Origin of the sequence: Halorubrum halophilum (genome assembly GCF_000739595.1) — an archaeon.
Classification (GTDB): domain Archaea; phylum Halobacteriota; class Halobacteria; order Halobacteriales; family Haloferacaceae; genus Halorubrum; species Halorubrum halophilum.
Window position 1 is genome coordinate 1 of sequence record NZ_BBJP01000010.1, and the last position, 55,408, is coordinate 55,408.

The window sequence follows — 55,408 nt, forward strand, 5'->3', positions numbered from 1 at the left end:
GCCAGTGGTTCTCCGGAAAATCATCGGAGCGCTCCGTAATGACCGAGGAATGTTCGTTCACGAGACGGTCTTGTCCCTGCTGGCGACGTGGCGCCAGCAGGGACGCAATCCATACGAAGAACTTCGTCGAGTCGTCAGCAATAATGAGGTTATGTCACGGGCTCACGCTGTGCCGGCTGTCGAGACCTCGGGGTAAACACGTACGAGGATTCTTCGCCAGAACGATATCGGGTGAAATCCGAGAATGATCTCTTGGAGCTTCTACACCAGGTTAATGGGGTAGTGAATGAACGACTGACCGACTAAGGGAACTGCCAGTACGGCCTACACTAAACGGTCTCCGTTAAAGAGCTGATACATCTTCGTTTTCGTATGTTCTGCGTCGTAGTATGTGAGAAGCCACTCGGTATTCAGTAGTGGTAACACTACAGGTTCTACTAACTGACACTCGGAGTCGGGCCATTTAATCTCTCCGTCGACTACTTTACTGGGATCAACCTTGTAATATATCAGGTCGTGTTCTGAGGTCATAAGACATCCAACGTATCCAGTACCAGATTGTTCGTAGAGGGTGAACGCAGCTCCGGACTCGTGGATGAGTTCTATCACTCTCGAATCGGTCTTTATCAAACTCCGGCCACGCTCCATACTAATTTCCTCATAGCTGTCTGGGAGCGTCGACGCACAGTTGGCGTGTTCAACCTCTTTACTGCTATGTTTATCGTGCATAGCACTTAGAGTGAATTTTGCAGAGTTCCAGTCTCTTTTGGCAAATCTTCCTTCGGACACAGTTTTATATACTTCAATCGTGCTTAAGCGGAGAATCTATTATTGGTAACTGATGCTCTAAAAAGGGGGAATACGGCATAGAGAGATACCTGGAATGCACCTTCAGAATTTTTAATCGGGCTGTGATTCAATATACTCAATCGTCGGCCACATCTCCATCACACGAATCCGACCCTCGTAGTATGTATTTTGGATCACGCCAGTAATCGATTTCTCAGCATTTCGATCATCCAGCAGTATGCCAACTGATTCGTGTTCCGTCGAACCAAGGAGCATGACGGCAGCTGCAGGGAGTTCCGAATCTGTTTTCCGTAACTCGTCGGGATTGGTCTGTTCCAGCTTTGCTAACCGCTGATGAACTCGGTCCATAATCTCACCGGCACGTGGGCCGTTATGCACACGGACACCAGGCTGCAGGGGGTCAAGGAGAGTAATCCACTCTACCGTATCCGCACGGTCCACCCAGTCGATACTGATATACCCATATTGTTCAGCGAGTTCCTCAATAACGCCGCTGGTGAGGTACAACTCACTATCTTCCGTTCTGACGTACTCAATAAACGTCTGGTACGCATCACTATCTGTCCCACCAAGTGTCCGGAGAAAGCTCGTATCGAGGAGTAATGCCGTTGGGAAGGGCGAAGGGTGCTCCTCACTCATTAGCGCGTAGGTACGGAGCTTCCTCGATCGCCCGTTCGTGAATTTCAACCTCGAAATCCACGTCTTCGAGCGTTGGATCGTAAGGTTTCACGACAGAGATTATCCGTTCAATTGCCTGGGTGACGGCAATTGCCTCGACAGCCGGTAGGTCAAGGTCGTCTCCTGCCCCGCGACGGGTTGTTTCGCCCTGTAGGTACGAGATTGTGGCTGCAACAGCAGGGGCAAGAGCAGCCTTTCCGTGCCGATCGACGAATAGATCAAGATCGTCATCAACACTAGTTGCTCCGTACACGGCAATCAAGACTGGACTAAATTCGATGGTGGTTTCACCGGACCAGACGCCACTTACTGGCTCAGCACTCCATAATGCGGATCCGTCTTGATATTCGCCCTGCTCCTCGGCAATGTTGAGTTCTGCGAGAGTATTAGCATACTTGTAGGCAGTGCTCTTCGAGAGATTCTGGCGGTCACGAACAGCGACGATTGTCGTGGGTGAGTTGATCAGGAGATCAGTGTAGAACCGGGCGAGTTCGGGTGAGCCGAGCAACTCTTGCACGACAAAAAACTGGCGTGCTGCGTGTCCCGCATCCCGTGGATGTGATGACTTGGAAACGTTCGACATAGTCCATAGTACACGAACTATGGTCTAAAGTGTTGCGGGAGAAACGGATACCACACCAACACCAGAGAATCGCATCGGCTTCAGCTATACGAGAACGTGGATTTCAACGACTCAAAAAACAGGTTGGTGTTTTGATTTCAGTTCTGTCCTAGTTATTGAGGGAAGAGGTCGTCAGTTAGAGATCATCAAGATACTCTCGTCGTTGTTCCATTTTGGCTTCCTCAGTTCTAGAGTCGTAGTGCATCGAAAGCACCTTTTCGCTGACATTAGCACGGTCACCAACCGCTTTCATTGGCCAGCCTTCCTGCAGCGCGTGTGTGATCCCGCCTCTACGAAGCGCGTGGGGGTTCACGCTTGAGGGGCATTCAGAGGCTGAATCATACGAGTTCGCCTCACACTCGTCGAGATCACGACCATGAGGACATTCCCGCGTGACCACACACGGCCTCGTATATCGATAGCAATCCCCGCGCAGTGTCGTCGTGTGGGCTCGTCCCGCTGAAGTTGAGACCAAGGGCTTCCGTCCATTCGAATCAGTCACAGCTGGGCGCGAGTGTTCCAACCAGTCGTCCAGTATCTCACAGACTTCATCCGCCAGCGCGACGAACCGTTCTCCCTTCTTTTGATTTTTCAGTGTCGTTCCGGATTTCGGACGATGCACCACTTGTAAAGATTGGTTGACTGAGTCGTAGTCATCGCAGTCTAACGCGTGAATTTCACCGACGCGCATCATCGTGTGCCACATCAGGGTGAGGACGACGTGCGGCCGCGAGGCGTATTCGTACTTTTCGAGGTAGGTGAGGATCTGTTCTGCTCGGTCGGAGTCCAGCATCTCATCACGGATGTTATCATCACCACTCAGCGTTGGCGACAGAACCTTTGTGTGGAGATCCTGCTCAACAGCGTCGATGGACTCTAACCACTTGACGAACACTCGGAGTGTGTCCATCTGGGTCTTCTCCGTTGCCGGTGAGAGATCGCCTTCCATACGCCGCCAGATTCGGAACTCGTGTAGCTGTCGGCCCGACAGCTCGTTCAGGTTCGTGATGTTGGCTTCGTCGTTGCACCACCGGATGAAGTGCCCAAGCCGGGATTGGTGGGAGTAGATCGTCGCTTGGGAGACGTTGTTTTCTCGGTCAGCGATGTACAGTTCAAGCGCGCGTTCGGGTTCGATGGGTTCCAAACTCATTTGTCGGTCCCACGCGAACCCCCGGTTGAATACCTGTTCTGAGGCGGCCGGTTTTAGCCGCCTCACGCCTCAAAGGTCGATTCGTTCGACAGTCGAACCGGAGCCTGCAGCGCCCATCCGAAATTAAGTCGGATTGGAGCAAAATAAAATCCACATCTAGAGCCGTCTACGGCACCCAATTCGGCGGATTCGCGCTTCTCAAAGTCGCCGATTTTCTGGCGACCAATTGGTTCCCAAAAACGGCCCCTCGAAGTCGTGCGATTCCTCCGAAGATCGGGTCGTCCGCGTGGTAGCGCTCCGTTAGTGCAACGTCACGGCGATCTATGACGTAGTGAGCCGGCACCACGTCCCGGTCTCGTCGTTCCGGAGTCGACAGACGGCAGCGAGGACGACAGCGCTACTGACGAGCAGCGCGGCCCCGAAGATCAGCACGGTACTCGCGGTGTTGAGAATGCCGATTCCGTAGACTGCCCCGATCTTGTTCGAGGCGACGGCGACGCTTCCGGCGAGCAGCATCGCCGCGAAGTAGCCCTTAATTTCGTCTTCGTCGACGAGGCTCGTCGCCCCCGCCCCGATGCGTGCGCCGAGTGCGCTTCCGAGAAGTAGGAACGCGACGACGGGTACTGCGACGGATCCGGACTGTGCGTACGTGAACGCGCCGAACGCTCCCGAGACCGTGATCTGGAGGATATCGGTCCCGACGGCGATCGCAGCGGGGACGCCGAGTCCGTACATCATCGCCGGCATCAGGAGGAACCCACCGCCGACGCCGAGGAACCCCGAGAGGACGCCAACGACGAGACCGACCGCGAAGATGATCGTCGCGGAGACGCGGACGCCGCCGCGTAACGTCACCATCGGCGGGATCCGTATCGACTGGACTCGATCCGCGAGGTCGCTCCCGGCTTCGTCCTCGCCCGTATTGGACCACGCGTCCCGGAGCGTGAGCAAACCGACAGCGGCCAGCAGCCCGACGTAAGCTGCGTTGATGATGAGGTCGGCCGTCCCGGTGGCTTCGAGGAGGAACACGACGCTCTTCCCGCCCTCGATGCCGAGCGTCATCGCGACCGTCATGATCGCGGCGAGCTTGTAGTCGACCTGACCGTGGTCGCGGTGGCGGAGCGCGCCGATAACGCTCGTCCCGAAGACGAACGCGAGACCGCTCCCGACGGCGACCGTCGACGGATACCCCATCACGAGCAGCGCGGGCGTCACGAGGAACGACCCGCCCATTCCGAAGAACCCGAAGAGGGTCCCGATGAGGAGCCCAAACCCGATGAACACCACCACCATCGCGAGGCTCAGGCCGAAGATGGGCATCTTCAGGTCCCTCCGACCGCGTCGATCACGGCTGATCCGAGGGCGCTGCTGAGCGTACCGTACACGGCGTACACGACCATCGCCTCCGTGAAGACGAATCCCACGACGGCGACAGCCTGTACTGAACCGCTCAAACTCTCGAGTCCGAACATGTTACGCGATCTTCTCTATTTTGTTTTGTCGTTCCATTAGCATACAATACTGCTTCCCCGCGTCGATTCCGTGTGGATGTGAGTGCATTGAATTAGTTGCCTCCCGTATTATCGCCCGCGAACGAGCGGGCGTACCCGTGGGCGTACGCGCCGAGGAACATGCCTCCGATCGCCCAGAGGATGGGATAGTTACCGACGCCGAAACTGGCGTAGGCCGCCCCGGGACAGATTCCGGAGAGCCCCCATCCGACCCCGAAGACGGTTCCGCCGACGACCACGTTCCGATCGAACTCCTTCACACGCCGGGTGTACTCGGTCGCGGTGAGCGGCGCGCGGTCGAGATAGCGCGTCGCGAGGGCGAACGTGACGCCCGTGACGACAGCAGCACCGCCCATCACGAACAGGAGACCGAAGTCCTCGAACTGGAGGAAGTCGAGGACGACCTCCGGACGGGCCATCCCGCTGACCGCCAGTCCGAGTCCGAAGACGAGCCCCCCGACGTAGATAACGGGGAGGAACAGCGGGCTGCGGTCGCCGTCTGTCACGGCGTCACCCCCAGCGCCTGGACGAGTTGGGCGGTCCCTATCGCGAACGCCAAGAAGGTCGCGACGTTCACCAGCGAGGTGTTCGACAGCGAGCCGACGCCACAGACGCCGTGGCCCGACGTACATCCCTTCCCGAGCCGCGTCCCGACGCCGACGAGGAAGCCGCCGCCGAGCAGCCGCCACCACTGGACATCGGTCGTCCAGATGGTCGGGTCGGGCGCGAGGAGAAGTCCCCAGACGGCCGCACCACTGACGATGCCGAGCGTGAACACGACCCGCCAGCCGCGCGACTGAACGTACGTGAACCGGTTGAACCGATCGACGGTAGAGACGTACGAGAGCGTCGAGTCGAGGAACGTACTCGCGCCCGCGATGATTCCGGTCGCGAGATAGATGACCGCCGCGCCGAGCCCGACGAGCAACCCGCCCAGGAGATACGGCAGTATCCCCCGCGGGAAGAGGTCGCTGACTGCGAGCAGCGGGACGAGCGTCTCCATCGTTAGTTAGTCAGCGCCCCTTCGCTCGCGGCGCAGTTGTTCGGGCCGAGCTCGAGTTCGAACGCCGCTTCGTCGTCGGGGTCCTGCCGGCCGAGGTTCGTCGCGATGATCTCCTCGTAGTTCGCCGGTCGTGGCGGCATGTCGTCGACGACGAACTCGACGAACTCGTCCTCCTCCATGGTGAGCGCGTCCATCCGCTCGACCAGGTCTCCCAGCTTCGCGGTGTAGGTACCGCCGTCGTTCGGGGTCGCCGAATCACCGAAGTGGGCCGGCGCGACGACGGTGTCCTCAGGGAGCGTCAGGACCCGTTCCTGGAGGCTCTCGTAGAGGGTCCGGGCCGCGTCTCCCGCCGCCTCGGGGTCTTCGAGATCGGGGCGCGCAACGCTCTCCGTGAAGAGGCCGTCGCCCGTGAACAGAACGTCACCGACTTTGTACGCCGTCATCCCGGTCGTGTGCCCGGGCGTGGGAATAACTTCGATTTCGATGTCACCAACCGAAAGGGTGTCTCCACCAGCGACCGTCTCGTACGGTTGCTCGTAATCGACACCGCGCTGGACAGCCGCGTCCGGGAGGGCTGCCGTCGCGCCGGTGTCGTCGGCAAGATCGCGAATCCCGGAGATGTGATCGGCGTGAATGTGCGTGTCGAGCGCGTAGATCAGATCGGCACCCAGCGCCCGGGCGTCTTGAACGTACTCGTCGGTAAACGCGCGAAGCGGATCGATAACCGCCGCCTCGCCGTCCGAGACGACGAGGTACGCAAGGCAGCCGCTAGACGGTCGTCGGTACTGAGCGATGGTCGCCCGGCGGCCACCAGAACCCTTCGCGTTCTGGGCGGCTATCGAATCGCTTCGCGGTTCGCGAACGTCGACGTCGAGTTCCTGGTACTCGTAGATTCCCGCCCAGCCTTTCATACCGCGTTCGAGGTGATCCACATCGTACCCCTCCTCGTCGAGACGCTCGGCGACGAGCTCGCTCGATCCGCCTTTCACACAGAGAACCGTAACGCGCCGGTCGTCGGGAAGCTCCGCCTGAAGCTCCTCGGGAACACCGTCGAGCAACTGAAAGTACGGACGATTCACGATCTCGACGTTCTCGCCGTCGATGTGCCACTCTTCGAAGTCACCCTCCGAGCGGGCGTCGAGTATGAACACGCCCTCACCGCCGTCGATGCGGTCTTTCAGTTCGGTTGGCGTCGTCGATGCGATCGTTTCGTCCGGGTCGGACTCTCTCCTGTCGGTCATCGTCACTCCCATCTACTTACTGTTCGCAAGGGAGTATGAGCGACCTCCGCGGTTGGGCCGACACCACGGACGGCGTTGAACTCGCTGACCAGAAGGAGGGCGACGACGTGTACACGCACTACGTGCGCAAGACCGAGTGAAGATGAGTACGGACACCCCTGACGCGTCACCCGACGAGGCGCCCTCGCGTGCAGAACTGGCCGCACGCATCGCCGAACTCGAGGATGCGCTCGGTGAGGCCACCGCCGAGGAAGACGGCAAGAAAATGAGCATTATTGCCACGAAGGGGACGCTCGACATGGCGTACCCGCCGCTCATCCTCGCGAGCACGGCCGCCGCGTTCGGCTACGACGTAACGGTCTTCCACACGTTCTGGGGACTGGACATCCTCCACGAGGAACGCTCGAAGAACCTGAAGCTGAGTTCGGTCGGCAACCCCAACACGCCAGTCCCGAACGCCGTCGCCGCGCTCCCCGGGATGGACCGCCTGACGACGATGCTGATGGAGAAGAAGATCGAGGACAACGATACGGCCACGGTCGGGGAACTCATCGACACGTCCCTCGAGATGGGCGTCGAGTTCCAGGCCTGTCAGATGACCATCGACCTGATGGACTACGACGAGGACGACTTCTACGACGGCGTGACGACGGGCGTCGGTGCCGCCACGGCGATTCGGGATTTGGCTGACGCCGACATCCAACTCCTCATCTGACGCGGACCATTCTTCGCTCTCGATAGGTTCGAGGCAAGGACCGATCGAACTCCCCTGGTGCTGTGGCTTCGACCCGAATTTGTATATTTTAAACAATATCCATCAGCTCCCCCACTAACGGCTCTACAAAAACGACACGCGTATTTCACAGACGTATCGCTCAGTAACCGTTCTATCTGTGGCGATCGGGCGTAACTCCTATTTGTAGGGAAGTTGTATTGTAGAGTATGTCCTATACTATCGACAAACGAGTCGAGGGCGAGTTCGACGAAGTTATCGATCGAACCGCGGATGCGTTGTCTGCGGAGGGGTTCGGGATTCTCTCTGACATCGATGTTCAACAGACGTTCAAGAAGAAACTGGACGAAGAGTTTCGGCAGTACCGGATCCTCGGTGCGTGCAACCCGTCGCTTGCACGGGAGGCCCTCGAAGAGGAACTACAGTTGGGGACGCTCCTCCCATGTAACGTCGTCGTCTACGAGACGGACGGTGGAGAGATCGGCGTGAGCGCCGTCGATCCGACGGTCATGCTCGCGGTGGCCGACAACCCCGAGTTGGACTCGATCGCAGTAGACGTGCGCGAGCGGTTCGAACGCGTCCTCGACGAGCTTCCGGAAGCCTAACCGTCGACGAACGGAGCCTCGCCACGTGCGACGACCGCGGTGACTCGACCGTGTTCCGCCCTCAGTCCGCCGCGTCCGGCGTTCCGGCCGATCCCTCCGCACCGTCGCCGCCGAGCGTCGCCGGTAGCGCGCCGTCGTACCCCTCTGGCACGTACGAACAGAGGGGATCGCTCTCCAGCGGGTCTCCCGTCGCCGCGAACGCCCGCGAGCGGCTCCCGCCGCACACATGTCTGAACTCGCAGGTGCCGCACTTCCCCTTCAGCCGGTCCGGCTCGCGGAGCGACTCGAACAGGTCGCTGTTCCGGTAGATGTCGACGATTGACCGGTCTCGGACGTTGCCCGCGGACTCCGGGAGGAACCCGGACGGGTACGCCTCGCCGGTGTGGCTCACGAACGCGAACCCGCGGCCGGCGGTGATCCCGCCGCGCCGCCGGACCGCGCTCTCGTCGCCGTCCGACTCCAGCCCGACGCGGCGGTAGAAGGGCGCCTCCGTCGTCTTGACGCCGAACGGCTCCGAGTCGGCGACGCCGTGGAGCCACTCCATCACCTCCTCGGCCCGCTCCGGCGGGATGGGGTCGAGGATCCGTCCCCGGCCGACGGGGACGAGGAAGAACACGCTCCAGAGAACGGCACCGAGGTCTCGCACGCGGTCGCGGATCGCGGGGAGTTCGTCGACGGTGTCCGCGCAAACGGTCGTGTTGATCTGCAGCGGCAGCCCCGCGTTGGACGCCGCCTCCGCCGCTTCCAGCGCGCTCTCGAAGCTCTCCTCGCCCCGGAACCGGTCGTGGCCCTCGCGCGTCGCACCGTCGAGGCTGAGCGCCATCCGCCGGATCCCGGCGTCGGCGAGTTTCTCGACCCGGTCGGGCGTCAGCGACCCAGTCCCGCTGGGAGTGATCGTCATGCGGAGCCCCCGATCATTGCCGTACGAGACAATCTCAAGCAGGTCGTCTCTGGCGAGGGGGTCGCCGCCGGAGAGCACGACGAGCTGGCCCTCTCCGAACGACGCCGCGTCGTCGAGGAGCCGCTTCCCCTCCTCGGTCGTCAGCTCGTCCGGGTGACGCGACGGCTTCGCGTCGGCGCGGCAGTGGCGGCAGGCGAGCCCGCACGCCTGCGTCACCTCCCAGATGAGAACCAGCGGCCGCCTGTCCGTGTCGAGGTCGTCGAACATCGGCTTATCCTGTCTTTTCGTCTCACCCGTTTGGGTCCTGTCCCGAACGTGTTCACGCGCGGTCGAGCGCCTGACAGAACTCCACCCGAATGATCCCCCGGTTTGATACCGTCACCCGCCGAAGGCGACGTATGACCGATGCCGTCCTCGTCGCGATGGACGACTCGCCGCTGGGCCGCGAAGCGCTCTCGTTCGCCCTCGAAACGTTCCCGGACGCGGAGGTAACCGTCGTCCACGTCGCGTATCCCGACCTCGACATGCTTCCCGAAGACACGGAGGAGGTCTTCGGCGCCTCGTTCGACGAACTCGACGGCGTGGGCGACGAGACCGCCGCGTCGGTGTTCGAGGCCGTCCGCGAGATCGCCGGCGACCGCGACGTGACGGTCACCCTCCTCACGGGCGAGGCGGAGCGCCGGATCGCCGAGTACGCCGACGAGGAGACATTCGACCACGTCGTGCTCGGTACCCACGGTCGGTCGGGGCTCTCGCGGGCGCTGATCGGGAGCGTCGCCGAGGCCGTCACCCGGGACACGGACGTTCCGACGACGCTGGTGAAGTGAGACCGGACGGCCCCCACTCTCAGCGACCCACCTTCGAACAGCGTTGCGACTACAGACACCCACGGGGGCTGTGGATTCTCGAGTACACTGGCCCAAGGGCCGCACCGAGCGGTCGTCGCGAACCACCGGTTCGACCCGGCCGTCGCGGGTCGCATCGACGACGAGGACCGGGAGAGTTGAGTAACAAACGCCAGAGGAGTTCGGGCGAGTTAGTTCAAATTCGATATAGCGATATGCGATTTATCTGCGTATCACTGGACATCATCTAGTTGTGTATACGACGACAGAAAGGCGATACAGCCGCGTGGTGTGTCCGGTCGCTATCCCAGCAGCCGATATACGTTCGCTTCGTACGTCTCGCGCACTTGGTCACCCCAGTTGTGGGTGTACGTGTCGATCACGTCGTCGGCGACGTCGCCGCGGAGATATTTGACGACACCGCGGTCACCCGTCCGGTCCCGAAGGTGTGTCGTGAAGAAGTGCCGGAAGTAGTGGGGAGTAACGTTCTCGGCGGCGCCTCCGCCCGTACGGTACCACCCCGCGCCGCGGGCGTAGCGTTCGACAGCGTGTCTGACCGCTTGGGGGTCGAGCCGCTCACCCCACCCCTCCGTGGTGCCGACGAACAGGGGCTCTGCGGCGGAGGCTCCGTCCGGGCGTACGGCGAGCCACCGTTTCAAGGTCCGCGCCAACTCGTCGTCGACCGGGATCACGGTGGCTCGCTTGCGTTTGTTCGAGGCGGTGCGGACCTCCCCGTTCAGCTCCTCGCCTACCGTCGCGTCCGGGGTGACGTACAGCGAGTTCGGCCGATCCGCGAGGGCGGGTCGCGTTCCCAGTGCGAACGCCCTTTCGAGTTCGCCATCGTCGATCGCGAGATCGCGGAGATCGAGGTTACAGAGCTCCCCGACTCGCATCCCGGTCTTTAACAGCGTGACGACGAGCGCGCGGTGAAGGGGATGGCGAATGCCGGCGACGAACTCGCGCATCGCGGGGATCGGGATGTCTCGTCGCGCCGGGTCCTTATCGACCGTCTCGTCCATCTCTTCCATCACGAGCGTCATCGGGTTCCCCTCGAAAACACCGACTTCGGTCATGTATCCGTAGAACCGGTGGAGGTACGCCGCGTACGTCGCCACCGTGCTGTCGGCCACGTCGCCGCGCAGCGAGTGGACGAACGCCATGCAGTCGCGATGGGTTGCCGACGATGATGTCGTCTCCGGATCGAGAAACGATTCGAACCGACGGAGCACGCGCTCGTAGGAATCACGGGTTCGTTCGGTTTTCCCGTGGTAGGTGAGGTCCTCGATGAAGTACGCGATCGGATCGTCGACTTCCGCGGGGGCTCGCGTGCTACTCATCGATCAGGGTGTACCCTCCTTCCCGTCCGTTGTACCGGACGCGATTCCGATCCTGAAGCGAATCGAGCGCGTCTTCCAGTCGCCCTTCGAAGTCGTCGAACACCGCGTCGACGAGCTCCTCCCACGAGAGTACACCGTCGGCGAGCGCCGCTTCGACCCGCCTCTCGAGGTCGCTACCCCGAGGGTCAGACCCCGACGGATCGGGTTCGACGGGGTTTTCGCCTTCGTCGATCGAAAAACCGCGTCTCCCGGCCTGTACCATCGTTCTGACGAACTCGCTTTGCGACATCCCCAACTCGTCGGCGTGGTCCTGCCAGATCGCCTTCTGATCTTCGGGGACGTACGTCTTCACCGAGCGGCGGTCGTCACTCATCTTTCGTCAGTGGCTTCTCGGGCGGCCGCCTTCAATCTGTCCCACAATCCGGGATAAGGTCACTTATACTGAACTGTAGGGCTGTCAAATGCGGAAGATATGACGAATATCTATTTTTCTAGGACTACTCAGATCGAGATGTAGTACCAAGATTCGGGATATATTACACTCGATCTGTCCCACCTCCGCCCTTGGCCGACACCGTGCTACATGTCACCGCCTCTATCAAGACGGTCGGAGTAGTGCCCCGGAATCGCTTGGGGCGACGGTCGCTTCACCCGCGCCCCGTCGATCAAGCCTGAGCGACTGTCACCGTCTCGCGTGTACACTGTCCAACACCCGTCGCCCCTCAATCCGAACGCCCCGGCTTCGTCGAGCCGGAACGCGGTGTCGATCTTGACGTACGGCGTCTGCTTCGAAACTCAGGTCGACGCGCCCACCCCGGACCGTTGAGACCGCTCTCCCGCCGCTGACGGGCGTTGTGCGTCAACGAGAGAATAATTCCCTCCGAGACAGAGGGAGCACTGCGACGGTGCTACAGCAGTCGAGAGGCCGATACTCACTCACTGAGTCGAGTCCGCTACTTCTCGGTCGTTTGAGGCAGGTGGGAAAGCGATCGATCACCAACGCGTATATCTCATATCGCTATAGAAAGTGTAGGGATCAGACCCGAATCTCGGATGACGACTCTTCGACCGCCAGCACGTCGAGGGCTCGTTCGACGCGCGGGTCGTGTTCGGCCGCGTTCCGCATCAGGACGGTCTCGCTGGGGAAGAGGTGCTCGCCGACGACAAGTCCGTGTTCGCGAGCCGTCGAGCCGGTGACCGTGAGGTAAACCCCGAGGCCGATCCGGGCGATAGCGGCCTCTTCCTCCTCGTCGGCGTTCGGATAGACGAATTCGATGCCCTCCAGCGCGTCCGTTCCCAGCACGGCGGTGACGAGTCTCTCGTAGCGCGGAGAGATGCAAAGCGGCCCCTCGTACTCCGCGACGAACTCGCGATCGAGATCGGTTCCCGGTTCGATCCCCTCCAGTTTCCCCATCAGCGTGTGATAGACGGTGTCTCCGAGCCCGTTAACGACGCGCACGTCGGTGTCAACGGGGTCGATCCGCTCGTTGATGTCTGCGATCTGTCCGAGCCCGCCCGATCGGATCCCGACGACCTCCTCCAAGACGAGGTCGGCGGAGTCGAATCCGAGCGCGAACTCGTGGGTCCGGAGGGCTCGGAACGGCTCCTCGCGACCGACGAGCTTCAGCGTCACGTCTCCGAGGTCGACGGTGGCCGCGTCGAAGACGATCCGGCGGGGTTTGCCGTCGCGGTCGTCGCGCAGCAGCGTGAACTCGGGCCGACGCGGGTCGTCGGGGTCGGAGTACTCGGTCAGCCGCTCGTACGGGCCGTCCTCGGCGTCGACGTGCCCCTTCGTGACGGCCTTCTCGTACCGGAGAGTGTTGCTTACGCGGTCCGCGAGCCCGTCGAGCCGGTCGTCGGGGCCGACGGCCGCGATCCGTTCGAGGACCGCTTCGAGCGGTCGACCCTTTCGCGGCACGGCGACCGGTACCGGTTCGCTCATTACCGGGTATGAGCCGCCGCGGGTAAAACGGGTTGCGCTTTTCGTTCCGGGCGATTTCGGCGTTGCGTCCCGCGTCGCAATCCGGAATTACGGTCCGAACGCCTCGTTGAGTCGCTTTCTGAAGGCTTCGAGCTCTTCGAGGTGGTCGTTGATCGCGTCGAGTTCCGACTCCACGTCGTCGAGGTCCTCGCCGAGTCGGTCCTCGATGTCGGTCAGGCGGGTGTCGACCTCGGCGAGGTCGTCCCAGAGGTCGTCGAACTCCTCGTCGAACCGTCCCATCCGGGACTCCACGTCGTCCACGCGGTCCTCGGTCGCCTCCAGCCCCGCGGCGGCGTCGTCGACCTCCTCGTACAGCGTCTCCACGTCGTCGCCCAGGTCGTCGACCGCCTCGTCGAGGCCGGTCGTCTCGTCGTCAAGCCGCGACACATCGTCGGTGACGCCGTCGACAGTTTCCTCGACGTTCGCGACCGTTTCCTCGACGCTGGAGACGGTTTCTTCGATACCCGAGACCGATTCTTCGACGCCCGAAACGTCCGACTCCACGCTTTCGACGCGCTCGTCGACGCCCTCAACGCGCTCGTCGACGCCCTCAACGCGCTCGTCGACGCCCTCAACGCGCTCGTCGACGCCCTCAACGCGCTCAGTGACGGAATCGACCTCGTCGGTCACCGACTCGACCGACTCGTCGACCCGTGAGACCTCCTCGCGCAGGTCGTTCCGGTCGGCGTCGGCGGACGCGAACCGGTCGTCGATCGCGGCCATCTCGGACTCGACGGCGTCGACCTTCTCGTCGAGATCGTCGAGGATCTCGCGGGCGGTTCCTTCGCCGTCGATGAACTCCGCAAGCGCGTCGGCGTACGCCTCGATGTCGGCGACGCTCGACTGGAGGCGGGCGATCCGCACGTCGACGCTGCGAGGAACGCCCACGTCGAGCTCGGACCGGAGGGTCTCGAGGTCGTCGTCGTCCACGTCGCCCGCGCGGATCTCCGAGGCGAGCGCCGCCGCGAGGCCCGCTTCCGGTTCGGCTACTTCCGGCTCCGCGGACTCGTCCTCGTCGTCTTCCTCGACCGCCTCGTTCTCCGCATCGTCGTCCGCGACCGGCTCATCTATACCGTCGTCCGCGACCGACTCGTCCGCGTCGTGCGAGGTGACTGCGGCGGTTCCCTCGACGACTTCCCGGGGTTCTGGAGCCTCGGTGTCGGCGAGTACTTCGTCTTCTCCATCATCTGCTGCGGCCGCCGATGTGTCGTCGTCGCCCTCCGGTTCGATCGCGGATTCCGCCTCTGCGATCGCTTCCTCGTTACTGTCGGGGGTCTCCGGCGCCTCCGTGGCGGCTTCGTCGTCGATCGCTGTGGGCTCGTCACCCTCGGGCCCGAGTGGCTCCTCCATCCCGGGGAGGGTCGCGCGGTCGCCGGAGAGGACCTCCCTGACGGCGTCGGTGTCACCGGCGCCGAGGACGTCTTCGATCTCCTCACCGGCCGGGACGTGCTCGATTACCGGCGTTCCGAGGAACCCGTCGAGGTCGGGGTCGTCGTCGCGGATGCCGAACACCGTCTCGATCGCCTCGTCGGGATCGATCACGCGCTCGAACTCCACGCGGTGGTCCTTGTAGGCGGTCCAGTTCTCGCTCTCGTACTCCGGGTGGAACCCGACCCGGTCCATCGGGAACGACTCGGGGATCCGGTCGACGATGCGCACGCGCACCGGGTCCTCGCGGGTCGAGGAGAGCTCGTACATCACCGCGGGTACGGGGAACGCGTCGTCCGTGAAGGACTTCTCGACGCGAATACCGTCCTCGTCGACGGTCGTCGTCGCTTCTGCCGTCCGTTCGCTCATACGGAGACCCTCCCGGAGCAGGGGCTTAAATTCCACGGGCCGCGTTTCGGCGTTGATAACCACCTGCCGGTGAAAACGCGGGATCGGCTCGAAAGAGGCCGCCGAGCTACAGATCGATCCGGTCGCCGATTTCGACGATCTCCAGCCGGTTCGGATGCGAGCGGCTCCTGACGTGTTCGTGGAGCGCGGTCGGGTCCGCGGTCAGCCCCTTCCACATGTCCCAGTGGGTCGGGACGAGCCGGTCGAGCGCGAGGTCCTCCGCGGCGGCCGCGATCTCGTTTTCGTCGCTGTACCACTTCGTTTCGACCGGCTCGCCCGTCTCTTTGTCCGGGACTCTGCCGATGGATCCGAACGCGAGGATTCCGAGATCGATATCGAACTCGTCGGCGAGCGCCGGGAACGACTCCGAGGGCTTGCTGTCGCCGGCGTGGAACAGGGTGCCCGAGTCGTGTTCGATCACGTACCCGACCGGGTGTGTCGCGTCCGCGTCCTGCGTTTCGACGACGTGAACCGTGAACTCGCCGATCTTCAGCTCGTCGCCCTCGGCCACTTCGAGGAACGCCTCGTCGTCGACGCCCCAGTTCTCGGTCCAGCGCTCCTCCTCGCGGGCGACCGCGAGCGAGTCGTCGGGCGCGACGAAGTCGGCGTCGGTGTTCGCGAGTATCGGCGCCTGCGAGGGGCCGTGGACGTGGTCCGTGTGCTCGTGGGTCGCCAGCACCGCGTCCGCCTCGTCGATGTCATCGGGGTCGAACGGGACCGGGATCATCCGGATCGTTCGCGGCGGATCGCCGGTGCCGGCGTACGGATCGATCCAGAGGACCGTCCCCTCGCTCCCCTTGATCGCGAAGCCGTTGCAGCCGAGATACCACAGCGCCACCGTGTCGGGGTCGGCGTCCGCCACCGCGCGCGGCAGCCAGTCGCCCCAGTCGGAATCGGTCATAGCCGACGTTGGGTGTGCATGCGGGGTAATCGTTCCGGAGTCGGCGGGAATTCGTTCCATTTTCCGCGCTGATCGAATATCCCGTCGTTGAACAGACGACGCTGAACCGTCTGAGGCGAGACGTATAAACTGTATATCGCGATATGAAAGTATTCCCCAGCACACTCGTTTCTGCAATGTCGTTTACTTACCTCCCGCAGCCGTACCCGACGTGTCCTACCATCGGATCGATACCAGCCAGTCCCGAACTCGTCGTTCCGGCACTGCTTGGCGTCGTTGTCGTGGTCGAAGCGTTTGGAGAGCGATTGAGCACTGCGTCAGCCTCCTTCGGTCTCCTCGGAGGCGTGACGTTCCCACTTGGTGCAGCGAGTTTCTTATGCACCCTTCGGCGCTAGCAGCTTCGAACAAAAATATATCCGAGATATAGAATTTCAACGGAACAGTAAACGGAAATACGTGATTAGGGTGGGATCTCTGAGTCGATATATCTCTGACCTGCGTATCCAAGGATGAAGCCAAGAACACCAAGTGGAACACCAAACAGCAGTCCCCAGCCGACGCCGAGTAGGAGTGTTTCACCAACCGGCGGATCGCTGGTTTGACCTTCTCCAATAATTCGGATGAAGAGCGCAGTCACGGGGGCGATACATAGCAAGAGGCTCGCGACGAGGCTACGGTTCTGAGACGCCTGCCACGCAGACAGCAGGACCAGTATGCCCGCGGCCCCGTAGACGATCACTCGCCCCGGAATGAGCGCATAGACCGTCCGGTAGTACCCGAACACAGAGACGGCGAACGTGACGACGAAGAGGCTGGCAGCTATTACTCCCCACCGTTTAGTCGAATCGGGATCATCACCGATGAGGAACAATCCAATTCGGTTCGGACTCCCTGCCATACAGTGTCATTCGATTATATTTCTCATCAACCTTTCGACGAGGTAACGTTTCATGCGTATCGACGCCGTCTCAGTCGTCGGCGGTCGACGGGGTCGGCGCGTCGGCAGCGCTCGTGGCGGCGGCGGCGGAGGCGGTCTCGGTCACCGCCTCGGCGACCTTCTCGATCGGGTGTGGCGGGTTCTCGCCCCCGTCGCGGTCGCCGAGCTGGGAGCGGCAGGAGGCACCCGGCGCCGTCACGGTCTCGCCGTCGCTCTCTTCCACCTGATCAAAGAGGATCCGACCGATCGCCTTCGAGAGGTCGTAGTGCTCCGACTCGTAGCCGAACGAGCCCGCCATCCCGCAACAGGAGGAGTCGAGCGGGTCCACGTCGTAGCCGGCCCGACGGAGCACGCCGACGGCGTGGTGGTCCTTGTTCGTCGCCTTCTGGTTGCAGTGGCCGTGGTACGTGAGCGACTCCGCGGGCGCCTCGAACGCCAGCCGCTCGTCCACGCGCCCGGCGTCAAGGTACTCCAGCACGCCGTACGCGGCGGCCGACACCCCCTCGACGTTCTCGCCGTCGAGGAGATCGAGGTACTCGTCCTGGAACATCACCGCGTCCGAGGGCTCGACGAAGACGACGGACTGCCCGTCGCGAACGCGGGGCGCGAGCGCCGCGACGTTGGTCGCGGCGCGGTCGCGAGCCTCGTCGAGGAAGCCGGTCGAGAACGCCGCGCGGCCAGAGGCCGTGAGGTCGTCCGGCACCTCCACGCGGACGCCAGCGGCCTCGAGTACTTCGACCGCCGCCTTGCCGGCCGCGGGATAGCTGTAGTTGGTGTAGGTGTCGGGGAACAGCGCGACCGTGTCGACCGCTTCGTCGGGGGCAACTGTCGACCCCCCGCGCGACGCGAACCACTCCTCGAAGCTCTCGGAGCGGAACGTCGGTAGCTCGCGGTCCGGAGCGATCCCCGCGACCGCGTCCATCACCTTGCGGGCGCCGGGGATCTTCGTCGCCGCGTTCGACACCGGTGCGAGCGTACTCCCGATGGCCGAGAAGCGGTCGATGTCGCGGAAGATCCGCTCGCGGAGCCCGGCGCCCTCCTCCTCGTGGTGTTCGTGTTTCACCTCGGCCTTGAGCTTCGCGAGGTCGACGCCGGTCGGGCAGTCGCTCTGACACCCCTTACAGCCGACGCAAAGCCCGAGCACCTCCTCCTGGAAGCGGTCGGAGTGTATCTCGTCGTCGTCGAGTTCGCCGCTGATCGCGGCTCGGAGCATGTTCGCCCGGCCGCGGGTCGACTGGATCTCCTCCTCGGATGCGCGGTAGGTCGGACACATCACGCCGGAGTCGGTCTCCCGGCAGGTGCCGCAGCCGTTACACAGCTCGACGAGGTGGGAGAAGCCGCCCTCGTCGGAGAAGTCGAGGTCCGTCTGCGGCTCGATCGACTGGTACTCCGGTCCGTACCGGAGGTTCTCCCGCATGTCGGTGTCGGCGGCGGTGTCGGGGTAGCCGCGCTCTTCGGCCGTCTCGCCGTCGACGTAAACGACCTTCCCCGGATTCATCCGCCACTCGGGGTCGAACGTCGACTTGAGCTCCTGGAACGCGCTCCAGAGTGCCTCGCCGTACATCTTCGGGTTGAACTCGGTGCGCGCGAGCCCGTCGCCGTGCTCGCCCGAGAAGGCGCCGTGGTGTTCCAGCACGAGGTCGGTGACATCTTCGGAGATGGAGTGCATCTTCTCGACGCCCTCCTCCTCCTTCAGCGAGAGGATGGGTCGGATGTGGAGGGTGCCAGAGCCGGCGTGCGCGAAGTAGGCGGCCGAGGTGTCGTGGTCCGCTAGTACTTCCTCGAACTGGCCGACGTACTCGGCGAGTTCTTCAGGCGGCACCGTCGCGTCCTCGATGAACGGATACGGCTTCGGGTCGCCCCGCATGCTCATCAGCAGCGGGATGGCCGCCTTCCGGAGGTTCCAGAGGTCGGCTTGGTCTTCATCGGTGTACGCCTCCAGCACGTCGAACGCGTCGCCGTCGTCGACGAAGTGCGCGTTCGTGTCGGCGATCGCGGCCTCGAAGTCGTCGACGAGCTCCGAGTCCCACTCCAGCATGAGCGCCGCCGTGGCGCGGTCCGGGATCGGTTCGGCGTACTGCGCGAACTCCTGTGAGCCCGCGGCGAGCGCGAACACCTCGTCGTCCATCAGCTCGACCGCGCTCACCGGGAACTCCAACGCCTCGGGCACCGCCTTCATCGCGTCGACCAGCGAGTCGAAGGTGTACAGCGCGAGCGCCGTCTCTTCGGGCCGGGTGACGAGCGACACCTCGGCCTCGACGATCGTCCCGAGCGTCCCCTCGGCGCCGACGAACAGCTTCGAGAGGTTGATCACCTCGTCCCCGTCGTCGTTCTCGTAGATCACCTTGTGGAGGTTGTACCCGGAGACGGAGCGTTTCAGGTTCGGGTACTTCTCGTCGATCTCCGCCTGGTTCTCCTCGACGAGCGCGCGAGTGGTCTCGTACAGCGCGGCCTCTCGGTCATCCTTCGAGACGATCTCCTCGTACTCCGGCGAGTCGAGCACGACCTCGCGCGTGTGGATCAGCGAGCCGTCCGCGAGCACGACCTTCAGTTCCTCCGTGTACGCGTCGGTGATCCCGTACCGCACCGAGTGCGCGCCCGTGGAGTTGTTGCCGATGCCGCCCACGACGGTCGCGCGCGCCGACGAGGCCGGATCGGGCGCGAACTTCAGCCCGTCCTCGGCCAGCCGGTCGTCGAGGTGATCCTGGACGACCCCGGGCTGGACCACTGCCCGGCGGTCGTCGGGCCGAACCTCGACGATCTCGTCCATATGCGTCGAGAAGTCGAGCACGACACAGCCCGGGCCGACGCTCTGCCCGGCCAGCGACGACCCGGTGCCCCGTGGGATGACGGGAACGCCGTGGTCGGCGGCGACCTCCATCGTCGCCTGCACGTCGGCGACCGAGTGCGGGATCACGACGCCGGCCGGGCGCGCCTGATAGATGCTCCCGTCGGTGGCGTACAACACCTGCGCGTACTCGTCGAACTGGACCTCGCCGGCGACGCGCTCGCGGAGGTCGGCTGCGAGCGCCCCGTAAGCGGGCACGTCCGGTCGGTCGTAACCGAGCGCGGCCGCCGACGTATCGGGGTTCTGTGTGCTATTCCCCCGCGTAGACTTTCCTGCCATGCTATAGATTGACAGCGAAGAGAGAATAAAACCTTTGTTCATGATGAATATGGACGGTTGCCACGGAACGCTCTGTTGCGTCGGGATTTATTACGATACCGTGATATCTCACGCCATGGAGATACTCCACACGTGTCTCAACGTGGACGACGCGGATCGGACGGCCGACTGGTACGTTGAGCAGCTCGGCTTCGAGCGCTCCTGGGAGTTCACGACCGCCGACGGCGACACGCGCAACGTGTACGTGGGCGACGACGCCGGCGTCGAGTTTCAGCTGTCCGACACGGCGGGCGAGGCGCCGAGCGACGACGGCGACCGCTACGACCACGTCGCCGTCGGCGTCGACGACGTCGACGCGACGTTCGAGGCGATCGACCACCACGGCGTCGTGAAGGAGCCCGGCGACCAGCCGGAGGCCGGCGCGCGAACCGCGTTCGTGAGGGACCCCGACGGGCACACGGTCGAGCTGATCGAGCCGTTATAAAGCGGATCGGTGATCGGGGAGCGGATTTATAAATAGGAACGAGTGTTGCTGGCGGCTGTATCTACGTCGTCGACGGCGCGGTGAACTCCTCCAAAGCCCCAGCCGCTCGCTTATAAATGGTTGATCGCAGATCGACGGTGAATACTTCCAAAGCCCCAGCCACGAGGACTCGCGCGGCTCGGTGCGCTCCTCGCGCGGTTCGGTGCGCTCCTCGCTCGCGTTGCTCGCTGCGGTGCTTCTGTCGCCGTGCTTCGTCCTCGTGGCTGCCCCTTTGAGTCCCACCCCGCACAGCACCGCAACCGCACCTCACGCCTCCCCAGCCTCGTCGGACCGGCGCGGTCGCGCCGGTCCGACTCCCTCGCACGGTCGCTCGCGGGCCTTCGGCCCGCTCACGGCGCGCGCCACCGCTGTCGGTTTATAAGTAATTGTCGCAGTAACTCACGCTTTTAAATGCACTTTTGCCACGGACGGACGGAAACGCTCACTCCCGTCATCGACCGCTGCCGCTCCGAGACGCGAACGACGCCAAAAAGTCGGTGTGTCGGCGGTCTGCGAGTCAAACGCGCGACCGACCGCTTACAGAATGCCGGCGGCCTCGGCGGTCTCGACGATGTCCTGCGCCATCTTGTTGGTCGCCTCGTCAACCATCTGGCCGTCGACGCTCACGGCGCCCTTGCCCTCCTCCATCGCCTCGGCGTAGGCGTCGACGATGCGCTTGGCGCGCTCGGCGGTCTCCGGGTCCGGCGCGAACACTTCGTTGCCGATCTCGATCTGCGACGGGTGGATCGCCCACTTGCCGTCACAGCCGATCATGTTGGCGTTCTCGGCGGACTCGCGGAACCCGTCGGCGTCCTCGATGTCGGCGTACGGGCCGTCGAGACACGGCAGGCCGGCGGATTTGGCCGCGGAGTTACACTCGGAGAGGGCGTGGTGCCAGTAGTGGCCCGGATACTCCGGGAACTGTCCGATGTCGAGGCCGGGCGTCCCCATCGCCGCGGAGTAGTCGCCCGGCCCGAAGATGATCGACGAGAGCCGGTCGGAGGCGTGCGCGATCTCGTGGACGTTGTGGATCCCCTCGCCGTCCTCGATCTGGGGCTCGAGGCCGATACCGCCGACCTCCAGGTCGTTGTTCTCCTCGACCTGTGCGAGCAGGTTCTCGACGGTGTGCACGTCGCTCGCGGACTTCACCTTCGGGACGATGATGTCGTCGATGAACTCTCCGGCCTCGCCGACGACCGTGATCAGGTCGTCGTACCACCACTTGGTGTCGATCCCGTTCATCCGGAAACTGAGCACCTTGTCGCTCCAGTCCTCCTCCCGGGCGGCCGTGATGAGCGGCTCGCGCGCGTCCGGCTTCGCACTGGGCGCCACCGAGTCCTCCAGATCGAGGAACACCTCGTCGGCGTCGCTGTCGGCCGCCGAGTGCATCATCTTCTCGTCGCTCGCGGGCGTCGCAAGCTGCGTTCGTCGAAGGGTAACGTCTGACATAATTCAACAGAATTTCTCACATCCATCGAAATAAAGCTATCTCACGCGGGGATATTTTCTCTGAAGGGGAGCCGGGAGAACGGCTCGTCGCCGCCGTCGTGTTTCGGACGGACCTCCGACACTATTTGTACCCGAGGGCGTTGGGGACGAATATGAGACGACAACCACGGCGGGCCGCCGCGGTCGAACCGGTCGCCCAATCACAGAATTCGCCGGCGGGTGAGCGGGAATGTCGCTAACCGGCGCGTTCACGAACGCCATTCTCCCGATCCTCTCGGTGGCGGTCGTCGGGTATCTGCTGGCGCGGTCGATCGACATCGATGTCGGGCCGATAAACACCCTCGGACTCTACGTCCTCATCCCGGCGCTCGCGTTTCACAGCATCGCGACCACCACGCTCGGCGGCGGAGAGATCGCGAAACTCGGCGTCGGCGTCGTCGGGTACGCCCTCCTCATGATCGCGATCGCGTGGGGAGTCGGGCGCCTCCGGGGAGAGTCCGGGCCGCTCCTCGGCGCGTTGATGCTGGCGGCGGCGTTCCCGAACTCGGGGTTCGTCGGGATCCCGCTCTCCGAGTTCGCCTTCGGAGAGGTCGGGCGGACGACGGCCGTCCTCTATCTCACGATCCAGAACCTCGTGGTGTACACGCTCGGCGTCTACATCGCGTCCGGCGGGTCCAACAGCCGACCGCTCGACGCGGTGCTCGAGGTGTTTCGACTCCCGCTGATATACGCTATCGTGGCCGCCGTCGCGATGCGAGCGCTCGGACTCGTTCCGTCGCCCGAGTCGGCGGCGATGGAGACCGTCGGGCTCGTCGGCGACGCCTCGGTCCCGGTGATGCTTCTCATCCTCGGTATCCAGATGGCGGGAACCGACGTTTCGGCCGTGTCGCGCTCCGTGCTTCCCTCCACGCTGAAGCTCGTCGTCGCGCCGATCGTCGGACTCGCGCTCGCGCTCGCCCTCGGGTTCAGCAATCCCACCGTCGCGAAGGTGTTCGTGCTGGAGTGTGCGACCCCGGCGGCGGTCATCCCGCTCGCGCTCACGATCGAGTACGCGGACGACGTGACTGTCGACGGGATCACGGCGCCGGAGTACCTCAGCACGGCCATCTTTACGACGACCGTCGCGAGCGTCGGCGTCCTCACTGTACTCGTCGCAGCGCTCCAAGCCGCCGCGTTCTTTTGACGGCTCGTGTCGCGCGGTCGCTCCGATCCCGAGGACAAGATTCTCATAATGTAAGTGTGTCACTAGATTCCAACTGATGCGTTTACCAAATCGGGGCTATCCACCTCGGTGCGTACCGCTCTCGATCGTCGCGGAGCGAACCGCGTCCGGAATTACAAACTTATCTCTGTAATTTCAATCTCGGAGACGTTTGTTCGGCCGGTGATTTGTCCCGCAGGCACGGCTCACTACCAACCGGCACAGTCAGTTGACTGACCGGCGGGCAGACCCTTTTCGATATGTGAACGTCAGAGCCTGCGATAGTTTCGGTTCGGATCTCGGATCCGTGTTCTCGGCCTCGCTGGAGGTCATCAGTGAATGACGGCGATCGCACATCTGCGAAATTACACAGAGGCAAGCCCGATATCGAGAGACCAGCGATATTGAATCCGCATCTCGGCTAGGGGACGTGTCCCCCTCCCACCGCACATGACATATCAAGTAAACGCGTGAGCGGTGCTGTTCGATCAGAGAACGGCAATCAACCGCGTGAGATGTGTTCACAATATGTTATCGGTCTCGCGTCCGGTAGGCAGTCGCCAGTGTCGTCGGATGGTCTGTGCTAGTATCGATTCGGTGCTTTCAACCACCAAGATATTTACCAGTAACCGTCAATTGGTAGCGTGTATTATGGTAGCTGAAAAGCGGTTCGTCAGTCCGGAAGACGTGGAGACCATCGAACTCGACTGGGGGACGCTCAAGTGGATGAACACCCCCGAGGTCACCGGTTCGTCCGGGTTCAGCGCGGGCGTCGTGGTACTCGATCCCGGGAAGGGCCACGAGCGACACACCCATCCCGATAGCGAGGAGATACTGTACTTTCTCAGCGGAGAGGGGACACAGACCATCGCCGACGAGGAGCGCACGGTCACGGCAGGGGAGATGGTCCACATTCCGAGCGGGGTCGAGCACAGCACGATAAACACCTCGTGGGACCCCCTCAGGTTCCTCGCGGTGTACTGTCCGCCCGGTCCGGAGGCCGAGATTCGCGAAGTCGCGGAGGCGACGATCTTCCCGCCGGGCGAGTTCCCCGACGCCTGAGCCCGCGTCCGCGAACGAGGGAAATAGCGGTGTAACGCAGCCGTGGATCCTGACCGGTCCCGTGACGGTCGCTCGTGACCTCCGGGCCATCCGATCCGGCGGTCGTGTGAGTCCCCCGCGTGACGCCGACTCTCTTGTTTCTTCCACAATATTAAAGTAATGCGAGGTACCGTTCAAGTTGTATGAAGTACACCCGTTCGGAATCACTGGACCGGCTAGAGTCGACTATCGAGGCAGGGGAACCCGTCATCGGGGCCGGTGCCGGCACCGGTATCTCCGCGAAGTTCGCCGAGCGCGGCGGCGTCGATCTCCTGATCATTTACAACTCGGGGAGATACCGGATGAACGGACGCGGCTCCCTCGCGGGACTCCTGCCGTACGGCGACGCGAACGAGATCGTCGTCGAGATGGGCCACGAGGTCATCCCGGTCGTCGAGGACACGCCGGTGCTCGCGGGCGTCAACGGGACGGACCCGTTCCGAGAGATGAGCGTCTTCATCGAGGACCTGCGTCGCCGCGGCTTCTCGGGCGTACAGAACTTCCCCACCGTCGGTCTCATCGACGACGACAGCACGTTCCGGCAGAACCTCGAAGAGACGAACATGGGGTACGACAAGGAGGTCGAGATGATCCGCGAGGCGAGCGATCAGGGGATGTTGACCTGTCCGTACGTGTTCACGGAAGAGCAGGCGAAAGCGATGACCGAGGCCGGCGCCGACGTGATCGTCTCGCACATGGGACTGACGACGTCCGGCGACATCGGCGCGGAGACGGCGCTCGATCTCGATGAGGCGTCCGAGCGCGTGCAGGCGCACCACGACGCGGCCAAGTCCGTCCGGGACGACGTCCACGTCATCTGTCACGGCGGCCCCATCGCGTGGCCCGACGACGCCGAGTACGTCCTGAACAACACGGAGGGCGTCGTCGGGTTCTTCGGCGCGTCGAGTATCGAACGCCTGGCGACCGAAGACGCGATCGAAAACCAAGCCCGCAAGTTCAAGTCGATCGACTTCTGAGCGCTGTCCGAGCGATTCCGCCGTCGAAATCGTCCGCCCGCGTCGGCCGACTCACTCGACGGCGTACACCGTCGAGTCGGTCCCGCCGAAGTAGAGCTTCCCGTCGACGAGCGCCGGACTGGACCCCACGCCTCGCCCGCCGATCTCGAGGAACCACTCTTGATCGCCGTCCGCCGTGAGCGCGTGCATTCCGACGGTACTGTTGCCGTCCTCCGTCTGTCGGTGGCTACCGACGTATATCCGATCCGACGTGACGACCGGGCTGCTGCCGACCTCCAGGGCGGCGGTCTCGTAGGCCCACTCCTCCTCGCCGGTCCGCCGGTCGAACCGGAACACCTTCGCGTAGTTCGTGGTCGGGTCGTCGAGCGTATTGTACGGCGTGTGGCCGACGTACACCGCGTCCTCACTGACAGCGACGGATCCCGAGATGTATCGACCGGCCGTGTCCGCGAACCACGTCTCCTCGCCCGTCTCCGCGTCGACGGCGTGAACGTTCCCGTTCCAGTCGGTGATGTACACCGTCCCGTAGGCGACCGCCGGACTCGACCAGATCATATCGCGGGTCTCGTAGGTCCATCGCTCGTCCCCCGAGGTCGGATCCAACGCGTACAGCGTGCCGTCGGAGGCACCGATGTACACGGCCTCGTCGGTGACGGCCGGCGTGCTCACGACCTCGGTACCGACCTCGACCCGCCACTCGGTCTCCCCCGAGTCCGCGTCGAGCGAGTAGATCCAGCCGTTCTCCGGTACCTCGGCCTCCTCCGCGTACCACGCGCACGCGAGGTTGTGACAGCCGACGCCGACGAGGACCGATCCGTTCCACGGCGTCGGACTCCCGCGGATCAGCCCGTCGAACGAGCGTGACCAGCGCTCGTCCCCCGTCCCTGCGTCGACGGCGTACAGGTGTTTGTCGTACGATCCGACGTACACCGTCCCGTCGTCGTACGCCGGCGTCGCTTCGATCCGGTGGTCCGACGAGAACGTCCACAGCTCCTCGCCCGTTCCCGCGTCGAGGGCGTACAGCGCGTCGTCCGCGCTCCCGATGAACACCGTCCCGTCCGCGACCGCCGGGCTTCCCCAGAACGGCCCCTCCGCCTCGTACGTCCACGCGATCGTCGGCTCCGCGCCGATCCCCGAGGCGGCTCCCGTGTAGCCGGTGTTGTGCTCCGCTCCCCGGAACGTCGGCCACGAGGTGATCGGTTCCGAGACGGGATGGCTCTGTGATTCGGACCCCCCTAACCGTTGACAGCCGGCGGTTGCGGTGACGGCGGACGCCGAGACCGCAGCGAGGAACTGTCGCCGAGTTCGGTTCGTCATCTACCCGTTCTATCGGCTTCGTCGGAATAATACTACCGGCGCGGCGGGCGGGAGATGGTTCCGTCGATCGCGGACAAATATCGGAATGGGTCCGCGACTCAGACGACGAGGTACTCGTCGAGGTCCTCGTTTTCGAGTTCCTCGGTGGTTCCCTGATACACGATGTCACCCTGGTCGAGGACGTACCCGCGGTCCGCGATGCGGAGCGCCTCGTGGACGTTCTGCTCGATGAGCAGCACCGTCAGCCCCCGGTCTGCGATCTCCTCGATGGCGTCGCCGACCGCGGTGACGATCTGCGGGGCCAATCCTTCGGTGGGCTCGTCCAACAGGAGCAGATCGAGGTCCGGCAGCCGAAGGGTGCGGGCGATCGACAGCATCTGCTGTTCGCCGCCCGAGAGCGTCCCGGCCTGCTGGGCCCGGCGCTCCTCCAAGCGGGGGAACAGATCGTAGAGCTCGTCGATCGCCATGGTGCTCTCGCCGCCGCCGAGTCCGCGACGCCGGACGGTGTTCCACCAGTTCCGCGTGATCGTCGACAGCTCGAGGTTCTCCTCGACGGTCAGCTCGGTGAACAGCCGGCGGCCCTCGGGCACGACGCCGATCCCGCCCATGGCGATGTCGTCGGCCGGCCAGTCGGTGATGTCGGTTCCGTCGAACCGGACCGATCCCGAGCGGACCTCCGGCGGCTCCGTGCCGGCGATACTGCGGACCGTCGTCGTCTTCCCGGCGCCGTTGCGTCCGAGGAGGGTAACGACCTCCCCTTCGTCGATCGCCATCGAGACGCCCCGGAGGATGTGACTGGGTCCGTAGTGGGCGTGGACACCGTCGAGTTCGAGCAGGCTCATTGCGCGTCACCTCCGAGGTAGGCCTCGCGAACCGCCGGATGGTCCCTGATCTCGTCGGGCGTCCCCTTCGCGATGAGTTCGCCCTGGTGGAGCGTGAAGATCCGGTCGGAGATGTCGAAGACGATGTCCATGTCGTGTTCGACGAGGAATATCGTCATCCCCCACTCCGACAGGAGATTCTCGATGAGTTCGACGGTCATCTCGGTCTCCGTCGGCGACATCCCCGCCGTCGGCTCGTCCATGAACAGCAGGTCCGGATCGGTCGCGAGCCCGATGGCGACCTCCAGCCGGCGCTTGTCGCCGTAGGGGAGCGACGCGGCCTCGGTCTCCGCCTTGTCGTCGAGCTCGATGGTGTCGAGGATGTCGTCCGTCAGCCGCTGGACCTCGTCGAAGGAGTCCCGGCGGCTGAGGAAGTTGATCCGGAAGGAGCCGTGCTCGGCCGCGAACGCCGCGACCTGAACGTTCTCTCGGACGGTGAGCTCGGGCAGGATCGACGCCGTCTGGAACGTCCGTCCCACGCCGAGCTGGGCGATCTCGAAAGGCTCCATGCCGACGAGATCGGTGCCGGCGTACGTCACCGTCCCCCGAGTCGGCGTGAGCCGGCCCGTGATCGTGTTGATGAGCGTCGACTTCCCGGCGCCGTTGGGGCCGATGAGCGACACCAGCTCGCCCTCTTCGACGGCGATATCCACGTCTTGGAGGGCGGTGAGACCGCCGAACTCCTTCGTCAGCCCGTCCGTTTCGAGCAGCGCCATCACCGATCACCTCCGTTGGACCCCTCGGTGGATGAGCCGCCGGTCACTCGGCTTTTCACCTTCGCGGCCAGCGTCTTCGGCTCGCGGAGCGCCGCAGTGAGATCCGTGATCATCCCCCAAATTCCTTCGGGGTAGGCCCACACGACGGCGGTGAACGACACCGCCAACATGAGCAGCCAGTAGTCGCCGAGCGTGGGGAACCCGTTGACGATCCCCTTGAAGTAGAACCACACGAACGTGCCGATGACCGGGCCGGCGAGCGTGCCGAGACCGCCGAGAACGGCCATCACGACCACGTCGCCGCTGATCGACCAGTAGAGGCGCTCGACGCCAGCGAACTGCGTGTTGACCGCCAGCAGCGCGCCGGCGATCCCGGCGATCCCGGCCGAGAGGAGGAACGCGGCGAACTTGTAGCGCCAGACGTCGAGTCCCACGAAGGACGCTCGGGTCTCGTTCTCGCGGATCGCCTTGAAGATCAGTCCGTAGGGCGATTTGCGGATCCGAGTGATGAACATGACGACGGCGACGAAGAAGACGCCGACGAAGAGGTAAAGGTTGTCCACGACGAGCGCCCCGAGGATCCCGCCGTACTCGTGATCGAGGTCGACGACCCCGAGGAGGGGAGTTCGATCCACTTCGAGTCCGTTTATTCCTTGTGTGATCCCTTCGAGGGGATTGCTCGCGAGGAAGTACAGGAACTGGCCGATCGCCAGCGCGACGATGGCGAAGTACACCGTGTGGAGCCGGAGGAGGATGACCGCCGCGACCGCTCCGAGAGCGATCGCGGACAGCATCCCGACGATGACGATCGTGAGCGGCTCGTTGAACACGTGGATCGAGAACAGGGCGGTCGCGTAGCTCGCGGTTCCGAAGAACATCGCGTGCCCGAACGAGAGGAGGCCGGTCTGTCCCAACAGGAGATTGAATCCGAGCGCGAAGATGGACCAGATGAGGATGGTCACCGTGAGCCCGTGATACCCCTGTGTCACGTCCGAGATGACGGGTGCACGGCTGAACAGGTACGAGAACGTGAGGACGAACGCCACCGAGATCAGGAAGACGAACCGCTCGGTGTGTTTGATTCGATCCCACGCGTCCACGCTAATCAGCGACGATTCGTCCTCGACGTCGGGTTGTGCGTTGTCAGTGCTCATTGTCCTATCTTCGCAGAGGGGAAGATACCGCTCGGTCTGATCGTCAACACGACGATAGCCAGCAGGTAGATGCTGGCGTTGGTCATGCTCGGTTCCACCACCGTGGCCACCGCGAACACGAGCCCGGCGAGCAGGGAGCCGACGACGGTTCCGCGAAGGCTTCCGACGCCGCCCATGATCACGATCACCAGCGACGGGATGATGATCTCCATCCCGATACTGTTGGTGACGTTGAAAAGCGATCCGCCGAGGACGCCGGCGAGCCCCGCGTACGCGGCGCCGATCGCGAAGATGAGCAGGAAGGGACGACCGACGCGGATGCCGAGCATCTCCGCCATCTCGGAGTCTTCGGTCCCGGCGCGTACCGCGAGGCCGTAGTCGGTGTACTTGAAGAACGCGAAGATGACTCCGATGAGCACCAGCGTGAGCGTCACGACGAGCACCCGTATCGTCGACGCCGCGCTCATCCCGGGCGGCGTCCCGATCACGGGAAGCGAGATCGCGCCCGCGAGCCACTCGGGTCGCGGATATATCGTCCCCGTCCGGCCGAAGACGATGGCGACGAGCTCTTGGGCCGCGATCAGGACACCGAACGTGACCAACAGCTGATCGAGCAGATCGCGATCGTAGAACGGCTTCGCGAGGAATCGCTCCATGGCCACGCCGACGACGAAGATGACGATCGGCGTCAAAATTAAGGCCGGGACGAACCCCCAGCCGAGACCGATCGTGCCGTAATCGGAGAGGAGCCCTCCGAACTGCTCTCGGGACGCGATGAGGAGTCCGATGTACGCGCCCCCGAGATAGAGGACACCGTGAGCCATGTTCACGTATTTAAGCGACCCGAATACGATAGACAGACCGATCGCGACCAGGAGATACAGCGATGCGACGCTCAAGGCGATGAACACGAACCCGACGGCCGCGTCGAGAGTCATCCCAGCCACCTCGGACCGGACGGAGTTAGTTGTCTCATGGATTGCACGATTGTTCATGATTTCTTCAGTACGTTAATCTTGTGATTGGGTGACTCTCACCGTGAAAACAGTACGCGATGTCGAAAACGGTCCCGACGTATCGGAACGCAAAAATCGGAAGACAGCGCGGGCAACGAACCCCTCGTCTGAAAATTCGTCGCGGCGGCGGCTATTCGTCGCCGTATTCGTTGTCGCCCATCGCACACTCGGACGCCGGGAACTCGTCGGTTCCGTAGATCAGCGGATCGGTCGTCTCGACGATCTCCGTCCGGATGCCGAGCTCTTCGGCGCGGTCGTCGCCGACTCCCTGAACGAGGTACCACGGGCGCTCGACCTGGTGATCGGCCTCGCGGAAGACGGAGTCGCCCCACGCGAGGCTCCACTCGAAGTCCTCGAGCGTGCGGACCACCGTCGGCGGATGGAACGTCCCCGCCTCCTCGACGGCAGCGGCGTAGACCATCATCGACTCGTAGGTGTGCAGCGAGCTCTGGTTGGGCGTCTCGTCGTACTCCTCTCGGTACGCATCGATGAACACCTGGCTCGCCTCGTTGTCGGCGGCGGGGTTCCACGGCTCCATGCCGAGGACGCCCTCCGCGTCGGCGCCGAGCGGGTCGAGCGTGAACGCGCTGACGTGCGGGATGATCACGTCGATGTCGTCGGTCAGCCCGGCGTCGCGCAGCTGTGAGAGGCCGCTGGCGGCGAGGCCGCCGAAGCTGGAGAAGTACAGCGTGTCGGCCCCGGACTCTTCGAGCGCCTGGATCTGCGAGCTGTGGTCCGACTCGCCCTCCGCGATGGCGGCCTCGCCGGCGTGCTCCCACGGGCCGTTCTCCGTGAGGTACTTCCGGGCGGCGTCTCGGTTCGACTGGCCGTACGAGTAGTCCATGTAGATATGGAACAGCTCGCGGTCCTCGCCGAGGACCGAGGGCGCCGCCTCGCCCATCGCCATCCCGATGATCTCCGCGTGGAACGTCGGGTGGAAGTAGTACCGGGAGCAGTTCTCTCCGGAGATCCCCGAGGACGTCGAGTTACCGCCCATGAACGGGACCTTCTCCCGTTGCGCGACGTTCTGCATGGCCATCGTCACCGTACTGGACATGCCGCCCGTCCAGAACTGGATGTTGTCCTGCTGGATCATCCGCTCGATGTTGTCCTGTGCGGTGTCGGCGCTGCCGGCCGTGTCGGCCCGCGTCGGCTCGACCTCATAGCCCATGATGCCGTCACCGCTCAGCCGGTCCCAGTAGTCGACGAGCCCGCCGCCGTTGTTGAGGTGTTCGACCGCGAGGTCGTACCCCTTCTCCTGGTCCTGTCCGTCCGGCCCCAGCGCTCCGGAGGTCGGCCCGTTAAAGCCGATAGCCACGGTGTCTCCCTCGGGCGGGAAGTTCCCGATGGCCTCGTAGTCGTCCCCGCCGTCCCCGCCATCTCCGCCGTCACCCCCATCGCTGCCGTCGCTGCCGTCGCTGCCGTCGCCGCCGTTGTCTGAACAACCGGCGATACCGGCGGCGAGGCCGGTCGCGCCGATCGCTTTCAAATACTGTCTCCTCGAGCTGTCAGTTTGCGTTTGCTTTTTCGTCATGGATTTTCGCAACGTTCGTAGAGACATGGAGAGATGAAGTAATTAAACCTTTGGGTGATTTACATCTCACACGGGGCTTCGGCCGGGTCTGCTCTCCGGGTGAACCGCGAAGTCCCCGCAAGACACCAGTTAGCGGCCGCTTTGGGATCGGTGAACATTGACACGTCCTGGCGCCGAGAGAAGTCGGGCGCTCGCGACCCGATCGCTCCGTCTCTGTACCGGTCTATGTCGCTCTATCTATGTACTGGTCTCGGTCGCTCCGTCCATGTATCGGTCAATCTGTTTCGCGAGCGCCAGCGCGAACTCGTCGTCGTTGATGTTCGCGTCCAGCTCGATCAGCTCCACGTTCTCGTCGACGTGTTCGCGGAGCGCGTCGAATAGGGCCGCATCGGCTTCCGGGTCGTGAAACGGTTCTCCGGGCGCGTCGAGCATCGAAACGCCCGCGAGCGGCAGCGCCAGCGCGGTCGGACCGGTCGCCGCGTTGAGCTTCTCCGCGATGATCCGCCCGAGTTCGGCGTTCTCCTCCGGAGTCGTCCGCATCAGCGTCACCTGCGGGTTGTGGACGTGGAAGAGCCGATCGTCGAACTCGTCGGGGACCGAAGATTCCGGACCGAAGTTGACCATGTCGAGCGCGCCGGTCGAAACGACTTGCGGGATCCCCGCCTCGCCGGCCGCGTCGAGCCGTTCGGGGCCGGCGGAGAGGACGCCGCCCACGAGTTCGTCCGCCCACTCCGTGGTGGTGGTGTCGAGGACGCCGTCGATGACGCCCTCCTCGATCAGCGCCTCCATCGCGCGCCCGCCCGTCCCGGTCGCGTGGAACACGATGGTCTCGTACCCCTGATCTTCGAGCCATTCACGAGCCGTCTGGACGCACGGAGTGGTCACGCCGAACATCGTGATACCGATCGTCGGCTTCTCCGCCGTCTCCACGTCCGGGTCCCGGTCGACCATCCCGACCATCGCGAGCGCCGCGTTCGCGATGACGGTCCGCGAGAGCTGATTGAGCCCCTCGACGTCGGCGACGGAGTACATCATCGCGATGTCGGCGTACCCCACGTACGGCTCCGTGTCCCCCGAGGCCACCGTCGAGACCATCAGCTTCGGCACGCCGACCGGAAGCGCGCGCATCGCGGCGGTCGCCATGGACGTGTTCCCCGACCCTCCCAGCCCGAGGACGCCGTCGAGACGCCCGTCCTCGTAGGCGCGCGTGACGATCGCGGCGGCGCCGTCGCCCATGACCTCGACGGCCCGTCCGCGGTCGCCGGCCTCGCGAAGGGCGTCGAGATCCGAATCGGCCGCCGCCGCCACCTCGGCCGCGCCGACGTCCGGATCGATCTCGGGGTCCCCCATCACGCCCACGTCGACGAGACGGACCTCGACGCCCTCCGCCTCGATAACGTCGCGGGCGAACCCGATCTCCTCGCCTTTCGTGTCGAGCGTCCCGACGATGTAGACACTCATCGTCGCCCCGCGACGGACCGAGCGCGTCGAGCGGATCCGAGGCCGCGGCCCCGCCCCCCGCGCTGACAGTTCGCCGTCGATTCCGTACGACCCGCACGGTGCCGTTTCGCGGGCGGCACGCGTCGCGTGCGCTTTCGTCTCATGACGTGCGAGACGACACCGTAGACCGTAATGAACGTTCGGGTTACTGTCGTGACATGCTGCCCGGCGACGGATCGCCCGGGGACGGATCTGCCGGACCGACAGCGACGGATATCCGGTCTTTCACGCCGTCATCCGCGCGGCGTATCTTGCCTGAGGATTTATTATCGTGTCCTCGCTACACGGTGGTATCCATGGCCGAATCCCTAGACTGGAACCGAATCGAGGTGTCGAGTACCACACCGCCCGCGTTCGAGAGAGAGGCGGCGGAGACGCTCACGACGCTCCAACGGCTCGCCGAAGTCGGCGTCTGGACGTACGACGTGGCCGAAGAGGAGCTTTGGTGGAGCGAGGAGGCCAGACGGATCCACGGGCTCGACGCGGCGCCGACGGTGCCGGACGTGATCGAACAGTACGCGGAGGCGGACCAGCGGAAGGTACTCGAGCGCCTCTCGGAAGCGGTCGAACGCGGCGAATCGTTCTCCGTCGACGTGGGATACGCCAGCGAGCGGACGACCGAGCGCACGATACGGCTCCGGTGTGCGCCGATCGTCGAGGACGGCCGGACCGTCATGCTGCAGGGGGTAGTCCGGGACGTAACCGACCTGAAGCGACAGGAACAGCGCATCGAGATCCTTCGGCGTACGAGCGAGGACCTCAGGAACGCTAGTTCGAAGGACGAGGTCGCGGAGCTGCTGGCCGACGCCGCGAAGAACGTCTTGGGTCTCGTGAACACCACCGTTCGACTGGTCGACGAGAATCGGAATATGCTACAGACCGTCGTCGCGACCGAAGAGTGTTTAGAGCGTGCGGGCGACCGCCCGAATTACGCCGTCACCGAGGACACCCCGGCCGCGGAGACGTACCGAACCGGAACGCCTGTCATCCACGAGAACCACGAGTACACCGGCGACGACCACAGCCGGGGAGCCCTTCGGTCAGGGCTGTACGCCCCGATCGGAAGCCACGGCGTCCTCAGCGCCGGCGACGTCGTCGTCGACGCTTTCGAGGAACACGACCTCGAGGCGGCGAGTCTCCTCGGTGAACTCGGCGCGGAAGCGATCACGCGGATCGGGTGGGTGAAACGCTCGCGAGCGATCTGAGACGGCGATCGCAGCGACAATGGAAAGCGTGACCGCAGGCGGGACAATCGATTTACATTATGATAACAATTATTATCGATCGTGATCATGGTCTGGACATGATCGGCAACGTGACCGGGCGACGGCTCAAGACGACCGAGGCCTCGCTGGAGATCCTCCGGCTTATTCTCGAACACGACGGCCTCACGCTTAGCGAGTTGGACGGGATGGTCGACAGCTCGAAGAGTTCGATCTGCAGTCACCTCAACACGCTCTTGGAAAGCCGCTATCTCGTCAAGGAAAACGGGACCTATCACGTTAGCTTCCGGGTCGCGCTGTTAGGTGAACGAGCGAGACACCGGTATCCGACCGGTGGCGACATCGAAGCGGTCATCGATCGCTTGGCGCACACGACAGAGCAGGAAGCGAACTTCACCATCTTCGAGCACGGGCGGCTCCTCGCCTGCTACGGAACGTCGGCCGACGAGAACGCGACCGAGACGAACGCTCGCTACCGGTCGGAGTACCACCTTCACAACACCGCCGCGGGGAAAGCGATCCTCGCCGAGCTCGACCGGGACGAGGTCGAATCGATACTGGATCACTGGGGGCTTCCACGCGAGTCCGAGGGAACAATTACGAACCGCGATCGGCTGTTCGACGTGCTCGACGAGTACGAGTCACAGGGGTACGCCCTCGTTGACGAGGAGTTCGCTCCCGGTCTCGTTGCGATCGGGGCTCCCGTCCACGACGCCGACGGCGAAATCATTGGAGGAGTGAGCGTCGGCGGTCCGAAATACCGGAACAGCCTCACCCGGTTGGAGCGGGAGTTCGCCGAACCCCTGTCTGCCGCCGTCAGCGACATCGAGTCAGCGCTCTGAGAGGGGGTTGTCGATCGCAGTCGAGTCTGAGTTTGTCTGACTGAACTCAAATTCACATAATGAGAATACGCACAATGTTAACTATTAATAATTTATGTATAACGAGATATCCCACTTACCATTACAAAAGTACGTGTGTAAGTAGATGGCGCTGGAGAACCTTAGCAGCACACATTATTCACAATATGTGAATTAAGGGCACCTCCGCTGCGCTCCCAGCCGAGCAATCTCTTCAATGATACAAGGTGGCTAACAAGTACCAACGAGACGACCCTGGCCGGAGGGAGCAACTCGTCGGCGGCGCCCAAGCGAGCGAGATGATAAGAATTTTTCTACCATAATTTTATCTCAGAGTGGGACAATCTCGTGGGTATGGAGGTCGGAGTCCTAACAGTGGCGCTGGGCGAGGAACCGTTAGATCAAACGCTAGAGTACCTCTCCGGGATCGGAGTCGGTGCGGTCGAGTTCGGCTGCGGCGGGTTCGTCGGCGACAGTCACCTCACTCGCGAGGAGTACCTCGACGACGAAGCGGCACAGCGGGGGCTGCTCGAGCTGGTCGACGAACACGACCTCGAGATCAGCGCGCTATCGACGCACAACAACCCGCTGCATCCGGACGAGGACCGCGCCGACCGAGCGGTAACGGAGATCCGAGAGGCGGTCCGCCTCGCCGACCAGTTGGGCGTGGAAAACGTCAACACCTTCTCGGGGCTCCCCGGGGGCGGGCCGAACGACGAGGTCCCGAACTGGGTCACGGCGCCGTGGCCGCCCGAACACGCCGAGGCGCTCGACTACCAGTGGGAGGAGGTCGCCATCCCGACGTGGACTGCGCTGGCGGAGCACGCCGACGACCACGGCGTGAACATCTGCATCGAGATGCATCCGAACATGCTGGTGTACGAGCCGACCGGGCTGCTGCGGCTCCGGGAGGCGACGAACGAGCGGATCGGGGCGAACTTCGATCCGTCGCACCTCTACTGGCAGGGGATCGACGTGACCGAAGCCATCCGATTCTTGGGCGAACGCGACGCGATCCACCACTTCCACGCCAAGGACACGAAGGTGTACGACGCGAACGCGCGCGTGAAGGGCGTCCTCGACACGGAGCCGTACACCGCGGAGGCCGACCGCTCGTGGCTGTTCCGCTCGATCGGCTACGGCCACGGCGAGTCCCACTGGAAGGACATCGTCTCCACGCTCCGGATGGTCGGCTACGAGGGCGCGCTGTCGATCGAACACGAGGACTCGCTCACGTCGAGCCGCGAAGGGCTGGAGCGGGCCGTCGACGTGCTCCAGCGAGCCGTCTTCGATACGCAACCGGGCGACGCCTACTGGGCCTGAACCCGTGTGATAGCCGTCGGAGCGCTCGGGTACCGGTCCATGGGGAGGGCCAATTCGAACGCGATCGCCCGACTTCTCGTGCCTTCCTTATAACGTAACGCAGAACCCACTCAATTTGGCAATTAATGTTGTAGCGGTGAACATTGTATCTGTACGCAAACCGTTACGCTATAAGAAAAATAAGACACCGTATTAGTCTGCGAAATCATATTATCTTCTAAATTTATAAAGTATTAGCAGATTCAGACGGCCAGTACTGGATTGGTCCCAGAATAACTGCATCGCTAACTAGCACCGTTCTTGAGGTTTTACCGGATATTATAGATGTCAGGTAGGATAATTTCTGTTAGAACATCGCTTTTGGTCCGTACTGGTCGTCGAAGACTGACGGAACGCTGTACAATATTGTCAAATTCCAGTATAGTAAATGTGTATGACTATACGAGACTCGAATTTCTCGAGATTCCGACAGCGGGAAGAGTGAACGCTGTCATCGCGTTACCACGCCGCCGCGAATTATCTTGATTTGCGGAAGCACAAGGAGGAATCCTCGCGGTTCAGCGCGGAGCGGGTGTCGAAACTGAAACGAAGCCGCGTCTCAGATCGATCCTCCGTGATTGTGTACGGGCAGCGATCGGGGAACCGAATCAACGATATCAACCGTGTTAACGGTTGTAGGACGGTATCGAGATCTCGAATGTGTACCACATTTCGGTGAGTTCCCGGACCTCATCGTTTCACGCCGCCGCGGTACTCGGTGAACACTATCTTCAAGTACTGGTGTCGAGGTAATCGGGCATGGTTCGCCTCGAGCGCGTCGCGGACACGCACAGCCACACCGGCGAGGGGCCCCTGTGGCATCCGGATCGGCAACGTCTGTACTGGGTTGATATCCCGGCCGGCCGGCTCTGGTGGTACGATCCCGAAGCCGACGAGCACGGCGTCGCCTACGATGCCCCGTCCGGACCGATCGGTGGGTTCACGCTCGAACGCGACGGAGCGTTGCTCCTGTTCACTCACCGGACCGTTGAACGGTTCGACCCGGAAACCGGTGCAACCACCGTCGTACTCGAGGTCGACGCCCGGACGAGGTTCAACGACGTGATCGCCGACCCGGAGGGTCGGGTCTTCTGCGGAACCATGCCCGGATCGGAGGCGCTCGGCGATCTCTATCGGATCGACCCGGACGGACGCGTGACGACGGTCCTCGAGGATCTCGACATCCCGAACGGGATGGGGTTCTCGCGCGACGGAGAGACGTTCTACGTCACGGAGTCGGAGGCTCGCAAGATCTACGCCTTCGATTACGACCGAGAGACCGGAGATATCGCGGGTCAGCGGACGTTCTGTGAGATTCCGCCAGCGGACGGGATCCCCGACGGGATGACCGTCGACGCCGACGACCACGTGTGGTCGGCCCGATGGAACGGGGGGCGAGTCGTTCGGCACGCGCCGACGGGGGAACCCGTCGCCGAGATCGAACTGCCGGCGCGGAAGGTCTCCTCGGTCACGTTCGGCGACGCCGAGTATGAGACGCTTTACGTGACGACCGCGCTCACCGACGGGGATCGGTCGAGAGAGGGAGACGGTGCCGGTGCCGCGTTTCGCGTGACTGACCTCGACACCGAAGGGGTCCGCGAGTTCCGGTCCCGGATCGCCTGAGCGGTCGGGAGGCTATCGGTCTCTGGCCGCCGCGACCGCGTCGACCGTTCGGCGCGCGTTCTCGGCGATGGCCTCGTACTCCTCGTTCGCGACGGAATCGTCGTCGACGATCGCGCTGCCGACGCCGACTGCCGCGGCCCCCGCCTCGATGTACTCGCCGGCGTTCGCGGGGCCGACCCCGCCGGTTGGCACCAGCGGGATCTGCGGGAGCGGGCCGCCGAGGGCCGCGACGTGGTCCGGGCCGCCGGTCTTGGCGGGGAACACCTTCACGAAGTCGGCGCCGGCCTCGTACGCGCGGACGGCCTCCGTCGGCGTGAACGCGCCGGTCGCGACCGGCGTCCCGTAGCGGTTACCGGTCTCGATGACGCCGCCGTCGACGGTCGGCGTGACGAGGAACTCGGCGCCCGCGAGCTGAACCGTCCGGGCGGTCTCGGCGTCCAGAACCGTCCCGGCACCGACGAGCACGTCGTCGAACCGGTCCGAGAGCGCGCTGATCGTCTCCGCGACGTTCGGCGTGTCCGCGGTCACTTCGAGCGCCGTGACGCCGCCGTCGACCACGGCGTCCGCCACGTCGATCGCGGACTCGGGGTCCACGCCGCGGAGGATCGCGACGACGCCGCCCTCGCGGATCCGATCGACTTGTTGTGTGTGCATACGGGTATTCGGAACGGCGCTCGTTATAAATGGGACGGCTCGCTATCGGTTCGGTCTCGGGGGCTCGCGGAAGCGCGTTCACCGGCCGAGTCCTCCCGAACTCGTCCCGCATTCGGGGAAATCATCGCGGCATCAATCTCGTGGCCTCCGGCCGCCGAGGACCAACTGACGACCCCGTGCGATCGACCGCTTTCGCCGTACCCGAAACGACTAACAGAAGCGGCGGGGTACACCGAGACAGGAATGAGCGAAATCGTCGACTACGAGCTGTTCGAAGTGCCGCCGCGGTGGCTCTTCTTACGCGTCGAGACCGCCGACGGAACGGTCGGGTGGGGAGAGCCGGTCGTCGAGGGGCGGTCGAAGACGGTGCGAACCGCGGTCGAGGAGCTGTTCGAAACCTACCTGCTCGGCGAGGAGGCCGGACGGATCGAGGACCACTGGCAGACGATGTACCGCGGCGGATTCTACCGCGGCGGCCCGGTGCTGATGAGCGCCATCGCCGGGGTCGATCAGGCCCTCTGGGACATCAAGGGGAAGGAACTCGGCGTCCCCGTCTACGAGCTGCTCGGCGGCGCGGCGCGCGAGCGGATCCGAGTGTACCAGTGGATCGGCGGCGACCGCCCCTCCGACGTGGCCGAGCAGGCGCGAAAGCAGGTCGAGGCGGGGTTCACGGCGCTGAAGATGAACGCGACCGAGGAGATGGAGCGGATCGACGATCCCGCCGCGATCGACGCCGCCGCGACGCGATTGCGGGAGGTCCGAGAGGCCGTCGGCGACGAGGTCGGTATCGGCGTCGACTTCCACGGGCGCGTCTCCAAGCCGATGGCGAAGCGGCTCGTCGAGGCGCTCGAACCGTACGATCCGATGTTCGTCGAAGAGCCCGTCCTCTCGGGCCACAACGATTCGCTCCCCCAAATCGCCGCGCACACGACGACGCCGATCGCCACCGGCGAGCGCATGTACTCGCGCTGGGACTTTAAGGAGATTTTCGAGAACGGCGCCGTCGACGTGATCCAGCCGGACCTCTCGCACGCGGGCGGGATCACCGAGGTGAAGAAGATCGCCGCGATGGCCGAGGCGTACGACGTGGCGATGGCGCCCCACTGCCCGCTCGGCCCGATCGCGCTCGCGTCGTGTCTGCAGGTCGACGCCTGCTCGCCGAACGCCTTCATCCAGGAGCAGAGCCTGGACATCCACTACAACGAGACGAGCGACGTGCTCGACTACCTCGCGGACCCCTCCGTCTTCGACTACGAGGACGGGTCCGTCCAGATCCCCGACGAGCCCGGCCTCGGGATCGAGATCGACGAGGAACACGTGCGCGCGCAGGCGGAGAAAGACGTGGACTGGCACAACCCCGTCTGGCGACACGACGACGGGAGCGTCGCCGAGTGGTAAGCGTCGCCGAGGGACAAGCCGTCGAGCGGGAGGCGGCCGACAGCAGTCAAGCCGCGAGCGACGGTATCGAGTCGACGACGCGGCCGGGGTCGCGGCGTTCCTCGCGAACGACGAGGCGAACTTCATCACCGGCGGGAGCGTTCCGATCGGCGGGAGACGCTCACAGGCCGCGACACTAGTGTCAGAGATACGTGAATACCTATAAAATACCAGATAACAGTACTATAAGGAATTCGTATAAATTAGAGATCGTAACTAGCGGCGGTTCCAGTTCGATGATGAAGAATTCCTCTCTAAGACTGGTGTCTGAGAGTTGATCAGACCTAGGTTCCTACCTGTGGGAGGGTCTGTTCTTATACACTCTATTGGGGATCTTCTCGGATACCGGAGGAAGTCATTGATACGCATAGGGGGTTTAAACCCTTAAGAACCCAATTTTGGCGAACACCGCCCTCGAATTCGATTTGACGATCGCCCATGCGAGGCGACTGAAAGAGTTTGAGAGCTAGTCGGCTCTATATCTTCCGTCGTTACGGATACTTCGACAATACCCCGTGAGTCTGCAGTAATCACGGCCTCGATCGCCGATACGGTTAGTATCGGATCCGAACCGGATTTTATATGTTTTAGTTGGTATAATTCTAACTTATCAGTCATATACTAATTAAAAATACCGGGTGAGAGTCGCACACAGCACTACAAGACGAAGCCCACGACCGAGTTCGGCGGTTACTGACGGCGGATCGAAAGCCGATCGACGCGATGCGAGCCGCGTCACTCGGCGCGCGGGAGTTCGACGACGAACACGGTCCCCGTCGGCTCGTTGTCTTCGATCCGTATCTCGCCGCCGTACTGAGTGACTAGCGTCTGAACGAGGTACAGCCCGATTCCCGTGCCGGGGCTTCCGAGGCCTCGCTCGCCTTTCCCGAACACGAACTCCTTCTTGTCGTCGGAGATTCCGGGACCGTTGTCGGCGATCCGAACGTCGACGTCGTCGTCTCTGGGCTCGCAGGACACCTCGACGACGGGGGTGTCCTTGTCGTTGTGCTGGACGGCGTTGTTCAGGAGGTTCCGGAACACCGAGTTGAGCATGCCGTCGGCGGCCACCGCAACGTCGGGGATGGACCCGTCGACGACGAACTCCGCTTGTGGGAAGGACTCCTCGCGAAGCGACAGCTCGGTCGTCAGGGCCGATCGAAGCGAGATCGGCTCGACGGCGACCTCCTCGTTCGAGACGACGGTTTCGACGTAGTCGTGCGCTATCTCCGTCAGTTCGACGACGTGTTCGCCGCTGGCGAGGATCTTCTGCAGGTACTCTTTCCCTTCGTCGTCGACGTGGTCTTCGAGCAGCTCCATCCAGCCGAGGACGACCGCCATGTCGTTGCGGATGTCGTGGCGGACGATCCGGTTCAGCAGTTCGAGCTCTTGCTCGCGGCCCTGTTGCTCCGTGATATCCGTACAGATACCGACGACTTCGGCGATCTCGCCGTCGTCGTCTCGGAGCATGACCTGCCGCGTGAGCACCCACCGAACCGATCCATCTGGTTGGACGACGCGGCCCTCGTACGCCTCGTCACGGGCTCCCTGCGCCGACGCCTCGATGTTCGCTCGCACCCGGTCGCGGTCCTCCGGGTGGATGCTATCGATCAACAGGGAGATGTCGTCTTTGACGTCTTCAGGGGGGATTCCCCAGATGTCCTCGAATCCGGCACTGATGTAGTCGAACTCACCCGGTCCAGTGGCCGTCCACAGCGCAACGCCGTCGAGCTGATCGAACAGCGCTCGGAAATCGCGCCGGTTTCCGAGCGAGCCCCGAGTCATACCGAGGTGTTCACGTCGAGAGTGATAAAGACCGATCGTAGTTCCTACCATCGCGTGTCGTACCGACGATGGCCTCGGCGGCACGATACCGATCACTCCCCCTCTCACCGAGGCGGAGATCCCGATCCGGGTGCCGCCCAACACCGTCTTCGCCGGCCTGCTCTCAGCCGACGTATCCCCGTTCTCACAGCGACCGCGAGCCGTCGAGCGCGACCAGGAGTGCGTTCGCGCGCGGCGTGGCGCGGTACATCCGCCACTTGCCCTCTTTCCGGCGCGTGACGAGGTCGGCGTCGGTGAGCTTCGAGAGGGCGTGACTGATCGCGCTGTCGCTCACGTCCAGCAGCGGCGAGAACTCACACACGCACAGTTCGTCGTCGTCAGCCGCATGCAACATCCGAACGATCTTGTACCGCGTCTCGTTCCCGAGCGCCGACAGCAACTCGATGTCGCTCTCGAGGTCAGATCCGTCGGTGGCGTCGTTCAGCTCCTCCAGCTCCGCCAGTCGCTCAGATAGATCCTCGTCGGTGCAGGAGCCGCACTCGTCGGCGACGTACCGCCGCAGACGATCGGTCGATGACATAGACGACAATTGAACTGATACGAGATTAAGCGTTATGGACTGCCGGACATAAGCCGTCTACATATCTAGAATGATTTCACGATCGCTCATCTATACCAGCTACAACCAGCGATATCTTCTCCCATTTTCACTGGTTACCAGACTTATTTAGGTATGTTGGCCATATAGATCCGATAATAAGACGATAGACGAATCGACCTCAGTGGCTTATCTGATCGAAGGGTTTATAATTATTTGAGAGTTTGTTCAATTGAATCGATCGCAGAGGGTGTGTCCGAACGTACCCCTCTTCGCGAACGATAGCTCAACCGATCGACGGCGATTCGACCCCATCATGACCGAACTCACCCTGTACGAAGAAGCGATGTGTTGCTCCACCGGCGTCTGCGGTCCCGACCCCGACGACGAACTCGTCGAGGTCAGCGCGGCGCTCGACCAGCTCGAAGACGCGTTCGACGACCTCGAGGTCAACCGGGCGAACATGCAGCACAACATCGACCAGTTCCTCGAGACACAGCGGATCTACGACCGCGTCCAGGAGGACGGTCCGTCGATCCTCCCCATCACGGTCGTCGACGACGAAATCGTCGCCGAGGGCGAGTACCTCTCGTACGACGAACTGACCGCGGCTATCGACGAGAGCCCGACGCCACAGGAGGCCTAACGAATGGCACAGACGGAGCAGTCGGCGGGGACGACGGCGACGACCGCGCGCGAGATCGTCGAACCGAGCGGCGACGAGACGGAGTTCGTCTTCTTCAGCGGGAAGGGCGGCGTCGGCAAGAGCACGGTGAGCTGTGCGACCGCGACGTGGCTCGCCGACAACGACTACGAGACGCTGCTGGTGACCACCGACCCCGCGCCGAACCTCTCGGACATCTTCGGCCAAGCCATCGGTCACGAGGTCACCGCGATCGACGGGATCGAGAACCTCTCGGCGATCGAGATCGACCCGGACACCGCCGCGGAGGAGTACCGACAGGAGACGATCGAGCCGATGCGCGAACTACTCGGTGAAGAGGAGATCGAGACGGTCGAAGAGCAGCTCAACAGTCCCTGCGTCGAGGAGATCGCGGCCTTCGACAACTTCGTCGACTTCATGGACAGCCCCGAGTACGACGCCGTCGTCTTCGACACGGCGCCGACGGGTCACACCATCCGGCTGATGGAGCTCCCCTCCGACTGGAACGCCGAACTGGAGAAAGGCGGGTCGACCTGCATCGGGCCGGCCGCCTCGATGGAGGATAAAAAGCAGGATTACGAGCGCGCCATCGACACGCTGCAGGACGACGATCGCACCTCATTCGCCTTCGTCGGTAAGCCCGAGGACTCCTCGATCGACGAGATCGAACGCAGCGCGAGCGACCTCGCTGACCTCGGGATCGAGTCACAATTGCTGATCCTCAACGGCTACCTGCCTGAGTCGGTGTGCGAGGACCCCTTCTTCGAGGGGAAGCGCGCGGACGAACAGGCCGTCATCGAGCGCGCCCGCGAGGAGTTCGACGCCGACGCGACGGCGACGTATCCGCTTCAGCCGGGCGAGATCGCCGGTCTCGACCTGCTCGCGGACGTGGGTGGTGTTCTCTACGACGGCAGGGAAGCGACCGTCGACGCCGGGACCGCGACCGACGTGGACGCCGACGGCGGGGTCGACTTCGACGCGATGGCGGACGCCGACGCGGTCGTCGGTCAACTGACGCCGGGCGACGAGACGCAGTACCTCTTCTTCACGGGGAAGGGCGGCGTCGGCAAGAGCACGGTCGCCTCCACGGCGGCGACGAAACTCGCCGAGGCGGGCCACGAGACGCTCGTCGTCACGACCGACCCGGCCGCGCACTTAGAGGACATCTTCGGCGAGCCCGTGGGCCACGAGCCCACCTCGGTCGGCCAGGAGAACCTCGACGCGGCGCGGATCGACCAAGAGAAAGCGCTTGCGGAATACCGCGAGCAGGTCCTCGACCACGTCACCGAGATGTACGAGAACAAGGGGGACACGCAGATAGATGTCGACGCCGCGATCGCGAACGTCGAGGAGGAGTTGGAGTCGCCCTGTGCCGAGGAGATGGCCGCCTTAGAGAAGTTCGTGAGCTACTTCGACGAGGACGGCTACGACGTCGTCGTCTTCGACACGGCGCCGACGGGCCACACGCTCCGCCTGCTCGAACTCCCCTCCGACTGGAAGGGGTTCATGGACCTCGGCTCGCTGACGAAGGGCGCCGCGCCCGCGAAAGGCGACCAGTACGACGAGGTCATCGAGACGATGAAAGACCCCGAGCAGAGCACGTTCGCGTTCGTGATGTACCCCGAGTACACGCCAATGATGGAGGCGTACCGGGCCGCAGCCGACCTCGAAGACCAAGTCGGCATCGAGACCTCGCTGGTCGTCGCCAACTACCTCCTCCCCGAGGAGTACGGCGACAACGCCTTCTTCGCGAACCGGCGTGCCCAGCAGGCGCAGTACCTCGACGAGATCCGCGACCGGTTCGACGCGCCGCTGATGTTGGCGCCGCTCCGGCGCGACGAGCCGATCGGGCTCGACGAGCTGAGCGCCTTCGGCGAGGAGATCACCGGGCTCGCGGACGTTGCCGAGGCCGACGCACCGGAGGTGACTCCCTCGTGAGCGACGCGCAGGACGCGGACGACACGGCAGAGAGCGTCGCGAACGCGTCCGCCGACGGGGACGTAGAGGCGAACGTCGAGGCGGCGCTCCGCGAGTTCCTCGACGCCCTCGGCGATTCGGAGACGTACCAGCGGTTCGTCGCGGCCGACGAGGCGCTACAGGAGGACGACGACGCGATGGCGCTGCTCCGCGAGTACCAGCGGAAGCAACAGCAGATGCAGCGCGGCGGCTTCGACGAGTCGGTGATGGCCGAACTGAAAGGGCTCCAGACCGAGATGTCGAACGACGAGACGATCCAGCGTCAGCAGGCCGCACAGGCCGAGCTGATAGAACTCTTCCAGCGGACGAACGACGCAATCAGCGACGAGATCGCCGAGGAGTTCGCGCGGTCCACCGGAGGTGGGTGCTGTTGAGCGCTTCCGATCAGGACGCCGGCAAGGACGGAGTCACCGACGACGAGGTCGTCACGGCCGCCGAGTCGCTCGGCGAAGAGCTCGCGGCGGCGAAGGAGTCGTCCTCGGAATTCGCGTTCACGACGATGGTGATGCAGTGTAACGAAGCGATCGGCGACGAGACCGGAATCGATTACGGCAGCGTCTGTGGCGCCGACGACGACGGCTGCTGTTAACGGAGGTCGATGGGGGTCGCGTCGGTCGGCGACCCTGCCAATCGCGTCACTTCGCAGAGTCACTTCGCAGACGGCGTCTCCGACAGGAGTTCATCGAACAGCGTGACGACGCGTTCCTCGATCTCGTCGCGGATCTCACGAACCTCTTCGATCGGACGCTCGTGGGGATCGTCGAGACCCCAATCGCGGTTCTCGCCGTTCCACGCCGCCGGGCACACGTCCGACGCCGAACACCCCATCGTGACGACGAGGTCGACCGCCTGTAGCTCGTCTGGCGTCACCTCTCGCGGCGTTCGGTTGCTGAGGTCGATATCCCGTTCACGCATCGCCTCGACGACGATATCGTGGACGTGCTCGGCCGACCGTGTCCCGCCGGTGAGTATCTCGATCCGACCGTCCACGTCGCGGCGGTCGCGCTCGCGCTCGCGCTCGACGACGACGGATCGCTCTCGGTCGAGGGCGACGAAGCGGTGATCGTCGGCGACGGCGGCGGGTAGGCGAGGCGGATCGCAGACGGGCGGCGAAAACCCGAGGTCGACGACCGCTTAGAGCGACTCGTACAGCGACCGGTACCGCTCGGCGATCGCGTCGAGCGAGAACGACTCGCTGCGCGCCTCGGCGTTCGACCCGAGTCGTTCTCGGAGCTCGGGATCGGAGAGCCGGCGGATCGCGTCGGCGAACGCCGCGGTCTCGTCGTCCGCGGGGGCAGGGTCGACCTTCAGGCAGTCCTCGCCGTCGTCGAGCCACGAGAACGTCTCGATGTCGCGGACGACCACGGCCTTCCCGGCGGTCATCGCCTCCAGCAGCGCGATCCCCTCGTTCTCCTCGTGGGTCGGGAACAGGAACACGTCGCCCGCGGCGAACGCGCCTCGAATGTCGTCGACGAATCCGGTGAAGGTGCAGTTGTCCGGCGACTCTTCGATGAGGCGGGTGGTCTCCCGGCCTTTTAAGGAGAGATCGAGCGGACCGAACCACGCGAAGTCGATATCGGGCAGTTCGCGGGCCAGATCGACGAACGTCTCCAGCCCCTTCCGCTTGATAACGTGGCCGACGAGGAAGACGGTCGGCGGGGACAGGTCGTAGCGCTCGCGGTACTCGGCCTCCAGCGACTCGAAGCCGGCGAGCTTCTCGCGGTCGACGCCGTTCGAGATGACCGTCGTCGGCGCGTCGGTGTACCCCTCGATCACGCCGCGGTTGTACTCGGAGGGACAGACGAGCGCATCTGCGAGGCCGTACGCCCGACTGAGGTAGGGCTTGAGCGGTTTCGCGAGCGCGTTGGTGAACCGGAAGCTGTCGCCGAAGTCCTCCGCGGTGACGTGGGTGTGCGCGACCACCGGGATTCCCCGGTCGCTCGCGCGCTTCGCGTACCACACCGAGCGCGGCCCCATCAGGTTGCAGTGGAGCACGTCGGCGTCGAGCGTCGGCTCGGTCGTGTACGAGATTCCCTCCCGATCGAGCATCTTCCGCTGGTGGACGACGGACTCGCGGATGCCGCCGGTGACGTGGTCCTCGAACTCGAAGTAGTGGCTGACCTTCATCGCTCGTGCGTCAGGGAACCGAGGGCCCGACCGAACGCGCTCACTCCACTTCCAGCCACGGGACCTCCATCAGCGGCGGGATGTGCGTCTCGATGTGGTGTTCCCACACGCCCTCCTCGCCGAACGCCTCGCCGTGGTCGGCGGTGACGACGACCGTGCCGTCCAGCTCCTCGACGAGTTCGGCGACGGACTCCAGGGCGATCCGGAGGTTCTCCTCGTAGAGCTTGAGCGCCGTCACGCGGGTGCCGTCCGTCACGAGGTCCTTCGGGTCGAGTTCGAGCCACAGCCCCGCCTTCTGGGCGAACTCGCTGTCGTCGAGCCGGCTTTCGATCTTCGGTCGGACCGAGTCGCTGAGCGACGAGAGGAGGCCGCCGTCGTCGTCCGTGTCGCCCTCGCCCGCCTCCTCCTCTTCCTGCCGTTTGATCCCCTTCTGGATCTGCTTGAGTTTCTGGCCCTTCCCGCGCGAGAGATACGGCGCGTGCGGCTGCATGTAGTGGAGCACGGTCCGATCGGCGCGCTCGACGGCGTCGAGGTTGTTCCGGTACGCCTCCGCGAGGCTTTCCGGCGGCACGGTGCCCAGATCGTCGTCCCAACCCGTCTTCCAGACGTCGTGGATGTCGCTGATGTGCTCGGAGGCGGTCCACTCGTAGTCGCAGCTCGCGCCCCACTTCAGCTCGTTCAGCGGGATCCCCAGATCGTTGATAAAGGGGTTCCCCGAGAAGTAGGCGATGTCGTGGTCACCGGTGAACGTCCGGTAGGCCCACTCCGGCGTCGACGACCCGACGCTCCAGCGCTTTTCGAGGTCGCCGTCGAGGTACTCGTCGTACACGTCCTCGAACACGTCGTAGCGGCACGCGTCCAACACCAGACAGTAGTCCCACTCCGATTCGAGGAACCGCTGATCGTCCATGAGTACGCGCCCGTTCCCCGTCGACGGTTGTATTCTTGTTGGTCCGTTTCTCGGGTCGAATCCGGGCTTTTCCGCCCCTAACGTCGGGTTTCGGGCGTCCCGCCTCTCCCGTCCGCTCGTGAGTAGCTCCCGTCCGTCCGAGAGTATTTCCCGTCGGTCCGGGATCCCTACCGCGACGCGCGAGGACCGATCAGACGTTTAAAGTCCGCCAGCGCGTCATTCGCCCTATGGACGGGAGCCAGCGGCGGGGACTGCTCATCGGCGGCGTCGCTGCGATCGCGGTCCTCGCCGTCCTCTTCGTCGTCGTCGGGGCGGACCGCGTGATCGAGACGCTGGTTTCGGCGGATCCGGCCCTGGTCGCCGCCACGTTCGGGTTCGCGCTCTGCTGGCTGGTCGCGTGGAGCCTCATGCTCCGGACGGTGCTCGGCTCGCTGGACGTCGATCTCACGGTCACCACCTCGTTTCTCGTGTACTCCGGGGCCGTCTTCGCCAACAACGTCACTCCGTTCGGGCAGGCCGGCGGCGAACCGGTGGCGGCCGCGCTCATCTCGCGGGTCTCCGGGTCGCGATACGAGACGGGGCTCGTCGGGATAGCCAGCGTCGACGTGCTCAACGTCGTCCCCTCCATCTCGCTCGTGTTCCTCGGCGTCGGCTACTACGCGACGACCGCCGCGGTCGGCGAGCGACTCGAGGTCGCAGTCGGCGTCGCCGTCGCGCTGATCGCGGCGATCGTCGCGGGAATCGGTCTCGGCTGGCGGTACCGGCGGGTCGTCGTCGACCGCCTCCCGAGCGCGGTCGGCGGACTGGCCGGACGGCTCGACCGGTTCGACGCCGACACCGTCGAGGCCGGGATCGCCAACCGGCTGGAGAACTTCTTCGAGGACATCGAGCGCGTCGGGACGAGTCCTGGGCGCCTCGCCGCCGCGGTCGGCCTCTCGCTCTCCGGCTGGCTGTTCCAGGCGGCCGCGCTCACGGTCGCGTTCGCCGCCGTCGGCCATGGGATCCCGCCGGTGGTCCCGCTGTTCGCCGTCCCGCTGGCGTACGTCGCGGGCGCGACGCCGCTCCCCGGCGGGCTCGGCGGGATCGAGGCGGCGTTCGTCGCGCTGCTCGTCCCCACGACCGGCGTCCCGGCCTCCGCGGTCACGGCCGCCGTGCTCGTGTTCCGCGGCGGCGTCTACTGGATGCCGGTGGCGATCGGGGGCGTGTCGGCGTCGGTGCTCGGCGTCCGCACGGTCCGGTGAGTTCGGGACTGCGCCGCCCGACCGCAACACATGTGTTGGCTGAAAAAACTGTATTCTCGTCTAACAGGGCTATTTTTATCGGTGGGGTCGGTATCTCGGACTTACAGATGGCCGTCGACGCTCTCAGCGCGATGGAGGCCCGGGAGAAGCTCTACGAAGTGATGGACCGGGACCTCCCGTTCGAGGAGAAGGCGACGCTGGCGCTCTCCGTCGGTGAGACGTACCTCGGCGTGGAGAACGGGCACCTGACGCGGATCGACCCCGAGAGCGACTACTGGAAGGCGATCGCGAGCACGGACTCGGCCGACGGGACGTTTCCGGCCGGGCTCCAGCTAGACCTCCGAGACACGTACTGCCGGCGGACGATCGGCGGCGAGAGCCCCGTCAGGCTGCACGACGCGCCGAACCAAGGGTGGGACGACGACCCCGCGTTCCAGCGGCACGGGCTCCACTGCTACCACGGCAGCGCGATCACCATCGACGACGAGCTCTTCGGAACGCTGTGTTTCGTCTCCACGGAGCCGCGCGCGGAGCCGTTCGACGACGGCGAGACGCTGTTCGCGGAGCTGATCGCGCGGATGTTGGAAACGGAACTCCAAGCCGAGCGGACGGAGGCGAAGATCGAGCGGCTCGACCAGTTCGCCAGCGTGGTCTCCCACGACCTCAGAAGCCCGCTGAACGTCGCGCAGGGGCGCGTCGACATCGAACGCTCGGCCCGCGACAGCGACAACCTGGAGATCGCCGCGCGGTCGCTGGACCGGATGGAAGACCTGATCGCCGACGTACTCACGATGGCCAGACAGGGGCACGAGATCGAGGAGGCGGAGCTGGTCTCGCTCGACGCGATGGCCGAGGAGTGCTGGGACGGAGTGCGGACCGGCGGTGCGAGCGTGACCATCGAGGCGGATCTGACGTTCAAAGCGGACCCCGGCCGGGTCCGTCACCTCTTCGAGAATCTGTTCCGGAACAGCGTGGAACACGGGGGATCAGACGTGTCGGTCCGCGTCGGTCCGCTTGACGACGGAGACGGGTTCTACGTCGAAGACGACGGCCCCGGGATTCCGGCGGCCGATCGAGATCGGGTCTTCGAGACGGGGTTCACGACCGGAACGGAGGGGATCGGCCTCGGCCTCGCGATCGTTGAAGGCGTCGTCGACGCCCACGGGTGGGCGATTACGGCCGGGGAAAGCGGCGACGGCGGCGCGCGCTTCGAGGTGTCCGGCGTGGTCGTTCCGTAGCGGTGAGGGCGTCTCGGCTCGGTGATGGCTACTGATCGATAGCGGGAGTAAGTGAATCACTATGGTGGAGTAGTTGTTTATAAATCGGGTTGAAGTGTTGCTGTCGGCTGTCTGTACGTCGTCAACGACGCGGTGACGACCTCCAAAGCCCCAGCCGTGCTCGGCTCCCACAGCTCGCTGCGCTCCTCGCTCGCGTTGCTCGCTGCGGTGCTTACGTCGCTGGGGTTCGCCGAGCACGGCTGCCCCTTTGAGTCCCACCCACCCGCAACCGCACCGCAGCCTCACACCTCCCCAGCCTCGTCGGTCGCCGTAGGCGACCGACTCCAGCGAGGGACCGAAGGTCCCTCTGGCAGCCGGCGCACAGCGCCGGCGACCTCGCACCGTCAGTGAGCGGCCCACTGGGCCGCTCACCGGGGCGCGCCACCGCACCGTATTTATAAGCGACCATCACTTCCGCTCAGGCCCTTTTAAATATACTCTTGCCACCACCGATCTGCAACACCTACTCCCGCAGTCGATCAAGAGTCATTCTCCGGCGACCAGACGTTGCAGTCGGAATTATGTCGGAAAAACGTTATTCCCACAGGATCGAGTCCCCCGGCCGCGGCATCTCCGGGGGAAGTACCTCCGGGAGCCCGTCGAGGAGCGACACGGTGTAGTGGAGGAACACGGCGAGCGCGACGACCGACAGGAGCACGAGGAAGAGAAGAATGAGCCGCTCGTCGCTGCGCACCACCGCGCTGGCGTCGGCGGCGAACCGGCGGACCACCGCACGCGACTTCATGGCCGACGATACGTCTCGCGAGTTCTTAAAGGGCGGGCGCCGCCGGCCGATCCGACCGGCTCAGTCGCTCTCGGCGGTCGGCGTCCGCGAGCGCGACAGCGGCTCGCCGTCGACCGGCTCGTCCGGGTTGGCGTCGACCGCGGCCTCGCTGAGCCCGAGTTGGGCGTCGACGTCGGCGTCCTCGCGCACGTGCACCGTGCCGCGGTGGATCGCGATCGCGTCCGCGAGGTGGAGCCGGACCGCGTCGAGCAGCACGTCGGCCTCGAGGGGCTGCCCGCGCCGTTTGATCTCGGCAACGTCGGCGCCGGCAGGGATGTCGAAGGCGCGCTGGGCGATCACCGGCCCCTGATCGAGGTCCGTGGTCACGTAGTGGGCGGTGACGCCGGCGACGCGGACGCCCGCGTCCTTCGCCTGCCGGTACGCCTCCGCGCCGGGGAACGCCGGCAGCAGCGAGGGGTGGACGTTGATGATCCGGCCCTCGTAGCGGAAGACGACCTCCGGCGAGAGGATGCGCATGTAGCGGGCCAGGGCGATCAGGTCCACGTCGTACTCGGCCAACAGGTCGAGCAGGCGCTCCTCGTCGGTGTTGCCGTTGCCGTCGCCCACGTCGTAGAAGGGCTTGTCGTAGCGCTCCGCGAGCGACCGGAGGTCGCCGCGGTTGCCGATCACGACCGGGATCTCGGCCTCCTCGCCGTCGTCGGCGAGGTCGCCCGCGGCCTCCGCCTCCAAGAGCGCCTCGGGCGCGTGGGTCTCTTTGGTGACCAACAGCGCGATCCGGCGGGCGTCGCGGTCGCTCGGGAACCGGACCTGGATGTCCACGTCGAGCTCGCGGCCGAGTTCAGCGAGCGCGCGCCGGAGCTCGCCACGGGAAGTCTCCATCTCCGAGGCGTCCACGCGGGTCGTCATCCGGAAGACGCCCTCGCGGACCGCCTGATCGAGGTCTTCGATGTTGATCCCCCGCTCGAACAGCAGGGAGGTGACCCGCGCGATGAGTCCGGTCTTGTCTCCTCCGACGACCGTGATTTCGGTCAGTTCGCGGGTCATGCGACGATCACCTCCGCAAGTTCGAACAGCTGCATACACCCCATCGAGAACGCGAAGGGGTTTGCCCCTTTCGCTCCGCGCCGAGCCTGCCGCCCCCACGATAGACCGATATATATCCACAAACATGTATATACGGAGCGTTCCAAAACGGTTTTTACACACGACTCCGCACTACCGGACATGACGGCATACACCGCGACGGTGACGGTCCGCCTGAAGCGGGGCGTCCTCGACCCGGAGGCCGAGACGACCCAGCAGGCCCTCGAACGCCTCGGGTTCGAGCTGTCGGACCTCAGGTCGGCCGACCGCTTCGAGGTCGACCTCGACGCCGCCGACGCCGACGAGGCCGCCGACCGCGCCGACGAGATGGCCGAGCGGCTGCTCGCGAACCCGACGATCCACGACTACGAGGTCGCGGTCGCGGAGCGATGACGGTCTCCGTGATCCAGTTCGGCGGCTCGAACTGCGACCGCGACGCGGTCCGCGCGCTGGAGTACATCGGGGTCGACGCCGAGCGCGTCTGGCACGAGGACGGGCTCCCCGCCGACACGGAGGGGATCGTCCTCCCGGGCGGCTTCTCCTACGGCGATTACCTCCGCGCCGGCGCGATGGCCGCTCGCGCCCCGATCATGGCCGATGTCCGCGAGGCCGCCGCCGACGGCGTCCCCGTGATCGGCGTCTGCAACGGCGCCCAGATCGGCTCGGAGTCCGGGCTCACCCCCGGCGCGTTCACCACCAACGCCTCCGCGCGCTTCCAGTGCGAGCCGGTCCACCTGCGCGTCGAGCGCGCGGACACGCCGTGGACCGCTGCCTACGACGAGGGCGACGTGATCGAAGTCCCCATCGCGCACGGCGAGGGGCGCTTCGAGATCGGCGAGGAGGCCCACGCCGACCTCGTCGCGGACGACCGCGTGCTCTTCCGCTACTGCGACGCCGACGGCGAGGTCACAGACGAAGCCAACCCCAACGGCTCCACCGACAACGTCGCCGGCGTCCTCGGCGAGCGCGAGTCGGTCGCCGTGCTAATGCCTCATCCCGAGCGCGCCACGCTCCCCGACCTCGGCCGGAGCACGGACGGCGCGGGGATCCTCGAAGCGTTCACCTGATCGGACCGCGACTCCGATCGACCGAACTATCGCTCGCGCACCGACGTCGAGCGCTCTGCGTCCGTCCCTCTGGCTGCCTCGTCGCTGTCTCCCGACCCGTCCCCGAGTTCGCGCTCCAGCGCCCGCTCGAACGCTTCCTCGGTGAGTTCCCCTTCGGTGTACCGCCGCTGGAGTCGGGCGATCGGGTCACGTTCCTCGCCGCTGTCGGCCCCCTCACTTGTCGGCTCGTCTCCGTCGGACTCTGCGAGCGCGCGGATCCCGACGTAGCCGAGCGCGAGGAGGGCCCCAAGCGTGAGGAACATGAACGGGAAGAACACGAGAGGGAAGGCCCCCGACCCACCCATCATTCCGGTACCACCCATCATTCCGGTGCCGGCGGTCGTGCCCGCAGTCGCCATCCCGACGAGCGCAACGAGGGCAACGCCCGCGAACGCGGCGACGGCGGCTCCGGTAGCGACGCGTCCGGCTCGATCGGTCGTAGTCATGTATAATATACACATTTCTACACGGATATACGATGCGCTCGATCTCAAACCCTCGAAATCCCCTTCGCTTTTTCGGCCGCGATATCGAATCGAGTCGTATGCAGGCACGCCACATCGACCACGTCAACCTCCGGATCCCCATCGACGGCGTCGACGACGCCCGGGAGTTCTACGGGGAGAAGCTCGGCTTCGGGATCGAGGACACGCTGTATGCGGCCGACGAGAAGCCGTTCTTCGACGTGCGGCTGTCGGCGACCGCCGTGATCCACTGCCGGCCGACCGAGGAGTTCGAGCCGCCGACCGCGGCGAACTACGACCACGTCGCGGTCGTCGTCGAGGAGTCCCTCGACGAGATCGAGAGCGAACTGTACTCGGCTGGCGTCGAGATCGAGAAGCGGCTCGACTCGCCGCTCGGCGCGACCGGGGAGGCGCCGGCGGTGTACGTGAGAGACCCGTTCGGGTACCGGATCGAGCTGAAAGCGCGGGTGTGAGCGCACGAAAGGCGCAGACCGACACCCTCCCGAACCGGTTCGCCCGACCGAGCAACCCTCGCCCCGTTGCGGTTGTTTAAGAGCCCCGAGCGACACGGGCAGGTATGAGCGAACAGCAGCCGCGGTCGGAGGGAGCGGGCTCCCGACGCCGCGACGAGGCGGATCGGTTCGCGGGCGAGAAGGACGAGGACCTGCGGAGCAGAGACGTGACGGAG

56 protein-coding genes and 2 pseudogenes (1 of these 58 cut by a window edge) are annotated in these 55,408 nt (G+C 64.2%); 25 read left to right on the top strand and 33 right to left on the bottom strand.

The genetic code is table 11. The features are described 5' to 3' along the window. Positions 1-196 (top strand): annotated as a pseudogene (locus tag ACP96_RS17500) (IS66 family transposase); the annotation flags it as partial. A 704-nt stretch (positions 197-900) separates the two neighbouring features. Here ACP96_RS17500 and ACP96_RS03300 read toward each other — a convergent pair. The 8 genes from ACP96_RS03300 to ACP96_RS03330 form a co-directional block, all read right to left on the bottom strand. After that, positions 901-1,449: a hypothetical protein gene (locus ACP96_RS03300; protein WP_050032191.1), complete on the bottom strand. Its 549-nt coding sequence runs from the start codon at positions 1,447-1,449 to the stop codon at positions 901-903. Beyond that, positions 1,442-2,071, bottom strand: coding sequence for a DUF7437 domain-containing protein (locus ACP96_RS03305; RefSeq protein WP_202593907.1), 630 nt, complete (start codon positions 2,069-2,071; stop codon positions 1,442-1,444). The genes ACP96_RS03300 and ACP96_RS03305 overlap by 8 nt, the downstream gene beginning before the upstream one ends. Before the next feature lie 175 nt (positions 2,072-2,246). Next, positions 2,247-3,260, bottom strand: a complete 1,014-nt coding sequence (locus ACP96_RS03310) for a tyrosine-type recombinase/integrase (protein ID WP_050032195.1) — start codon at positions 3,258-3,260, stop codon at positions 2,247-2,249. A gap of 321 nt (positions 3,261-3,581) precedes the next feature. Next, positions 3,582-4,580, bottom strand: a complete 999-nt coding sequence (locus ACP96_RS03315; protein WP_200895692.1) for a sulfite exporter TauE/SafE family protein — start codon at positions 4,578-4,580, stop codon at positions 3,582-3,584. Between the two features lie 2 nt (positions 4,581-4,582). After that, the gene (locus ACP96_RS19100) at positions 4,583-4,732 is read right to left on the bottom strand and encodes a DUF7512 family protein (protein ID WP_200895693.1); all 150 of its coding nucleotides are present in this window, start codon (positions 4,730-4,732) and stop codon (positions 4,583-4,585) included. 92 nt (positions 4,733-4,824) lie between these two features. Next, positions 4,825-5,277, bottom strand: a complete 453-nt coding sequence (locus tag ACP96_RS03320; RefSeq protein WP_050025171.1) for a DUF6691 family protein — start codon at positions 5,275-5,277, stop codon at positions 4,825-4,827. Next, entirely contained in the window at positions 5,274-5,774 is a 501-nt protein-coding gene (locus ACP96_RS03325) for a YeeE/YedE family protein (protein ID WP_050025173.1), read from the bottom strand. Before ACP96_RS03325 ends, ACP96_RS03320 begins: the two co-directional genes overlap by 4 nt. 2 nt (positions 5,775-5,776) lie before the next feature. Then, positions 5,777-7,015, bottom strand: coding sequence for an MBL fold metallo-hydrolase (locus ACP96_RS03330; protein WP_050032256.1), 1,239 nt, complete (start codon positions 7,013-7,015; stop codon positions 5,777-5,779). A 29-nt stretch (positions 7,016-7,044) separates the two neighbouring features. Here ACP96_RS03330 and ACP96_RS19990 point away from each other — a divergent pair. The 3 genes and pseudogenes from ACP96_RS19990 to ACP96_RS03340 form a co-directional block, all read left to right on the top strand. Continuing rightward, positions 7,045-7,155: pseudogene (locus ACP96_RS19990) on the top strand (sulfurtransferase TusA family protein); the annotation flags it as partial. A 2-nt stretch (positions 7,156-7,157) separates the two neighbouring features. Further along, the gene (locus tag ACP96_RS03335) at positions 7,158-7,730 is read left to right on the top strand and encodes a DsrE/DsrF/DrsH-like family protein (protein ID WP_050032257.1); all 573 of its coding nucleotides are present in this window, start codon (positions 7,158-7,160) and stop codon (positions 7,728-7,730) included. 227 nt (positions 7,731-7,957) lie between these two features. Further along, the gene (locus ACP96_RS03340; protein ID WP_050025175.1) at positions 7,958-8,353 is read left to right on the top strand and encodes a DUF302 domain-containing protein; all 396 of its coding nucleotides are present in this window, start codon (positions 7,958-7,960) and stop codon (positions 8,351-8,353) included. Between the two features lie 61 nt (positions 8,354-8,414). Here the strand turns inward: ACP96_RS03340 and ACP96_RS03345 are convergent, their stop codons facing one another. Further along, entirely contained in the window at positions 8,415-9,521 is a 1,107-nt protein-coding gene (locus tag ACP96_RS03345) for a radical SAM protein (protein ID WP_050025176.1), read from the bottom strand. A 131-nt stretch (positions 9,522-9,652) separates the two neighbouring features. Between ACP96_RS03345 and ACP96_RS03350 the strand changes: the two genes are divergently transcribed. After that, positions 9,653-10,081: a universal stress protein gene (locus tag ACP96_RS03350; RefSeq protein ID WP_050032197.1), complete on the top strand. Its 429-nt coding sequence runs from the start codon at positions 9,653-9,655 to the stop codon at positions 10,079-10,081. 320 nt (positions 10,082-10,401) lie between these two features. On the opposite strand, the gene ACP96_RS03355 is transcribed toward ACP96_RS03350, so the two are convergent. The 7 genes from ACP96_RS03355 to ACP96_RS03385 all read right to left on the bottom strand — a co-directional run bounded on the left by ACP96_RS03355 (position 10,402) and on the right by ACP96_RS03385 (position 20,218). Continuing rightward, positions 10,402-11,436: a tyrosine-type recombinase/integrase gene (locus ACP96_RS03355; protein ID WP_050032198.1), complete on the bottom strand. Its 1,035-nt coding sequence runs from the start codon at positions 11,434-11,436 to the stop codon at positions 10,402-10,404. Beyond that, positions 11,429-11,809 (bottom strand): DUF5805 domain-containing protein, encoded by a 381-nt coding sequence (locus ACP96_RS03360; RefSeq protein ID WP_050024449.1) that lies wholly within the window; start codon positions 11,807-11,809, stop codon positions 11,429-11,431. Before ACP96_RS03360 ends, ACP96_RS03355 begins: the two co-directional genes overlap by 8 nt. 663 nt (positions 11,810-12,472) lie before the next feature. Continuing rightward, positions 12,473-13,378 carry a hypothetical protein gene (locus ACP96_RS03365; RefSeq protein ID WP_050032200.1) on the bottom strand — a complete coding sequence of 302 codons (906 nt, stop codon included), beginning with the start codon at positions 13,376-13,378 and terminating at the stop codon, positions 12,473-12,475. Positions 13,379-13,465: 87 nt separating this feature from the next. Beyond that, on the bottom strand, positions 13,466-15,214 hold the full coding sequence (locus ACP96_RS03370) for a hypothetical protein (protein WP_050032202.1): 1,749 nt from the start codon (positions 15,212-15,214) through the stop codon (positions 13,466-13,468). Between the two features lie 106 nt (positions 15,215-15,320). Beyond that, on the bottom strand, positions 15,321-16,154 hold the full coding sequence (locus ACP96_RS03375) for an MBL fold metallo-hydrolase (protein ID WP_050032204.1): 834 nt from the start codon (positions 16,152-16,154) through the stop codon (positions 15,321-15,323). A gap of 460 nt (positions 16,155-16,614) precedes the next feature. Next, entirely contained in the window at positions 16,615-17,052 is a 438-nt protein-coding gene (locus ACP96_RS03380) for a hypothetical protein (protein WP_050032205.1), read from the bottom strand. Positions 17,053-17,122: 70 nt separating this feature from the next. Further along, complete coding sequence (locus ACP96_RS03385; protein ID WP_050032206.1) at positions 17,123-20,218, bottom strand: FAD-binding and (Fe-S)-binding domain-containing protein; 3,096 nt, start codon at positions 20,216-20,218, stop codon at positions 17,123-17,125. Between the two features lie 115 nt (positions 20,219-20,333). On the opposite strand from ACP96_RS03385, the gene ACP96_RS03390 reads away from it, so the two are divergent. Next, entirely contained in the window at positions 20,334-20,702 is a 369-nt protein-coding gene (locus ACP96_RS03390) for a VOC family protein (protein ID WP_050024462.1), read from the top strand. A gap of 576 nt (positions 20,703-21,278) precedes the next feature. Here the strand turns inward: ACP96_RS03390 and ACP96_RS03395 are convergent. Beyond that, positions 21,279-22,190: an HpcH/HpaI aldolase/citrate lyase family protein gene (locus tag ACP96_RS03395; protein ID WP_050024464.1), complete on the bottom strand. Its 912-nt coding sequence runs from the start codon at positions 22,188-22,190 to the stop codon at positions 21,279-21,281. 229 nt (positions 22,191-22,419) lie between these two features. On the opposite strand from ACP96_RS03395, the gene ACP96_RS03400 reads away from it, so the two are divergent. From ACP96_RS03400 to ACP96_RS03410, 3 genes are all read left to right on the top strand, one after another. Next, positions 22,420-23,373 (top strand): AEC family transporter, encoded by a 954-nt coding sequence (locus ACP96_RS03400; RefSeq protein WP_050024466.1) that lies wholly within the window; start codon positions 22,420-22,422, stop codon positions 23,371-23,373. Between the two features lie 669 nt (positions 23,374-24,042). Then, positions 24,043-24,453 (top strand): cupin domain-containing protein, encoded by a 411-nt coding sequence (locus ACP96_RS03405; protein ID WP_050032208.1) that lies wholly within the window; start codon positions 24,043-24,045, stop codon positions 24,451-24,453. Positions 24,454-24,635: 182 nt separating this feature from the next. Next, a complete protein-coding gene (locus tag ACP96_RS03410; protein ID WP_050024470.1) occupies positions 24,636-25,469 on the top strand; it encodes a phosphoenolpyruvate hydrolase family protein in 834 nt (277 codons plus the stop codon). 51 nt (positions 25,470-25,520) lie between these two features. Here ACP96_RS03410 and ACP96_RS03415 read toward each other — a convergent pair whose 3' ends face one another. From ACP96_RS03415 to ACP96_RS03445, 7 genes are all read right to left on the bottom strand, one after another. Then, a complete protein-coding gene (locus ACP96_RS03415; RefSeq protein ID WP_050032210.1) occupies positions 25,521-26,786 on the bottom strand; it encodes an outer membrane protein assembly factor BamB family protein in 1,266 nt (421 codons plus the stop codon). A 98-nt stretch (positions 26,787-26,884) separates the two neighbouring features. Continuing rightward, complete coding sequence (locus ACP96_RS03420) at positions 26,885-27,628, bottom strand: ABC transporter ATP-binding protein (protein ID WP_050032212.1); 744 nt, start codon at positions 27,626-27,628, stop codon at positions 26,885-26,887. After that, the gene (locus ACP96_RS03425) at positions 27,625-28,383 is read right to left on the bottom strand and encodes an ABC transporter ATP-binding protein (RefSeq protein ID WP_050032213.1); all 759 of its coding nucleotides are present in this window, start codon (positions 28,381-28,383) and stop codon (positions 27,625-27,627) included. Before ACP96_RS03425 ends, ACP96_RS03420 begins: the two co-directional genes overlap by 4 nt. Then, on the bottom strand, positions 28,383-29,537 hold the full coding sequence (locus ACP96_RS03430; protein WP_050032214.1) for a branched-chain amino acid ABC transporter permease: 1,155 nt from the start codon (positions 29,535-29,537) through the stop codon (positions 28,383-28,385). The genes ACP96_RS03425 and ACP96_RS03430 overlap by 1 nt, the downstream gene beginning before the upstream one ends. Beyond that, on the bottom strand, positions 29,534-30,475 hold the full coding sequence (locus ACP96_RS03435) for a branched-chain amino acid ABC transporter permease (protein WP_050032215.1): 942 nt from the start codon (positions 30,473-30,475) through the stop codon (positions 29,534-29,536). The genes ACP96_RS03430 and ACP96_RS03435 overlap by 4 nt, the downstream gene beginning before the upstream one ends. Before the next feature lie 208 nt (positions 30,476-30,683). Then, positions 30,684-32,087, bottom strand: coding sequence for an ABC transporter substrate-binding protein (locus tag ACP96_RS03440; RefSeq protein WP_050032216.1), 1,404 nt, complete (start codon positions 32,085-32,087; stop codon positions 30,684-30,686). A gap of 237 nt (positions 32,088-32,324) precedes the next feature. Next, positions 32,325-33,548 (bottom strand): Tm-1-like ATP-binding domain-containing protein, encoded by a 1,224-nt coding sequence (locus tag ACP96_RS03445; RefSeq protein WP_050032217.1) that lies wholly within the window; start codon positions 33,546-33,548, stop codon positions 32,325-32,327. Between the two features lie 335 nt (positions 33,549-33,883). On the opposite strand from ACP96_RS03445, the gene ACP96_RS03450 reads away from it, so the two are divergent. From ACP96_RS03450 to ACP96_RS03465, 4 genes are all read left to right on the top strand, one after another. After that, positions 33,884-34,792 carry a GAF domain-containing protein gene (locus ACP96_RS03450; protein WP_152663329.1) on the top strand — a complete coding sequence of 303 codons (909 nt, stop codon included), beginning with the start codon at positions 33,884-33,886 and terminating at the stop codon, positions 34,790-34,792. A 98-nt stretch (positions 34,793-34,890) separates the two neighbouring features. Further along, on the top strand, positions 34,891-35,652 hold the full coding sequence (locus ACP96_RS03455) for an IclR family transcriptional regulator (protein WP_050024485.1): 762 nt from the start codon (positions 34,891-34,893) through the stop codon (positions 35,650-35,652). A gap of 372 nt (positions 35,653-36,024) precedes the next feature. After that, positions 36,025-36,993: a sugar phosphate isomerase/epimerase family protein gene (locus tag ACP96_RS03460; RefSeq protein WP_050032218.1), complete on the top strand. Its 969-nt coding sequence runs from the start codon at positions 36,025-36,027 to the stop codon at positions 36,991-36,993. A 798-nt stretch (positions 36,994-37,791) separates the two neighbouring features. Further along, positions 37,792-38,655: an SMP-30/gluconolactonase/LRE family protein gene (locus ACP96_RS03465; protein WP_050024489.1), complete on the top strand. Its 864-nt coding sequence runs from the start codon at positions 37,792-37,794 to the stop codon at positions 38,653-38,655. 12 nt (positions 38,656-38,667) lie between these two features. Here ACP96_RS03465 and ACP96_RS03470 read toward each other — a convergent pair whose 3' ends face one another. Further along, positions 38,668-39,309: a bifunctional 4-hydroxy-2-oxoglutarate aldolase/2-dehydro-3-deoxy-phosphogluconate aldolase gene (locus ACP96_RS03470; RefSeq protein ID WP_050032219.1), complete on the bottom strand. Its 642-nt coding sequence runs from the start codon at positions 39,307-39,309 to the stop codon at positions 38,668-38,670. 243 nt (positions 39,310-39,552) lie between these two features. Here ACP96_RS03470 and dgoD point away from each other — a divergent pair, with 243 nt between their 5' ends. Further along, positions 39,553-40,707, top strand: a complete 1,155-nt coding sequence (dgoD, locus tag ACP96_RS03475; RefSeq protein WP_050032220.1) for a galactonate dehydratase — start codon at positions 39,553-39,555, stop codon at positions 40,705-40,707. Between the two features lie 774 nt (positions 40,708-41,481). Here the strand turns inward: dgoD and ACP96_RS03480 are convergent. Then, positions 41,482-42,528 carry a sensor histidine kinase gene (locus ACP96_RS03480; RefSeq protein WP_050032221.1) on the bottom strand — a complete coding sequence of 349 codons (1,047 nt, stop codon included), beginning with the start codon at positions 42,526-42,528 and terminating at the stop codon, positions 41,482-41,484. 184 nt (positions 42,529-42,712) lie between these two features. Further along, entirely contained in the window at positions 42,713-43,108 is a 396-nt protein-coding gene (locus ACP96_RS03485; protein ID WP_050032222.1) for an ArsR/SmtB family transcription factor, read from the bottom strand. A gap of 334 nt (positions 43,109-43,442) precedes the next feature. Between ACP96_RS03485 and arsD the strand changes: the two genes are divergently transcribed. From arsD to hcsS, 4 genes are read left to right on the top strand one after another with little or no spacing between them, the layout of a single operon-like run. Then, positions 43,443-43,772 (top strand): arsenite efflux transporter metallochaperone ArsD, encoded by a 330-nt coding sequence (arsD, locus tag ACP96_RS03490; protein ID WP_050022959.1) that lies wholly within the window; start codon positions 43,443-43,445, stop codon positions 43,770-43,772. A gap of 3 nt (positions 43,773-43,775) precedes the next feature. Further along, entirely contained in the window at positions 43,776-45,728 is a 1,953-nt protein-coding gene (arsA, locus tag ACP96_RS03495; RefSeq protein WP_050032223.1) for an arsenical pump-driving ATPase, read from the top strand. Then, the gene (hcsL, locus tag ACP96_RS03500) at positions 45,725-46,141 is read left to right on the top strand and encodes a halo-CC-star protein HcsL (protein ID WP_050032224.1); all 417 of its coding nucleotides are present in this window, start codon (positions 45,725-45,727) and stop codon (positions 46,139-46,141) included. Before arsA ends, hcsL begins: the two co-directional genes overlap by 4 nt. Beyond that, positions 46,132-46,356 (top strand): halo-CC-star protein HcsS, encoded by a 225-nt coding sequence (gene hcsS, locus ACP96_RS03505; RefSeq protein WP_050032225.1) that lies wholly within the window; start codon positions 46,132-46,134, stop codon positions 46,354-46,356. Before hcsL ends, hcsS begins: the two co-directional genes overlap by 10 nt. Before the next feature lie 59 nt (positions 46,357-46,415). Here hcsS and ACP96_RS03510 read toward each other — a convergent pair whose 3' ends face one another. Next, complete coding sequence (locus tag ACP96_RS03510; RefSeq protein WP_050032226.1) at positions 46,416-46,757, bottom strand: arsenate-mycothiol transferase ArsC; 342 nt, start codon at positions 46,755-46,757, stop codon at positions 46,416-46,418. Between ACP96_RS03510 and ACP96_RS19105 the strand changes: the two genes are divergently transcribed. Further along, positions 46,701-46,853, top strand: a complete 153-nt coding sequence (locus ACP96_RS19105; RefSeq protein WP_202593908.1) for a hypothetical protein — start codon at positions 46,701-46,703, stop codon at positions 46,851-46,853. The genes ACP96_RS03510 and ACP96_RS19105 overlap by 57 nt on opposite strands. A 48-nt stretch (positions 46,854-46,901) precedes the next feature. Here the strand turns inward: ACP96_RS19105 and ACP96_RS03515 are convergent, their stop codons facing one another. Both ACP96_RS03515 and ACP96_RS03520 read right to left on the bottom strand, forming a co-directional pair. Then, a complete protein-coding gene (locus ACP96_RS03515) occupies positions 46,902-47,894 on the bottom strand; it encodes a glycosyltransferase family 4 protein (protein ID WP_050032228.1) in 993 nt (330 codons plus the stop codon). Positions 47,895-47,934: 40 nt separating this feature from the next. Further along, on the bottom strand, positions 47,935-48,804 hold the full coding sequence (locus tag ACP96_RS03520) for a hypothetical protein (RefSeq protein WP_050024495.1): 870 nt from the start codon (positions 48,802-48,804) through the stop codon (positions 47,935-47,937). 227 nt (positions 48,805-49,031) lie between these two features. Here ACP96_RS03520 and ACP96_RS03525 point away from each other — a divergent pair, with 227 nt between their 5' ends. Together ACP96_RS03525 and ACP96_RS03530 are read left to right on the top strand one after the other, a co-directional pair. Beyond that, the gene (locus tag ACP96_RS03525; protein ID WP_050032229.1) at positions 49,032-50,045 is read left to right on the top strand and encodes a lysylphosphatidylglycerol synthase transmembrane domain-containing protein; all 1,014 of its coding nucleotides are present in this window, start codon (positions 49,032-49,034) and stop codon (positions 50,043-50,045) included. Positions 50,046-50,152: 107 nt separating this feature from the next. After that, on the top strand, positions 50,153-51,283 hold the full coding sequence (locus ACP96_RS03530; RefSeq protein ID WP_050032231.1) for a sensor histidine kinase: 1,131 nt from the start codon (positions 50,153-50,155) through the stop codon (positions 51,281-51,283). A 574-nt stretch (positions 51,284-51,857) separates the two neighbouring features. On the opposite strand, the gene ACP96_RS03535 is transcribed toward ACP96_RS03530, so the two are convergent. Together ACP96_RS03535 and ACP96_RS03540 are read right to left on the bottom strand one after the other, a co-directional pair. Next, positions 51,858-52,067: a hypothetical protein gene (locus tag ACP96_RS03535; RefSeq protein WP_050024499.1), complete on the bottom strand. Its 210-nt coding sequence runs from the start codon at positions 52,065-52,067 to the stop codon at positions 51,858-51,860. Positions 52,068-52,127: 60 nt separating this feature from the next. After that, positions 52,128-53,111 (bottom strand): formyltetrahydrofolate deformylase, encoded by a 984-nt coding sequence (locus tag ACP96_RS03540; protein ID WP_050032232.1) that lies wholly within the window; start codon positions 53,109-53,111, stop codon positions 52,128-52,130. A gap of 180 nt (positions 53,112-53,291) precedes the next feature. On the opposite strand from ACP96_RS03540, the gene purS reads away from it, so the two are divergent. Continuing rightward, complete coding sequence (gene purS / locus ACP96_RS03545; RefSeq protein ID WP_004045690.1) at positions 53,292-53,543, top strand: phosphoribosylformylglycinamidine synthase subunit PurS; 252 nt, start codon at positions 53,292-53,294, stop codon at positions 53,541-53,543. Next, on the top strand, positions 53,540-54,217 hold the full coding sequence (purQ, locus tag ACP96_RS03550) for a phosphoribosylformylglycinamidine synthase I (protein ID WP_050027027.1): 678 nt from the start codon (positions 53,540-53,542) through the stop codon (positions 54,215-54,217). Before purS ends, purQ begins: the two co-directional genes overlap by 4 nt. Before the next feature lie 26 nt (positions 54,218-54,243). Here the strand turns inward: purQ and ACP96_RS03555 are convergent, their stop codons facing one another. Further along, entirely contained in the window at positions 54,244-54,702 is a 459-nt protein-coding gene (locus ACP96_RS03555; protein WP_152663387.1) for an SHOCT domain-containing protein, read from the bottom strand. Positions 54,703-54,800: 98 nt separating this feature from the next. On the opposite strand from ACP96_RS03555, the gene ACP96_RS03560 reads away from it, so the two are divergent. Continuing rightward, a complete protein-coding gene (locus ACP96_RS03560; protein WP_050032233.1) occupies positions 54,801-55,193 on the top strand; it encodes a VOC family protein in 393 nt (130 codons plus the stop codon). A gap of 104 nt (positions 55,194-55,297) precedes the next feature. Continuing rightward, on the top strand, positions 55,298-55,408 hold the 5' end (the start) of the coding sequence (gene ilvD / locus ACP96_RS03565; protein WP_050032234.1) for a dihydroxy-acid dehydratase. The gene runs 1,677 nt beyond the window's last position; 111 of the gene's 1,788 nt are visible here — the first part of the coding sequence; the start codon lies at positions 55,298-55,300; the stop codon falls past the right edge of the window.

Bases quoted from the DNA above. Each gene is read 5' to 3' on its own strand.
- ACP96_RS03385 (WP_050032206.1), bottom strand. From the start codon at position 20,218: ATGGCAGGAAAGTCTACGCGGGGGAATAGCACACAGAACCCCGATACG.
- ACP96_RS03300 (WP_050032191.1), bottom strand. From the start codon at position 1,449: ATGAGTGAGGAGCACCCTTCGCCCTTCCCAACGGCATTACTCCTCGAT.
- ACP96_RS03315 (WP_200895692.1), bottom strand. From the start codon at position 4,580: ATGCCCATCTTCGGCCTGAGCCTCGCGATGGTGGTGGTGTTCATCGGG.
- ACP96_RS03470 (WP_050032219.1), bottom strand. From the start codon at position 39,309: ATGCACACACAACAAGTCGATCGGATCCGCGAGGGCGGCGTCGTCGCG.
- ACP96_RS03370 (WP_050032202.1), bottom strand. From the start codon at position 15,214: ATGAGCGAACGGACGGCAGAAGCGACGACGACCGTCGACGAGGACGGT.
- ACP96_RS03380 (WP_050032205.1), bottom strand. From the start codon at position 17,052: ATGGCAGGGAGTCCGAACCGAATTGGATTGTTCCTCATCGGTGATGAT.
- ACP96_RS03395 (WP_050024464.1), bottom strand. From the start codon at position 22,190: ATGTCAGACGTTACCCTTCGACGAACGCAGCTTGCGACGCCCGCGAGC.
- ACP96_RS03555 (WP_152663387.1), bottom strand. From the start codon at position 54,702: ATGACTACGACCGATCGAGCCGGACGCGTCGCTACCGGAGCCGCCGTC.
- ACP96_RS03440 (WP_050032216.1), bottom strand. From the start codon at position 32,087: ATGACGAAAAAGCAAACGCAAACTGACAGCTCGAGGAGACAGTATTTG.
- ACP96_RS03515 (WP_050032228.1), bottom strand. From the start codon at position 47,894: ATGAAGGTCAGCCACTACTTCGAGTTCGAGGACCACGTCACCGGCGGC.
- ACP96_RS03390 (WP_050024462.1), top strand. From the start codon at position 20,334: ATGGAGATACTCCACACGTGTCTCAACGTGGACGACGCGGATCGGACG.
- ACP96_RS03445 (WP_050032217.1), bottom strand. From the start codon at position 33,548: ATGAGTGTCTACATCGTCGGGACGCTCGACACGAAAGGCGAGGAGATC.
- ACP96_RS03325 (WP_050025173.1), bottom strand. From the start codon at position 5,774: ATGGAGACGCTCGTCCCGCTGCTCGCAGTCAGCGACCTCTTCCCGCGG.
- ACP96_RS03435 (WP_050032215.1), bottom strand. From the start codon at position 30,475: ATGACTCTCGACGCGGCCGTCGGGTTCGTGTTCATCGCCTTGAGCGTC.
- ACP96_RS03455 (WP_050024485.1), top strand. From the start codon at position 34,891: ATGATCGGCAACGTGACCGGGCGACGGCTCAAGACGACCGAGGCCTCG.
- ACP96_RS03310 (WP_050032195.1), bottom strand. From the start codon at position 3,260: ATGAGTTTGGAACCCATCGAACCCGAACGCGCGCTTGAACTGTACATC.
- ACP96_RS03485 (WP_050032222.1), bottom strand. From the start codon at position 43,108: ATGTCATCGACCGATCGTCTGCGGCGGTACGTCGCCGACGAGTGCGGC.
- arsA (WP_050032223.1), top strand. From the start codon at position 43,776: ATGGCACAGACGGAGCAGTCGGCGGGGACGACGGCGACGACCGCGCGC.
- ACP96_RS03530 (WP_050032231.1), top strand. From the start codon at position 50,153: ATGGCCGTCGACGCTCTCAGCGCGATGGAGGCCCGGGAGAAGCTCTAC.
- ACP96_RS03400 (WP_050024466.1), top strand. From the start codon at position 22,420: ATGTCGCTAACCGGCGCGTTCACGAACGCCATTCTCCCGATCCTCTCG.
- ACP96_RS03525 (WP_050032229.1), top strand. From the start codon at position 49,032: ATGGACGGGAGCCAGCGGCGGGGACTGCTCATCGGCGGCGTCGCTGCG.
- ACP96_RS03480 (WP_050032221.1), bottom strand. From the start codon at position 42,528: ATGACTCGGGGCTCGCTCGGAAACCGGCGCGATTTCCGAGCGCTGTTC.
- ACP96_RS03305 (WP_202593907.1), bottom strand. From the start codon at position 2,071: ATGTCGAACGTTTCCAAGTCATCACATCCACGGGATGCGGGACACGCA.
- purQ (WP_050027027.1), top strand. From the start codon at position 53,540: ATGACGGTCTCCGTGATCCAGTTCGGCGGCTCGAACTGCGACCGCGAC.
- ACP96_RS03415 (WP_050032210.1), bottom strand. From the start codon at position 26,786: ATGACGAACCGAACTCGGCGACAGTTCCTCGCTGCGGTCTCGGCGTCC.
- dgoD (WP_050032220.1), top strand. From the start codon at position 39,553: ATGAGCGAAATCGTCGACTACGAGCTGTTCGAAGTGCCGCCGCGGTGG.
- ACP96_RS19100 (WP_200895693.1), bottom strand. From the start codon at position 4,732: ATGTTCGGACTCGAGAGTTTGAGCGGTTCAGTACAGGCTGTCGCCGTC.
- ACP96_RS03450 (WP_152663329.1), top strand. From the start codon at position 33,884: ATGGCCGAATCCCTAGACTGGAACCGAATCGAGGTGTCGAGTACCACA.
- ACP96_RS03340 (WP_050025175.1), top strand. From the start codon at position 7,958: ATGTCCTATACTATCGACAAACGAGTCGAGGGCGAGTTCGACGAAGTT.
- ACP96_RS03405 (WP_050032208.1), top strand. From the start codon at position 24,043: ATGGTAGCTGAAAAGCGGTTCGTCAGTCCGGAAGACGTGGAGACCATC.
- purS (WP_004045690.1), top strand. From the start codon at position 53,292: ATGACGGCATACACCGCGACGGTGACGGTCCGCCTGAAGCGGGGCGTC.
- ACP96_RS03465 (WP_050024489.1), top strand. From the start codon at position 37,792: ATGGTTCGCCTCGAGCGCGTCGCGGACACGCACAGCCACACCGGCGAG.
- ACP96_RS03375 (WP_050032204.1), bottom strand. From the start codon at position 16,154: ATGACCGATTCCGACTGGGGCGACTGGCTGCCGCGCGCGGTGGCGGAC.
- ACP96_RS03410 (WP_050024470.1), top strand. From the start codon at position 24,636: ATGAAGTACACCCGTTCGGAATCACTGGACCGGCTAGAGTCGACTATC.
- ACP96_RS03430 (WP_050032214.1), bottom strand. From the start codon at position 29,537: ATGAGCACTGACAACGCACAACCCGACGTCGAGGACGAATCGTCGCTG.
- ACP96_RS03365 (WP_050032200.1), bottom strand. From the start codon at position 13,378: ATGAGCGAACCGGTACCGGTCGCCGTGCCGCGAAAGGGTCGACCGCTC.
- ACP96_RS03330 (WP_050032256.1), bottom strand. From the start codon at position 7,015: ATGACCGACAGGAGAGAGTCCGACCCGGACGAAACGATCGCATCGACG.
- ACP96_RS03560 (WP_050032233.1), top strand. From the start codon at position 54,801: ATGCAGGCACGCCACATCGACCACGTCAACCTCCGGATCCCCATCGAC.
- ACP96_RS03520 (WP_050024495.1), bottom strand. From the start codon at position 48,804: ATGGACGATCAGCGGTTCCTCGAATCGGAGTGGGACTACTGTCTGGTG.
- ACP96_RS03360 (WP_050024449.1), bottom strand. From the start codon at position 11,809: ATGAGTGACGACCGCCGCTCGGTGAAGACGTACGTCCCCGAAGATCAG.
- ACP96_RS03420 (WP_050032212.1), bottom strand. From the start codon at position 27,628: ATGAGCCTGCTCGAACTCGACGGTGTCCACGCCCACTACGGACCCAGT.
- ACP96_RS03350 (WP_050032197.1), top strand. From the start codon at position 9,653: ATGACCGATGCCGTCCTCGTCGCGATGGACGACTCGCCGCTGGGCCGC.
- ACP96_RS03535 (WP_050024499.1), bottom strand. From the start codon at position 52,067: ATGAAGTCGCGTGCGGTGGTCCGCCGGTTCGCCGCCGACGCCAGCGCG.
- ACP96_RS03345 (WP_050025176.1), bottom strand. From the start codon at position 9,521: ATGTTCGACGACCTCGACACGGACAGGCGGCCGCTGGTTCTCATCTGG.
- ACP96_RS03425 (WP_050032213.1), bottom strand. From the start codon at position 28,383: ATGGCGCTGCTCGAAACGGACGGGCTGACGAAGGAGTTCGGCGGTCTC.
- ACP96_RS03540 (WP_050032232.1), bottom strand. From the start codon at position 53,111: ATGACCCGCGAACTGACCGAAATCACGGTCGTCGGAGGAGACAAGACC.
- arsD (WP_050022959.1), top strand. From the start codon at position 43,443: ATGACCGAACTCACCCTGTACGAAGAAGCGATGTGTTGCTCCACCGGC.
- ACP96_RS03335 (WP_050032257.1), top strand. From the start codon at position 7,158: ATGAGTACGGACACCCCTGACGCGTCACCCGACGAGGCGCCCTCGCGT.
- ACP96_RS03355 (WP_050032198.1), bottom strand. From the start codon at position 11,436: ATGAGTAGCACGCGAGCCCCCGCGGAAGTCGACGATCCGATCGCGTAC.
- ACP96_RS03460 (WP_050032218.1), top strand. From the start codon at position 36,025: ATGGAGGTCGGAGTCCTAACAGTGGCGCTGGGCGAGGAACCGTTAGAT.